Origin of the sequence: Streptomyces sp. NPDC050625, from assembly GCF_040654755.1 — a bacterium.
Classification (GTDB): Bacteria; Actinomycetota; Actinomycetes; order Streptomycetales; family Streptomycetaceae; genus Streptomyces.
Map to the genome: position 1 here is coordinate 1 of NZ_JBFAIQ010000034.1, position 54,829 is coordinate 54,829.

At 71.2% G+C, this 54,829-nt stretch carries 60 protein-coding genes (1 of these 60 cut by a window edge); 38 read left to right on the forward strand and 22 right to left on the reverse strand.

Annotated elements, in window-relative coordinates:
* From AB0I54_RS40550 to AB0I54_RS40580, 7 genes are all read left to right on the forward strand, one after another.
* A partial coding sequence (locus AB0I54_RS40550; protein ID WP_363301352.1) for a carboxyl transferase domain-containing protein occupies positions 1–918 on the forward strand: 918 nt, incomplete at its 5' end.
* 236 nt (positions 919–1,154) lie between these two features.
* A complete protein-coding gene (locus AB0I54_RS40555; protein WP_363301353.1) occupies positions 1,155–1,979 on the forward strand; it encodes an AfsR/SARP family transcriptional regulator in 825 nt (274 codons plus the stop codon).
* Between the two features lie 123 nt (positions 1,980–2,102).
* A complete protein-coding gene (locus AB0I54_RS40560; protein ID WP_363301354.1) occupies positions 2,103–2,873 on the forward strand; it encodes an acyl carrier protein in 771 nt (256 codons plus the stop codon).
* A 21-nt stretch (positions 2,874–2,894) separates the two neighbouring features.
* Positions 2,895–4,499 (forward strand): beta-ketoacyl synthase N-terminal-like domain-containing protein, encoded by a 1,605-nt coding sequence (locus AB0I54_RS40565; protein ID WP_363301419.1) that lies wholly within the window; start codon positions 2,895–2,897, stop codon positions 4,497–4,499.
* Entirely contained in the window at positions 4,496–5,341 is an 846-nt protein-coding gene (locus AB0I54_RS40570) for a 4'-phosphopantetheinyl transferase superfamily protein (RefSeq protein ID WP_363301355.1), read from the forward strand. The genes AB0I54_RS40565 and AB0I54_RS40570 overlap by 4 nt, the downstream gene beginning before the upstream one ends.
* 408 nt (positions 5,342–5,749) lie before the next feature.
* Entirely contained in the window at positions 5,750–6,571 is an 822-nt protein-coding gene (locus AB0I54_RS40575) for an AfsR/SARP family transcriptional regulator (RefSeq protein ID WP_363301356.1), read from the forward strand.
* 28 nt (positions 6,572–6,599) lie between these two features.
* Positions 6,600–8,249 carry a class I adenylate-forming enzyme family protein gene (locus AB0I54_RS40580; protein ID WP_363301357.1) on the forward strand — a complete coding sequence of 550 codons (1,650 nt, stop codon included), beginning with the start codon at positions 6,600–6,602 and terminating at the stop codon, positions 8,247–8,249.
* Positions 8,250–8,358: 109 nt separating this feature from the next.
* On the opposite strand, the gene AB0I54_RS40585 is transcribed toward AB0I54_RS40580, so the two are convergent.
* The 3 genes from AB0I54_RS40585 to AB0I54_RS40595 all read right to left on the reverse strand — a co-directional run bounded on the left by AB0I54_RS40585 (position 8,359) and on the right by AB0I54_RS40595 (position 9,709).
* Entirely contained in the window at positions 8,359–8,508 is a 150-nt protein-coding gene (locus AB0I54_RS40585) for a hypothetical protein (RefSeq protein WP_363301358.1), read from the reverse strand.
* Positions 8,509–8,690: 182 nt separating this feature from the next.
* On the reverse strand, positions 8,691–8,837 hold the full coding sequence (locus AB0I54_RS40590; protein ID WP_363301359.1) for a hypothetical protein: 147 nt from the start codon (positions 8,835–8,837) through the stop codon (positions 8,691–8,693).
* A 398-nt stretch (positions 8,838–9,235) separates the two neighbouring features.
* A complete protein-coding gene (locus AB0I54_RS40595) occupies positions 9,236–9,709 on the reverse strand; it encodes a DUF1772 domain-containing protein (protein WP_363301360.1) in 474 nt (157 codons plus the stop codon).
* Between the two features lie 185 nt (positions 9,710–9,894).
* Here AB0I54_RS40595 and AB0I54_RS40600 point away from each other — a divergent pair, with 185 nt between their 5' ends.
* Positions 9,895–11,112, forward strand: coding sequence for an FAD-dependent monooxygenase (locus AB0I54_RS40600; RefSeq protein ID WP_363301361.1), 1,218 nt, complete (start codon positions 9,895–9,897; stop codon positions 11,110–11,112).
* Between the two features lie 124 nt (positions 11,113–11,236).
* Here AB0I54_RS40600 and AB0I54_RS40605 read toward each other — a convergent pair whose 3' ends face one another.
* Both AB0I54_RS40605 and AB0I54_RS40610 read right to left on the reverse strand, forming a co-directional pair.
* Positions 11,237–12,013 carry a hypothetical protein gene (locus tag AB0I54_RS40605; RefSeq protein WP_363301362.1) on the reverse strand — a complete coding sequence of 259 codons (777 nt, stop codon included), beginning with the start codon at positions 12,011–12,013 and terminating at the stop codon, positions 11,237–11,239.
* Positions 12,014–12,060: 47 nt separating this feature from the next.
* Positions 12,061–12,672 carry a helix-turn-helix domain-containing protein gene (locus AB0I54_RS40610; RefSeq protein WP_363301363.1) on the reverse strand — a complete coding sequence of 204 codons (612 nt, stop codon included), beginning with the start codon at positions 12,670–12,672 and terminating at the stop codon, positions 12,061–12,063.
* Positions 12,673–12,867: 195 nt separating this feature from the next.
* Between AB0I54_RS40610 and fabD the strand changes: the two genes are divergently transcribed.
* The 23 genes from fabD to AB0I54_RS40725 all read left to right on the forward strand — a co-directional run bounded on the left by fabD (position 12,868) and on the right by AB0I54_RS40725 (position 37,241).
* On the forward strand, positions 12,868–13,818 hold the full coding sequence (gene fabD / locus AB0I54_RS40615; protein WP_363301420.1) for an ACP S-malonyltransferase: 951 nt from the start codon (positions 12,868–12,870) through the stop codon (positions 13,816–13,818).
* Between the two features lie 161 nt (positions 13,819–13,979).
* Positions 13,980–14,402, forward strand: a complete 423-nt coding sequence (locus tag AB0I54_RS40620; protein WP_316762619.1) for an acyl carrier protein — start codon at positions 13,980–13,982, stop codon at positions 14,400–14,402.
* Between the two features lie 169 nt (positions 14,403–14,571).
* Complete coding sequence (locus tag AB0I54_RS40625) at positions 14,572–15,339, forward strand: 3-oxoacyl-ACP reductase family protein (protein WP_363301364.1); 768 nt, start codon at positions 14,572–14,574, stop codon at positions 15,337–15,339.
* Between the two features lie 29 nt (positions 15,340–15,368).
* A complete protein-coding gene (locus AB0I54_RS40630) occupies positions 15,369–15,821 on the forward strand; it encodes a 3-hydroxylacyl-ACP dehydratase (RefSeq protein ID WP_263217268.1) in 453 nt (150 codons plus the stop codon).
* Positions 15,818–17,104: a beta-ketoacyl-[acyl-carrier-protein] synthase family protein gene (locus AB0I54_RS40635; protein ID WP_363301365.1), complete on the forward strand. Its 1,287-nt coding sequence runs from the start codon at positions 15,818–15,820 to the stop codon at positions 17,102–17,104. The genes AB0I54_RS40630 and AB0I54_RS40635 overlap by 4 nt, the downstream gene beginning before the upstream one ends.
* A complete protein-coding gene (locus tag AB0I54_RS40640) occupies positions 17,101–17,520 on the forward strand; it encodes a 3-hydroxyacyl-ACP dehydratase FabZ family protein (RefSeq protein WP_363301366.1) in 420 nt (139 codons plus the stop codon). Before AB0I54_RS40635 ends, AB0I54_RS40640 begins: the two co-directional genes overlap by 4 nt.
* Positions 17,517–18,806 (forward strand): beta-ketoacyl-[acyl-carrier-protein] synthase family protein, encoded by a 1,290-nt coding sequence (locus AB0I54_RS40645; RefSeq protein ID WP_363301367.1) that lies wholly within the window; start codon positions 17,517–17,519, stop codon positions 18,804–18,806. Before AB0I54_RS40640 ends, AB0I54_RS40645 begins: the two co-directional genes overlap by 4 nt.
* Positions 18,803–21,199 (forward strand): beta-ketoacyl-[acyl-carrier-protein] synthase family protein, encoded by a 2,397-nt coding sequence (locus AB0I54_RS40650; RefSeq protein WP_363301368.1) that lies wholly within the window; start codon positions 18,803–18,805, stop codon positions 21,197–21,199. The genes AB0I54_RS40645 and AB0I54_RS40650 overlap by 4 nt, the downstream gene beginning before the upstream one ends.
* A 1-nt stretch (position 21,200) precedes the next feature.
* Positions 21,201–22,310: a 3-oxoacyl-[acyl-carrier-protein] synthase III C-terminal domain-containing protein gene (locus AB0I54_RS40655; RefSeq protein WP_363301369.1), complete on the forward strand. Its 1,110-nt coding sequence runs from the start codon at positions 21,201–21,203 to the stop codon at positions 22,308–22,310.
* Between the two features lie 62 nt (positions 22,311–22,372).
* Positions 22,373–23,239, forward strand: a complete 867-nt coding sequence (locus AB0I54_RS40660; RefSeq protein ID WP_363301370.1) for an ester cyclase — start codon at positions 22,373–22,375, stop codon at positions 23,237–23,239.
* 177 nt (positions 23,240–23,416) lie between these two features.
* On the forward strand, positions 23,417–24,409 hold the full coding sequence (locus AB0I54_RS40665) for an aldo/keto reductase (protein ID WP_363301371.1): 993 nt from the start codon (positions 23,417–23,419) through the stop codon (positions 24,407–24,409).
* 37 nt (positions 24,410–24,446) lie between these two features.
* On the forward strand, positions 24,447–25,634 hold the full coding sequence (locus AB0I54_RS40670) for an FAD-dependent oxidoreductase (RefSeq protein ID WP_363301372.1): 1,188 nt from the start codon (positions 24,447–24,449) through the stop codon (positions 25,632–25,634).
* A gap of 81 nt (positions 25,635–25,715) precedes the next feature.
* Positions 25,716–26,369 carry a thermostable hemolysin gene (locus tag AB0I54_RS40675; RefSeq protein ID WP_363301373.1) on the forward strand — a complete coding sequence of 218 codons (654 nt, stop codon included), beginning with the start codon at positions 25,716–25,718 and terminating at the stop codon, positions 26,367–26,369.
* Positions 26,359–27,984, forward strand: a complete 1,626-nt coding sequence (locus AB0I54_RS40680; protein ID WP_363301374.1) for an AMP-binding protein — start codon at positions 26,359–26,361, stop codon at positions 27,982–27,984. Before AB0I54_RS40675 ends, AB0I54_RS40680 begins: the two co-directional genes overlap by 11 nt.
* A complete protein-coding gene (locus AB0I54_RS40685) occupies positions 27,981–28,904 on the forward strand; it encodes a TauD/TfdA family dioxygenase (RefSeq protein WP_363301375.1) in 924 nt (307 codons plus the stop codon). The genes AB0I54_RS40680 and AB0I54_RS40685 overlap by 4 nt, the downstream gene beginning before the upstream one ends.
* Before the next feature lie 77 nt (positions 28,905–28,981).
* The gene (locus AB0I54_RS40690; protein WP_363301376.1) at positions 28,982–30,520 is read left to right on the forward strand and encodes an MFS transporter; all 1,539 of its coding nucleotides are present in this window, start codon (positions 28,982–28,984) and stop codon (positions 30,518–30,520) included.
* A gap of 27 nt (positions 30,521–30,547) precedes the next feature.
* Entirely contained in the window at positions 30,548–31,117 is a 570-nt protein-coding gene (locus tag AB0I54_RS40695; protein WP_363301377.1) for a cupin domain-containing protein, read from the forward strand.
* Between the two features lie 150 nt (positions 31,118–31,267).
* On the forward strand, positions 31,268–31,735 hold the full coding sequence (locus tag AB0I54_RS40700; protein ID WP_363301378.1) for an ester cyclase: 468 nt from the start codon (positions 31,268–31,270) through the stop codon (positions 31,733–31,735).
* Positions 31,736–31,992: 257 nt separating this feature from the next.
* The gene (locus tag AB0I54_RS40705) at positions 31,993–33,471 is read left to right on the forward strand and encodes an MFS transporter (protein WP_363301379.1); all 1,479 of its coding nucleotides are present in this window, start codon (positions 31,993–31,995) and stop codon (positions 33,469–33,471) included.
* A gap of 143 nt (positions 33,472–33,614) precedes the next feature.
* Positions 33,615–34,217 carry a dTDP-4-dehydrorhamnose 3,5-epimerase gene (rfbC, locus tag AB0I54_RS40710; RefSeq protein ID WP_363301380.1) on the forward strand — a complete coding sequence of 201 codons (603 nt, stop codon included), beginning with the start codon at positions 33,615–33,617 and terminating at the stop codon, positions 34,215–34,217.
* A complete protein-coding gene (locus AB0I54_RS40715; protein ID WP_363301381.1) occupies positions 34,214–34,855 on the forward strand; it encodes an NAD(P)-binding domain-containing protein in 642 nt (213 codons plus the stop codon). Before rfbC ends, AB0I54_RS40715 begins: the two co-directional genes overlap by 4 nt.
* 257 nt (positions 34,856–35,112) lie before the next feature.
* Positions 35,113–36,318, forward strand: coding sequence for an acyltransferase (locus AB0I54_RS40720; RefSeq protein ID WP_363301382.1), 1,206 nt, complete (start codon positions 35,113–35,115; stop codon positions 36,316–36,318).
* Positions 36,319–36,503: 185 nt separating this feature from the next.
* A complete protein-coding gene (locus AB0I54_RS40725; protein WP_363301383.1) occupies positions 36,504–37,241 on the forward strand; it encodes a polysaccharide deacetylase family protein in 738 nt (245 codons plus the stop codon).
* A gap of 15 nt (positions 37,242–37,256) precedes the next feature.
* Here the strand turns inward: AB0I54_RS40725 and AB0I54_RS40730 are convergent, their stop codons facing one another.
* From AB0I54_RS40730 to AB0I54_RS40755, 6 genes are all read right to left on the reverse strand, one after another.
* Positions 37,257–37,418, reverse strand: coding sequence for a hypothetical protein (locus tag AB0I54_RS40730; RefSeq protein WP_363301384.1), 162 nt, complete (start codon positions 37,416–37,418; stop codon positions 37,257–37,259).
* Between the two features lie 241 nt (positions 37,419–37,659).
* Positions 37,660–38,334, reverse strand: a complete 675-nt coding sequence (locus AB0I54_RS40735) for a dihydrofolate reductase family protein (RefSeq protein WP_363301385.1) — start codon at positions 38,332–38,334, stop codon at positions 37,660–37,662.
* On the reverse strand, positions 38,334–38,840 hold the full coding sequence (locus tag AB0I54_RS40740; RefSeq protein ID WP_363301386.1) for an SRPBCC family protein: 507 nt from the start codon (positions 38,838–38,840) through the stop codon (positions 38,334–38,336). Before AB0I54_RS40740 ends, AB0I54_RS40735 begins: the two co-directional genes overlap by 1 nt.
* Before the next feature lie 3 nt (positions 38,841–38,843).
* Entirely contained in the window at positions 38,844–39,185 is a 342-nt protein-coding gene (locus tag AB0I54_RS40745; protein WP_363301387.1) for a metalloregulator ArsR/SmtB family transcription factor, read from the reverse strand.
* A 217-nt stretch (positions 39,186–39,402) separates the two neighbouring features.
* On the reverse strand, positions 39,403–40,395 hold the full coding sequence (gene rfbB / locus AB0I54_RS40750; protein WP_363301388.1) for a dTDP-glucose 4,6-dehydratase: 993 nt from the start codon (positions 40,393–40,395) through the stop codon (positions 39,403–39,405).
* Positions 40,392–41,459, reverse strand: coding sequence for a glucose-1-phosphate thymidylyltransferase (locus AB0I54_RS40755; RefSeq protein ID WP_363301389.1), 1,068 nt, complete (start codon positions 41,457–41,459; stop codon positions 40,392–40,394). Before AB0I54_RS40755 ends, rfbB begins: the two co-directional genes overlap by 4 nt.
* 186 nt (positions 41,460–41,645) lie before the next feature.
* Here AB0I54_RS40755 and AB0I54_RS40760 point away from each other — a divergent pair, with 186 nt between their 5' ends.
* A complete protein-coding gene (locus AB0I54_RS40760; RefSeq protein WP_263217224.1) occupies positions 41,646–42,065 on the forward strand; it encodes an ester cyclase in 420 nt (139 codons plus the stop codon).
* Positions 42,066–42,185: 120 nt separating this feature from the next.
* Here the strand turns inward: AB0I54_RS40760 and AB0I54_RS40765 are convergent, their stop codons facing one another.
* Both AB0I54_RS40765 and AB0I54_RS40770 read right to left on the reverse strand, forming a co-directional pair.
* Positions 42,186–43,196 (reverse strand): Gfo/Idh/MocA family oxidoreductase, encoded by a 1,011-nt coding sequence (locus AB0I54_RS40765; protein ID WP_363301390.1) that lies wholly within the window; start codon positions 43,194–43,196, stop codon positions 42,186–42,188.
* Positions 43,193–44,611, reverse strand: a complete 1,419-nt coding sequence (locus tag AB0I54_RS40770) for an NDP-hexose 2,3-dehydratase family protein (protein ID WP_363301391.1) — start codon at positions 44,609–44,611, stop codon at positions 43,193–43,195. Before AB0I54_RS40770 ends, AB0I54_RS40765 begins: the two co-directional genes overlap by 4 nt.
* A gap of 235 nt (positions 44,612–44,846) precedes the next feature.
* On the opposite strand from AB0I54_RS40770, the gene AB0I54_RS40775 reads away from it, so the two are divergent.
* Together AB0I54_RS40775 and AB0I54_RS40780 are read left to right on the forward strand one after the other, a co-directional pair.
* Positions 44,847–46,022, forward strand: coding sequence for a glycosyltransferase (locus AB0I54_RS40775; RefSeq protein WP_363301392.1), 1,176 nt, complete (start codon positions 44,847–44,849; stop codon positions 46,020–46,022).
* Between the two features lie 271 nt (positions 46,023–46,293).
* Positions 46,294–46,875, forward strand: coding sequence for a GNAT family N-acetyltransferase (locus AB0I54_RS40780; RefSeq protein ID WP_363301393.1), 582 nt, complete (start codon positions 46,294–46,296; stop codon positions 46,873–46,875).
* An 83-nt stretch (positions 46,876–46,958) separates the two neighbouring features.
* Here the strand turns inward: AB0I54_RS40780 and AB0I54_RS40785 are convergent, their stop codons facing one another.
* The 7 genes from AB0I54_RS40785 to AB0I54_RS40815 all read right to left on the reverse strand — a co-directional run bounded on the left by AB0I54_RS40785 (position 46,959) and on the right by AB0I54_RS40815 (position 51,132).
* Complete coding sequence (locus tag AB0I54_RS40785; RefSeq protein WP_363301394.1) at positions 46,959–47,513, reverse strand: GNAT family N-acetyltransferase; 555 nt, start codon at positions 47,511–47,513, stop codon at positions 46,959–46,961.
* A gap of 161 nt (positions 47,514–47,674) precedes the next feature.
* Entirely contained in the window at positions 47,675–47,800 is a 126-nt protein-coding gene (locus AB0I54_RS40790) for a hypothetical protein (protein WP_363301395.1), read from the reverse strand.
* Between the two features lie 89 nt (positions 47,801–47,889).
* On the reverse strand, positions 47,890–48,465 hold the full coding sequence (locus AB0I54_RS40795) for a hypothetical protein (protein WP_363301396.1): 576 nt from the start codon (positions 48,463–48,465) through the stop codon (positions 47,890–47,892).
* A 96-nt stretch (positions 48,466–48,561) separates the two neighbouring features.
* On the reverse strand, positions 48,562–48,795 hold the full coding sequence (locus AB0I54_RS40800; RefSeq protein WP_363301397.1) for a DUF397 domain-containing protein: 234 nt from the start codon (positions 48,793–48,795) through the stop codon (positions 48,562–48,564).
* Between the two features lie 203 nt (positions 48,796–48,998).
* Positions 48,999–49,502, reverse strand: coding sequence for a DUF6415 family natural product biosynthesis protein (locus AB0I54_RS40805; protein WP_363301398.1), 504 nt, complete (start codon positions 49,500–49,502; stop codon positions 48,999–49,001).
* Complete coding sequence (locus AB0I54_RS40810; RefSeq protein WP_363301399.1) at positions 49,499–49,621, reverse strand: hypothetical protein; 123 nt, start codon at positions 49,619–49,621, stop codon at positions 49,499–49,501. Before AB0I54_RS40810 ends, AB0I54_RS40805 begins: the two co-directional genes overlap by 4 nt.
* Before the next feature lie 320 nt (positions 49,622–49,941).
* Complete coding sequence (locus tag AB0I54_RS40815) at positions 49,942–51,132, reverse strand: helix-turn-helix transcriptional regulator (RefSeq protein WP_363301400.1); 1,191 nt, start codon at positions 51,130–51,132, stop codon at positions 49,942–49,944.
* A gap of 119 nt (positions 51,133–51,251) precedes the next feature.
* Here AB0I54_RS40815 and AB0I54_RS40820 point away from each other — a divergent pair, with 119 nt between their 5' ends.
* The 3 genes from AB0I54_RS40820 to AB0I54_RS40830 all read left to right on the forward strand — a co-directional run bounded on the left by AB0I54_RS40820 (position 51,252) and on the right by AB0I54_RS40830 (position 52,648).
* Positions 51,252–51,800 (forward strand): flavoprotein, encoded by a 549-nt coding sequence (locus tag AB0I54_RS40820; protein WP_363301401.1) that lies wholly within the window; start codon positions 51,252–51,254, stop codon positions 51,798–51,800.
* Positions 51,801–52,013: 213 nt separating this feature from the next.
* Positions 52,014–52,271: a hypothetical protein gene (locus AB0I54_RS40825; RefSeq protein WP_363301421.1), complete on the forward strand. Its 258-nt coding sequence runs from the start codon at positions 52,014–52,016 to the stop codon at positions 52,269–52,271.
* 8 nt (positions 52,272–52,279) lie between these two features.
* Positions 52,280–52,648: a hypothetical protein gene (locus AB0I54_RS40830; protein ID WP_363301422.1), complete on the forward strand. Its 369-nt coding sequence runs from the start codon at positions 52,280–52,282 to the stop codon at positions 52,646–52,648.
* Between the two features lie 33 nt (positions 52,649–52,681).
* Here AB0I54_RS40830 and AB0I54_RS40835 read toward each other — a convergent pair whose 3' ends face one another.
* The gene (locus AB0I54_RS40835; protein ID WP_363301402.1) at positions 52,682–52,804 is read right to left on the reverse strand and encodes a hypothetical protein; all 123 of its coding nucleotides are present in this window, start codon (positions 52,802–52,804) and stop codon (positions 52,682–52,684) included.
* 85 nt (positions 52,805–52,889) lie between these two features.
* On the opposite strand from AB0I54_RS40835, the gene AB0I54_RS40840 reads away from it, so the two are divergent.
* A complete protein-coding gene (locus AB0I54_RS40840; RefSeq protein WP_363301403.1) occupies positions 52,890–54,455 on the forward strand; it encodes a cytochrome P450 in 1,566 nt (521 codons plus the stop codon).
* Positions 54,456–54,588: 133 nt separating this feature from the next.
* Here the strand turns inward: AB0I54_RS40840 and AB0I54_RS40845 are convergent, their stop codons facing one another.
* Positions 54,589–54,829: the 3' portion of a condensation domain-containing protein gene (locus AB0I54_RS40845; protein WP_363301404.1), read on the reverse strand. It continues 1,379 nt past the right edge of the window; the window shows 241 of its 1,620 coding nt (coding positions 1,380–1,620); its start codon lies beyond the right edge, outside the window; its stop codon occupies positions 54,589–54,591.

Consider the following 54,829-nt stretch of genomic DNA (forward strand, 5'->3'; position numbering starts at 1 on the left):
GGTCTGGGCGGCGCGGACGTGCACGCGGAGACCTCCGGCGTGTGCCACTTCGCCTACGACGACGAGGAGACCTGCATCCACGAGGTGCGCTACCTGCTCTCCCTGCTCCCGCAGAACAACCGCGAGAACCCGCCGCACGCCGCGACCGCCGACCCGGCCGACCGGCGCTGCGAGGCGCTGCTGGACCTGGTGCCGGTCGACGGCAACCGGCCGTACGACATGGCCAAGGTGATCGAGGAGATCGTCGACGACGGCGAATACCTGGAGGTCCACGAGCGCTGGGCCCGCAACATCATCTGCGCGCTGGCCCGGCTCGACGGCCAGGTCGTCGGCATCGTCGCCAACCAGCCGCAGAGCCTGGCCGGCGTGCTGGACATCGAGTCGTCGGAGAAGGCGGCCCGGTTCGTGACGATGTGCGACGCCTTCAACATCCCGATCATGACCCTGGTGGACGTGCCCGGCTTCCTGCCCGGAGTCGGCCAGGAGCACGAGGGCATCATCCGGCGCGGGGCGAAGCTGCTGTTCGCCTACTGCAACGCGAGCGTGCCGAGGATCTCGCTGATCCTGCGCAAGGCGTACGGCGGCGCGTACATCGTCATGGACTCGCAGGCGATCGGTGCGGACGTGACCTACGCCTGGCCGACCAACGAGATCGCCGTCATGGGCGCCGAGGGTGCCGCGAACGTCATCTTCCGGCGGCAGATCGCCGCGGCCGAGGACTCCGATGCGATGCGGCGTCAGATGGTCGAGGAGTACAAGGCCGAGCTGATGCACCCGTACTACGCGGCGGAACGCGGCCTGGTCGACGACGTGATCGACCCCGCCGAGACCCGGCAGGTACTGATCCGGTCACTGGCGATGCTGCACGCCAAGCACGCCGACCTGCCCTCCCGCAAGCACGGCAACCCCCCGCAGTAGCAGACCCGCAGGAACCGTCCCACAAAGACACCGCACCGTCCGGTTCTCCTCAAGAAGAGGACCGGACGGTACTTTTTTTCGTCGCCAATGTGGCAGAGTTGAGGCTTCGCAGGGGGTCTACGGGAGGGCTCCCAGCCAATTTGCCGGGCCGACGCTGACCTAAAGCCGCGCGACCGGTATGATATTGGCCGACCGTTCGTGCTGTTCTTGGCTGTACTTGTCGTAGGGAGACGGCGTTGGACATCGACGTACTGGGGCCCCTGGCGGTGCGGGAGGGCGGAGTGCCGGTCACTCCCACCGCGCCGAAACAGCGTCAGATGCTGGCCCTGCTCGCGCTCAACGCCGACCACGCCGTGCCCGTCACGGACCTGGTCGAGGAGCTGTGGGAGGGGCGGCCGCCGCGCAGCGCCCGTACCACCCTGCAGACCTACGTCCTGCACCTGCGCGACCACATCGCCCGGGCGCTCGCCCTCGCCGCCGACGAGCCGGGGGCACGGGACAGGCTCCCGCGCGGCGCCAAGGACGTCCTGGTGACCCTGCCCGGTGCCTATCTGCTCGTCGCCGGCGGCGGCAGCAGCGATGTGCGGCGGTTCGAGAACCTCGCGGGCGAGGGCTACCGGGCCATGGACGCGGCCTCCTACGCCGACGCCTCCGCCCGGCTGACCGAGGCGCTGAACCTGTGGACCGGACCGGCGTTCGCCGACATCCAGCAGGGCACGCTGCTGGCGCGCGAGGCCAAGCGGCTGGAGGAGAGCCGGCTGTGCGCGCTCGACCAGCGCATCGAGGCCGACCTGCACCTCGGCCGACACCGCGAACTGCTCGCCGAGCTCATCGTTCTGACCAGCCGTTACCGCACCCACGAGAACCTGCACGCGCAGTTCATGGTGGCCCTCGCCCGCTCCGGCCGGCGCAGCGAGTCCCTGCACGTCTACCGGCAGCTGCGCACCACGCTCGTACGGGAGCTGGGGCTGGAGCCGTCGCCCCGGCTGCAGCGGCTGCAGCACTCCATCCAGGTCTCGGCCGCCGAGGTACCGGAAGAGGCGGCCCTGGCGGCGAGCTGATCGACCTCCCTCGCAGGAGCGAGTCGGCGGCCCGTGGATCACCCCGGACGGCGATGCGGTCGCGGTGGACCCGCCTGCACAATGCGCAGACGGCCACCCGGGACCGACCTTGGAGACGCCACCATGACCGCTGCCTCGCCCCCGCCGGGGCATCCCGCCCAGCAGATGCCGGCCGCCGACGTGCTGGCCGAACTCACCGCGCTGCTGGCGGGCTTCGTGGCTGTCGAGGCCCAGGCCGTCGACGCCGAGGAGAGCTTCGCGGTGCTGGGGCTGGACTCCCTGCTGAGCGTGGGGTTCATGGGCGCGCTCAACACTCGCTTCGGCACCTCGGTGCCGCCGGACGCCCTCTACCAGTACCCGACGCCGAAGGCCCTGGCCGACCGGCTGGCCGCCGAACTCGGCGGTGCCGCATCCGACCCGGCCGTGCCCGTGTTCGCACCGGTCCCGGCCGGGGACCACGACCGTGACGTCCTCGACCGGCTGCGCGGCCTGCTCGCGCGGATACTCGGCTGCGCACCGGACGACATCGAGGCCGACGCCCCCTTCGTCCTGCTGGGCCTGGACTCCATCCTCTCCGCGCAGTTCGTGGAGGGCGTCAACCGGATCTGGGGGCTGCGCGAACCCACCGCGCTGCTCTACGACCACCCCGACCTGGCCTCGGTTGCGGCGTATGTCTCGGCCAACTCCCGTGCGGGTGGGAGTGATTCGGCGGCCGGGGACGTGGTGTCGCCCGTGCCACCGGTGCCTGCGGAGCCGTCGGTGTCGCCCTCGGTGGCTGCGTCGGCCGCTTCTGGTGTAGCGCCCGTCGACCTGGAGGCGTTGCTGGACGCGGTCCGTGACGATCTGCTCAGCGTCGACGAGGCGGCCGCCCTGCTCGGCACCCGGCCGGCCTGAGGCGCGGAGCGCTCCGTGTCCATGGACAGCCGGGAGATACTCACACGGTTCAAGGACGGCACTCTGGAACGCCGGCAGGCGCTGGAGTTGCTGGCGGGTGCACCGGACGCACCGGGCGTACCGGACGCACCGGGCGCACCCGTCGTGCCGCATGTGCTTTCCGTGCCGTCGGTCGCGCCGGCCGTCCGGCCCGAGCCCCTCGCCTCCGCCGACGCTTCCGCCGACTCCCCGAGCGCCGGATGGTGTGCCGTCGTGGGACTGCAGGGGCGCTGGCCGGGGGCCGACGGTCCGGACGCCTTCTGGGAGGCGGAACTGCGCGCCCGTGGTGCGGCCGTGCGGGAGAGCGTCCCGGGCGGCGCGGAGGACTCCCGTGAGCAGCTCCTGCTGTCCAGCGCCCGGCAGGTCCTGGAGGGCGCCGGGTACGCCGATGCCCGCCTCGACGCGCTGACCGGCCCCGACGGCGAGCGCCGCAGCGTCGGGGTGTTCGCGGCCTCCGGTGCCGCCCGCCTCTCGCGCATCCTGGATCTGCGCGGCCCCAGCCAGGACATCGACACCGGGCCCTCCTCGTTCCTCACCGCCCTGCATCTGGCCCTCGGCGCGCTGCGCGCCGGCGAGTGCGCGGCGGCCCTCGTCGCGGCCACCGAGCCGGGCGCCGGTGGCACAACCGCTGGTGGTACGACCGCCGTACTGCTGAAGCCGCTCGCCGCCGCGCTCGCCGCCGGTGACGTCGTGCACGCCGTCGTACCGGCCAGCGCGGTGGGGCATCCAGGGCGCGGTGCGCACCCCGCGCTGCGCGACCGGCTGCGGCGCCGGGCCCTGCGGGCCGCCGGGACACCGGCCGCGCAGGTGCAGGTCGAGGAGGACGGGTACGGCGCCGGGGCCGGGGGAGCGGGGCAGACGGCGGCGACCGCGCTGACCCGCGCCGTCCTCCAACTGCGCCACGCCACCCTGCTTCCGGGGCCGGGCCGGCCGCGGCCCACCGTCTGGGAGGCCGGGCGCGCTCCCGAGGGGGGAACCCTGCCGCGCACGGTCCTGGTCGGCGTGCACGCGCCGGACGCCCAGCATGCCGTCGTGGTGCTGCGCGAGCCGGACCCGTCGTCCGTGGCGCGGGCACCGGGGGAGGACGACGGCGGGCCGCACCTGGTGCTGCTGTCGGCGGCCACCCCCGGGCACCTCGCCGCCACCGCCGAACGGCTCGCCGCCTGGCTCACCGACCGTGAACGCGTCACCGGCCCCGGTGCGCCCGCCCTGGCCGCCGTGGCGCGTGAACTGAGGCTGGGCCGGGCCGCGTTGGAGTGCCGTCTGGCGCTGGTGGCGTACGACACCTCCCAACTCGCCACCGCGCTGGCCGCGTTCGCGGCACGGAGCGGCCCCGAGGAGGTGCCGGACGGACCGCCGGTGCACAGCGCGGATCTGCGGGACCCGCCCGCCGAACCGCTGCTGCTCGCCGGGCTTCCCGAGACCCGCGCCTATGTCGACGCCCTGTGGGAGGGCCGGCGCTTCGAGCAGCTGATCCGGCTGTGGCTGGCCGGTGTCGACGTGCTGGGCACGGGCCGCGCCCACCTCGTGGGCCCGGTGACGGAACTGCCCCCGAGCGCGGCATGGCCCCGAGGAGCGCAGACGTGACGGCTGCCGCACAGGAGACGGACACGGCCCAGGTGACGGACACGGCCCAGGTGACCCTGTGGCTGTGTCCCAACGACGGGCTCAGCCCCGAGATCGCCCGGCTGCTCGCCGAGCACTGGCTGGACGCCCAGGAGCGGCGCACCGCGGGGAAGTTCCTCTTCGAGCGCGACCGTCTCCAGTATCTGATCGCCCACACCCTCGTACGGCGCGCCCTGGCGCTGGAGGCGGGGCTGGCAGAGGCGGAGCTGGTCATCTGGCGCTCGGCACGGGGGCGGCCCTTCCTGCGGCCCACCTCCGATCTGGCCTCGCGCGGCGGGCGGGTGCTCGACTTCAACCTCTCCCACGCGGGCGGCTACAACTTCCTGGGCATCGTGCGCCAGGCCCGTATCGGCGTGGACGTCGAGCGGATCGCGGAACGCGACGAGAACGCCGTCGCCACCATCGTGAACGCCATCTCGCCGCAGGAGCGCGACTGGGTTCGGGAGGCCGACCCCGGGCCCGAGCGGGACCGGCGCGCGCTGCGGGTGTGGGTGCTGAAGGAGGCGTACTCCAAGGCGCGCGGCCTTGGCCTCGGCATCCCGTTCGACAGCTTCGTCTTCACCCTGGACGACGAGGGCGGAGTACGCGCCTTCACACCTCCCGCCGACGACACCGGACGCCCCTGGCGGTTCCTCGAACTGGAGCCGGTGCCCGGTGTGCTGGTCGCCGTGGCCGTGCCCGCGGACGGGAACGAGGAGGCGGTCGTCCACCTCAACCACGGCTTCCCCTGGAGCCGGTCGGCGCCGCAGAGGTTCCTGCTGCCCGAGCCCGTGGGAGGAGACACCTACGCCGCTGCCGCGTAACGGGCCGGTTTCCGGTAGGACACCAGGAAAGGGCGTGACGTTCTTCGGCGCCCGTCTTCCGCGCGCACTTCATCGCCATTTCGATGTCTGCCGAAGGGGCTTGTGCGGAAATTCTCAAGTTATTGACCCGGCGTGTTGATCGAAATTCTGAAAGACCTTGCCGACGCTCGACGGAATGTTGAATTCCGCACGTCCTGGCCGGTCTGACGAGCAAGTATGTGACACTCGCACAGTTGCTCTTGAAAGGGCCTGATCGAAAGCGCAATACCGCCCATGGGACTTCGCTTGAGAACCGCTAGAGGAATTGACTGGAAGAAGGGGAATGCCGCTAGCTTGCCTTGAAGTGGAGGCACAATTCTGGCCACTGGAAGGAAAGAGACAAGGAACTCGACGAGTACGGAGGAGACCGTGAGGATTCAGGTTCTGGGTCCGTTGAGTGCCGAGGTCGACGGGGGATCCATCGTTCCGTCCGCGAGCAAGCCGCGGCAGATTCTGGCACTGCTTGCCCTCTACCCGGGCCGTGTGATGCCCGTACCCACGCTCATGGAGGAGATCTGGTCGACCCGGCCGCCGCAGAGCGCGCTGACCACGCTGCAGACCTACATCCTCCAGCTGCGCAGGCGCCTGGGCACCGCGATGGGGCCCGGCGCGCCCGGCCGCGCCAAGGAAGTCCTCGCCACCCGGCACGGTGGCTATCTGCTGCAGATCCCCGAGGAATCGGTGGACGTGCACGACTACGAGCGCCTGATCCGCGAGGGACAGTCGGCCTTCGACGTGGGCGACAGCGAGGTCTCCGCAGCCCGCTTCGGGGCCGCGCTGAACCTCTGGCGGGGCCCGGCACTCGTGGACGTGCGGGTCGGACCGATCCTCGACATCGAGGTACGACGGCTGCAGGAGAGCCGGCTGGTGACCGTGGAGCGGCGCATCGACGCCGAGCTCAGGCTCGGACGGCACGCCGAACTGATCGCCGAGCTCACCGAACTGACCGCCCGCCACCCCCAGCATGAGGGCCTGCACTCCCAGGTCATGGTGGCGCTGTACCGGTCGGGGCGGCAGGCGTCCGCACTGGAGGTCTACCGCAGGCTGCGGATGCGGCTGATCGACGAGCTCGGGGTCGAGCCCTCGCCCCAGCTGCAGCGGCTGCACCAGGCCATGCTGGCCGTCGACCCGCAACTGGACGTCCTGGCGGGCCCCCGGCACACCTCCACGTTCGACCTGTTCGCGGCGTGAGCCCCGGCTGCGGAGAGGGGAGTTCGCCGTGCGCATCCTGAGACAGCTGGACAGCCCCCTGGACGGACTGCTGCGGCGGGCCGCCGCCCGTGCGGGCGACCGGCCGGCCGTCACCACCGAGGGGTACGCCACCGAGGGGGACAGCACCGAGGGGGAGAGCACGACCTTCGAGGCGCTCGACCGGGAGGCCGACCGCGTCGCCCACTGGATCGCCGGGGCCCTGCGGCGGGCGGACTCCGCCGTCCTGGTCGCCTGCGCCCTGGACGCCGCCTTTCCCGCGCTGTACTTCGGCGCGGTGCGCAGCGGGCGGCTGCTGGCGCTGCTCGACCCGGCGGCGGGATCCGCGGCCGCCCGCGAGCTGTGCACGGTGGCCGGGGCCGAAGTCGCCTTCGTGCCCGGCCCGTTGGCCGAGCTGCTCACCGCGGAGGCGGAGGCGGGGCGGCTGCCGGGCCTGCATACGATCGTTGTCACCGACGGTGACAACGATGGCGTGGCGGGCGCGACCGGGGGCGGTGCCCGCGGTTCCGGGTACGGTGCCGGCTCCGCCGGAGCGGACGAGGAGCGGTCCGGCTCCGCGCTGTCCGTGCCGCTGGCGGACGTCCTGAACGCCGTACCCGGTACGCCGTTCCGGACTCCCGTCGGTGACCTCGACGCGGTGGCCTGCGTGCAGCTCGTGCCGCATCCCGCCGCGGGGCTGCGCGAGGTGCGCCTGAGCCACCGCAATCTGCTCGCCAACGCCGCGCAGATCGCCGTGGCCCATCAGCTGGACCCCGCGAGCGTCGTGGTCAACCAGATGCCGGCCTACCACCCCGCCCTGCTCGGCGCCGCCGTGCACGCCGGGGCCGAGCAGGTGCTGGTGAGCGACACGGACCCGTGCGCGGGCATGACCGTGAGCCGCAGCCGCCAGGCCACCCACTACTACGGGCTGTCGACCCGGCTCGCCCGGCTCGCGGAGGACGAGCGGCTCGCCGACCACCGCACGGTCCTGCCCGGCGGCCGTCTGAGGGCCGTACTGTCCGCCGGCGTGGCCCTGGAACCGGTCGTCGCCCGCCGCCTCGGGGACACCCTGCGGGTGCCCGTGCTGCAGGGCTACGGCGTCGGCGGGCTCAGCGCGCTCTCCCACGTCCAGGCGCCCGGGGCACGGCCCGAACGGGGCGCGGTGGGCGTGCCGTTGCCGGGGACCGAGTGCCGGGTGGTCGACCCCGTCACTCGGGCACCCGCGCCGGTGTGGTCCGACGGCGAGGTGGAGATCCGCGGCCCGCAGGTGCCCTCGGGCCGCGCCGACGGCTGGCTGGCCACGGGCGACGTCGGCTACCTCGACCTGGACGACCAACTGCACCTGGTGCGCCGGTCCGGCTCCCCCTTCGCCTGCGGCGACGCCGTCGTCGCGCCCGGAGTGGTCGAGCGCGTGCTGCGCCAGGACCCCCGCGTGGCGGACTGCGCCGTCGCCGACGTCCCCGATCCCGTCACCGGCACGTCGGTGTGGGCGGGGGTCGTGCTGCGGGAGGAGGTCCGGGACGCGCCGGACGTCCTCGACGCCGTCACGGAACGCGCCAACGCCCAGCTGGGACCCGGCGAGCAGATACGGCGGCTCGAAGCGGTCGAGGCGCTTCCCCGGAGGATCGGGGTGAAGCCGGTGCCGCGGATGCTGGTGCGGCAGTACCTGACCGCGGCCTGAGGGCCTTGGAGGGCCGTCCGTGGCCCTGTTCGGCGTCGTACGGCGCGTGCAGGGCGGCGGCGGCCTTCTCGCCGATGCTGGGCAGAATCGTTTCTTCGGCTAGCTGCGCCTACTGCTTGGGCCAGCCGATGTCGTCCTCGGACTGGTCTTGGACGGGTTCGGCGGGCTGGGTCGCGGTGAGCCGCGCGGCCTCCTCGTCGCCGGGGGACACCTTCGCCGTATCGGCTGCGGAAGGCTTGCTCGCCCACGGCCTCATCATCGACCCCCTGGAAACGGAAAAAGGGCAGGAACCGGCCCCCGGGCAGGAGCCGGGCAGTTCGAGAGCCTGCCGGGAACCGCTGGAGAAGTGCTCGAAGAACGTACGAGACGCGTACGAGGACCGCTGCAGGGCGGTGGCTGGGCGGCGGCAGGGCAGTGCCGGGCGGCGACTCGGGCCCCCGCTCAGGGGCGGCCCGCGAAGAGGGTGAGCCGAGGGGGCCGGCGCGGAGCGGGGGTCGGGGCGTCCCGCATGATCCTGGCCGCGACCGCGCCTACGGCCCGCAGCCGCACGTGGCGCAGTGCGCGGCCCACTGAATGGGGTGAGGGCATTTCCGGCTCCTTCATCGGCCTGCTTGGCAACTGTTTGCCACATAGCCTGTTCAGGCTTGCTCGAATGCACGCGGAGCGGCGCTGGACCGGGGCCGAAATTCTGGAATGCGTCTTGAATTCCGGCGGAATGCGGGGGAGTTGCCTTGACCCTTCGGGCGGCTGCTGGCGAACCTCGATTCCGGGTAATCCGAGAAGGAGGCACTGCCGTGGCCAGCAACAACAAGAACGTGCCGAACAGCGAGCCGGAGGCCGTCACCGACGCCCTCACGGACGTGGACGCGGATGCCGTCCTCGGCAACATCGCCCTGCAGTAGGGCGTACCGCAGCACGGCAAGGAGGGAGGGGCCACCCGGTGGGGTGGCCCCTCCCTCCTCGGCTCGCCCGGCCGTCGGGCCGACTCAGCTGCTCATGAGCGCCACGCACATCCCGCCCAGCGCTAGGGCCTGCAGGGCCACGCGGGCGTTGATGACGCTGTCCCAGGTCCGCTGGAGCCCACGGGCGTCGGGGGCGACCCGGCAGTCCAGGGCCGCGCCGGTGAGCTCCTTGTTCACCGGGGCGCTGACCTTGTTGTAGATGGCCAGCCACACCACCAGGGACACGGCCGCGACGCCCGCGGCCACGGCCGGCACCGCCTTGCCGTCGACCGCGGCGACCGCGACCGTGGCAACCGTCGCCACCAGCCCGAACACGCCCGGTACCGGCATGCGCTGGTCGCCGAAGCGGTGGGTCTGGCCCATGGCGCTGGTGAGCACCACGTCGTCGACGTGGGCCATGGCGGGCCGCTGCACCAGGGCGGAGAAGACGTCGGTTCCGTAGACCACCGCGTTGGCCATGGTGGCCACCACGGCCAGCGTTTGCAGGAGCGCTTCCATCACAACCACCTTTGTGGGTCTGCCGGTTGGCATGTGGTCCTGAGCCACACGGATATGTCGATGCTAGATACTCTTTCGAGACTATATTGGTCGCCGCTCTGAATGCTAGCGTTGGCAACAACATTGTTCCGTCGGGGACTTCGCACCGGACCTGCGCCCGGACAGAGCCACGAGGAGACCAAGAGATGGCCATAGGACGTGCCCGTCGCATACTCATCGCCGGCGGAGGGATCGGCGGCCTGGCCGCGGCCCTCGCACTGCAGCAGAGGGGGTTCGAGACCGTCGTGTTCGAGCGGGCCGAGTCGCTGCGCGACGGCGGCGCGGGCCTGCACATCTGGAGCAACGGCGTCCTCGCGCTGGACTACCTGGGCGTGGCCGAGCAGGTCCTGCGGGTCGCGCCCGTCCAGCAGGTCGCGCACTTCAGCACCTGGCGCGGCGAAGTGCTGGGCGCCTGGCCGGTCGGTGACTTCATCGAGCGGTACGGGGCGCCCACCATCGCCGTCGAGCGGTCCGAGCTGCACGGTGTGCTGCGCGACGCCCTGCAGGGCTCGCCGCTGCGCACCGGCGCCCACGTCGTGTCCTTCGACCAGGACGCGGACGGGGTGACGGTGCACTTCGCCGACGGCGGCAGCGAGCGCGGCGACCTGCTGATCGGCGCCGACGGCATCCACGGTGCCGTGCGCGACTGCCTGTTCGGGCCCGCCCGTAACCGCTTCAGCGGCTACATCGCCTGGCGCGGCCGGGCGCCGATGGAGCACGCCGACATCCCGCCCGGCACCTTCAACGCGATCTTCGGACCGGGCACCCGGTTCACCTACTACGACGTCGCGCCCGGCCTGGTGCACTGGATGAGCGTCGCCAACGGGGCGCCCGGCGGGCGCGACAAGCCCGGTACGGCGCGGGCGATGCTGCTGCGCCGGCACGAGGGGTGGGCCGGGCCGGTGGCCGACATCCTGCGGGCCACGCCGGAGGAGTGGATCCTGCGCGGTGACGTCGAGGGCCGCAAGCCCGAGCGCGAGTGGGGCCGGGGGCGGGTCACGCTGCTCGGCGACGCCGCGCACCCCATCACCTTCAACATCGGGCAGGGCGCCTGCCAGGCGCTGGAGGACTCCCTGGTGCTCGCCGAGTACCTCGACCAGCCGGGCGACCCGGTCGCGGCGCTGCGCCGGTACGAGGCCGAGCGGCGGACGCGGACCGCTCCGCTGCAGAAGATCGCCTGGCGGATCGGGAAGATGGGCGCGGTGGAGAACTCGCTGCTGATCAGGATGCGGGAGTCCTTCATGCGCAAGAACTGGAACACGAAGGCCTTCCAGGCGGCTGAGCAGGGGCAGGTCGCGTACGGGATGCGGTGGGCCAAGTCGGCTGCCTCCCGACGGGCTGCGGCTCCGACCACCGGGGACTGACGCTCGCTTCGTGGGATTCTCTCCGGCTCGCGGCACGGCGACTGCATTTCCGCTGTCGGGCAGTCGCCGGCCGGGGAGCGACCCCTGCAGCAGGATCGCCTCCGGGGCGATGTCGGCACCGACGTCACTGCGTGCGCGTCCGACCGTTCTTGAGCACTCCGTAATAGTCGCTGTAGGGGAGTTCCAGCTTGAACACCAGGCCGTACCGTTTCCGGACGGCGGCGACCGTGGCGGTTTTCGGGGCACGGACCACGCGGGACACCGGCGGATCGTCGACGAGGCCGGCGTACGGCTCCTCGACCAGCCGGCGCGGGGTGCTGCCGCGTGTCGTGTCCCAGGTCAGTGTCTGTCCGGAGAGGGTCAGCCTGGTCGGTTCCGTGGCCTGCGGACTCTGGGGGTTCGGGCCGTGGCCCCGGTAGTAGGCGACGAGCCGCTTGCCGTGGTCGTCGTGTGTGAACGGTATGAGGCTCCCTGATCCGTCCGGCCGGGACCGGGCGTGGTCGCCCGCGGTCAGGATCGCGTCGAGGGTGTCGCCCATGTGCTTGGGGTCGGCGCCGTAGTAGGCGGTAATGGTCATCGAGCAGGCGATCTTGTAGTTGTCGGTCTTCTGCTGGAAGAACCAACCCGGTCCCGATCCCGGCACGCACACGTCGTGCACGACGACCAGGCCGAGCCACAGGGGTGTGCGGTCGGCGTACGCCCGCGCCACGTCCCGAAGCCGTTGCTCCGCCCGCTCCCGGGCCTTCACCGCCTGGCCGCTCTCCCCGAGCTTGCGCAACCGCTTGTCGCTGACGGCACGGTCCGGGGTCGTGGAACAGGCCGGGACGGCTAACAGGACGATCACCGCCAACGAACCCCACACGGTCTTCGAGCCGACGGCACGCCGCGCGAAGGCCCTCACGCTTGTCCGCCTCTCATCGACAGCAGGCTCATGCCTGCCACGGCGGTTCACGGGTGGTCCGGGAAATTTGGCGCGGAGCGTGAACCAGGCTGCGCCCGGCTCGCCGTCTCCACTCCGATCGACGGATCCAGTGCCTCCCAGACCCTGTGCTCCGGTGGGAAGTTCAGCGCCACCAGCGTGTTGACCAGCATGCCTCGGGACATGAACCACGACGTGTCGTCGGGGTCGGTGCCCAGGGCCAGGTGGACCTCCTGCCACAGGCTCTGCCAGCCGGAGCGGACCGTCTCGCCGAACTCGTGGTCGCCCGCGGCCTCCGCGCCCGCCACCGCGGCGTACACCTGCATCTGCATCAGGAGGCGTTCCGGCTCCTTCACGATGACCCGGGTGTAGGCGATGGCCATCGCGTGCCGTGCCTCCTCGCCCTCCAGGCCCTCGGCCGCCCCCGTCAGCAGCCGTGCGGTCTCGGCCACGCAGCGTGTCGCCGCGGCGAGGAACAGCGCTCGCTTGCCGGGGAACAGCCGGAAGAGGTACGGCTGTGAGACTCCCGCGCGCCGCGCGATGTCCTGCGTCGAGGTGCCGTCGTATCCGCGGCGGGCGAATTCGATCATCGCCGCGCCGACCACGGCCGTCCGCCGCTCCTGCGCACTCATCCTCGGCATGGCAACACGCTCGGGTGTGCCCGCCCGCCGCGTCAAGGAAAACCGGCCGAATCCGTTTTCGAGACACATTCAAGGAATGCGCCAGAGCGGGGTGCGAGATTCGGCGGAGTCGAGAACCGCTTGTCGACGGCTCGATGACCCACGCCGCCACAATTCAGTGAGGTAGGAACGGGGATGAGCGACAACCAATTCACGATGTTTCCCGGACAGGGATCGCAACGCGCCGGCATGGCAGAGCACCTGCTGCGCGAGCATCCCCGCACGGCGGGACGCGTGCTGGAGCGGGCGGAGGAGGCGACCGGCCTGCCGCTGACCGAACTGTGCAGCACGGCGGCGGAGTCGGAGCTGGAGCCCACCGAGATCGCCCAGCCCGCCATCGTCGCCACCAGCCTCGCCGTGTACCAGGTGCTGCACCAGGAGACGGGCTTCGTCCCGGGTGCGGCCGCGGGGCACAGCCTCGGCGAGTACACGGCCCTGGTCGTCGCCGGTGTCCTCGACGCCGACGACGCGCTGCGTCTGGTGCGCCGCCGGGGTGAGCTGATGGCCGGTGTCTCGCGCCGGGTTTCGGGGGCGATGGCCGCGATCATCGGCCTCGCGCCCGCGAAGATCGAGGAGATCTGCGCGGCCACCGCCGGTTCCGGCGTGGTGGAGGTGGCCAACTACAACGAGGCCGGCCAGACGGTCATCTCCGGCCAGAGCGCCGCGGTCGACGAGGCCGTACGGCTGGCGAACGGGGCCGGTGCCGAGCGCACCGTACCGCTGAAGGTCTCCGCGCCCTTCCACTGCTCCCTGATGCAGGTCATCGAGGACGAGTTCGCCGCGGAGCTGGAGCGGGTCGAGTTCGGTGCCCCCCGGCTGCCGGTGTTCAGCTCGGTGACCGGTGCCCTGGTGCGCGACGGCGCGCACGCCCGCGATCTGCTGCGGCGTCAGCTGGCCGGTCCCGTGCGCTGGGTGGACGTGCTGGACACGGCCGCCTCCTACGGGGTCGACGGCTACCTGGAGGTCGGCCCGGGCCGGGTGCTCAGCGGCTTCGCCAAGCGGACCGTGCCCGACGCCCAGGTGCGCAGCACCAACGACGCGCGCCGCATCACCACGCTCCTGCGCGACCTGCGCCAGGACGCGGCCGCCTCGGCGGTCGCCGCGTAACCGCGTAACCGGCCACGGCCGTCGGCGCACCGGACGTCGGCCCCGGTCCCGGTTCCTTCCCTGTCCGCTCCGACTCCCGACCTCCCGAACCTCCCGACCATCCGCGTGGCGGGGCGCTTCGAGCCCCCGGCGCGTACTCACCACCCGAAAGGCAGCCAACGGTGTCCGAAACCCTGATTCCCACGTCGACCGACTACCTGTCCGCGGTGCAGGCGGCCGTCGCCGACGCCCTCGGCATCGACGAGTCCGAGGCCGTTCCCGAGGCGACCCTGCTGGGCGAGCTCGGCGCTGAGTCGATCGACCTGCTCGACATCCTCTTCCGCCTGGAGCGCGCCACCAAGGTGAAGATCACCGTCTCCGACATCGCCGACCTGCTCCAGGGCGGCATCCCGGACGAGGAGTTCGGCGACGAGAACGAGGTCGTCAACGACCGCGGCCTGACGCACCTGGAGAGCGTCCTGCCGCAGTTCGACCGCAGCCAGCTCGACGAGCCGCTGACGGCCGAGGGCGTGCTGGGCCTGTTCACCGTCCAGAACCTCACCGACCTCCTGACCGAGCGGGCCAAGGCCGCCGCGTCCGCCTGAGCGGTGCCCGCGTCCGCCTGAGCGGCGCCCGAGTTCTCTGCGGCCGGTGTCCGGGTCAATGGCGCCCCGGACACCGGCCGCGGGGCCCGGGCCCCGCACCCGCCCTGCCCCGGGCCCGTCCCGTCGGCAGCCAGGCCGCCCACCTCGTAGCAGAAACGGGAAGAGAGAGATGAAGCTGAAGGACCGTACCGCCTTGGTCACCGGCGCCTCCCGCGGCATCGGCCGGGCCATCGCCCTGGCCCTGGCCGAACAGGGGGCGGCCGTCGCAGTGAACTACCGCTCGCGCCAGGAGGAGGCGCTGGCCGTGGTCAAGGAGATCGAAGCGGCGGGCGGCCGGGCCGTCGCGGTCGGGGCCGACGTCTCCGACCCCCAGGAGGCCAGGCGCCTGGTCGACGAGGCCACCGCCCAGCTGGGCTCGCTGAACATCCTGGTCAACAACGCCGGCATCAGCGACGACGGGCTGATCTACGACTCGGCGCCCGACGCCTGGTGGAACGTCATGAAGGTCAACTTCGGCGGCGCGTACCACACCACGCACGCCGTCATGGACCAGTTCATGGCGCAGGGCGAGGCGTCCATCGTCAACATCTCCTCCGCCATGGGCGAGAGCGGCTGGATCGGCCAGTCCAACTACTCGGCCTCCAAGGGCGCCCTGAACTCCTTCACCCGCTGCGCCGCGATCGAGCTCGCCCGCTTCGGGGTCCGGGTCAACGCGGTGCTGGCCGGCTTCACACCGACCGAACTGGTCGAGGAGGTCTTCCAGCGCGACGGCGGCAAGAGCATCAAGCGGCAGATCCCGCTGCGCCGGTTCGCCACCGTCGAGCAGGTGGCGGCGGCCGCGGTGTTCCTGGCCGGACCCGACTCCGCCTACACCACCGGCGAACTGCTCACCGTCGACGGCGGCTTCACCGCCCAGCTCGGCATCGGGCGCCCGTAGGGCAGCGGGGGACGGGAGACGGGACGACGATGCGATTCCATCTGATCGACAGGATCGAGACGCTCACCCCGCGCGAGACCATCACCGCGCGCAAGGTCACCTCGGTCGACGAGACGTACTGGCAGGCCACCCCGAACGGGCCGGCGCTGCCCTTCGGCCTCGCTCTGGAGGCCCTGTGCCAGGCGGCGACCTGGCTCATCATGATCAGCACCGACCACCGGCTGCGCGCGGCGCTGCTCGCGGTCGGCGAGGCCACCGCCCACCGGGACGTGGCCCCCGGAGAAGTGCTTCAGATGCACGCCACGATCGAGTCGATGACCGACGAGGCCGCCATCCTGGACGGCACCGTCACGGTCGACGGCGAGAGCGTCCTGGAGGCCACCGGCATCCTGTGCGCGCTCATCGACGCCGAGCGGCTCGACGACCCTGACAACACCAGGCGCATGGCGCACCAGCTGCAGGGCGGAGGGCCGGTGGGATGAGCGGGACGAAACGCGTAGTGATCACCGCGGTGGGAGCGGTCACCCCGCTCGGCAACGACGCCGAGACGACCTGGGAGGGCCTGGCCACCGGACGCAACGGAGTGGGCCGGCTGACCACCTTCGACGCCGAAGGGTTCCCGGTGCGCATCGCCGCACAGGTCAAGGACTTCGACGCGGCCAAGGCCATCCCGAAGCACATCGGGCGCAAACACCTCTCGCGCGTGGGCCAGTTCGGCGTCGCGGCCGCCTGGGAGGCGGTGCGCAAGGCCGGGCTCGACACCCTCTCCGAGGAGGTGTACGGCGCCGACGAGCGCGGTGTCGCCATGGGCGCCAGCGTCGGCCGCCCCGAACTGCAGGTGCTGCTGGACATCGGCCATCTGCGCGCCAGCACCGGCAACCCGGACGCGTTCATCTGCCGTCCGCCGGCCGTGACGCTGACCGACGACCAGAACGTGCCGCTCGCCGCCATGACCCGGATGATCGGCGGCACCGGCCCGATGCTGGGCATCAGCACCGCCTGCTCCGGCTCCGGGCACGCCATCGGCGAGGCCTTCCGGGCCATCCAGGAGGGCGACGCCAAGGTCATGGTCGCCGGTGGGTACGACTCCCTGACCACCTGGCTCGACCTGCTCGGCTTCAGCCTCCTGGGCGCCCTGACCGACCAGCACAACGACGACCCCGAGCACGCCTCACGGCCCTTCGACGCGGACCGCAGCGGCTTCGTGATCGGCGAGGGCGCCGTCGCCGTCGTACTGGAGGAGCGCGAGGCCGCCGTCGAGCGCGGCGCGGAGATCCTCGCCGAGGTCCTCGGCTACGGCTCCACGCTCAACGCCTACCGCATCACCGACTCGCCGCCCGACGGCTCCGGCGCGATCCAGGCGATGGAGGGAGCGCTGCTCGACGCCGGCCTCGGCACCGGCGACATCGACTACGTGGTCGCGCACGGCACCAGCACCCACGGCAACGACCAGTCCGAGACCGTCGCCATCAAGAAGGTGTTCGGCGCCGACACCCAGAAGCTCGTGGTCAGCGCCCCCAAGTCCATGTCCGGGCACCTGACTTCGGCGAGCCTGGGCCTCGGCGTGCTGGCCGCGATCGGCGCCATGCGGCACTCGCTGGTGCCGCCCACCGTCAACCTGGAGCGCACCGCCCCCGGTCTCGACCTCGACTACGTGCCGCACACCGCGCGCAAGATGCCGGTGGGCGCGGCGCTGATCAACGCGTTCGCCTTCGGCGGCAGCAACACCAGCATCGTCATCGGTGCGCCGCGGGAGGACGCATGAGTACGACCCGGACGGCCACGCACGCCGTGACCCCCGCCTTCGACCGGATCGTGGAACTCGAACCGGGCCGCCGGGCCGTGGCCGTGCGCAACATCCCGAACACCCTCCCGCACTTCGACCACCACTTCCCGCGCTTCCCGATCCTTCCCGGGGTGCTGCTCCTGGAGAGCATGGCGGCGCTGGCGAAGGCCGCCGTCGGAGGCGAGCGGGCCTGGCGCCTGGCATCCGTCAAGGGCGTGCGCTTCAAGCACTTCGTCGGCCCCGGGGACCAGGTGCACATCACCGCCGAGGTGACGGGAGGCAACCGGCAGACGACCGAGGTACGGGCCACCGCCCGGGTCGGGGACCGGGTGGTCGCCACCGCTCGCTCCCTGGCGCTGGTGAGCGCCGACGAGCCCTGGGAGGGCACAGCATGAGCCACGACAGGCGACGCGTGATGGTGACCGGCATCGGCCTGATGACCGCGATCGGCCAGGGCGCCGCACCGACCTGGGAGAACCTGCTGGAGGGCCGGATCGGCATCGGCCCGCTGCAGTCCTACGACCCGACGCCGCTGAACACCCGCATCGGCGCCGAGATCCATGACTTCGACCCGAACCAGTGGGCGAAGCGGCGCACCCTGCGCATGCTGTGCCGCGGGGACCAACTGGCCCTGGCCGCGGCCATCCTGGCGCTGCGCGACGCGGGCCTGGAGGACGCGGCCGACCTCGGTCACCGCACGGGCCTGTTCCTGGGCAGCAACAAGGAAATGCCCCGCATGGACGAGCTGATCTCCCAACTCCAGTCCGTGCGCTCCCCGGACGGCACCCCGGACCTGCACAAGCTGGGCCGGACCGCCTCCTCGGTGATCGCCCCGCTGTTCTTCGTCGAGGGCCTGCAGCCCGCGGCCGGCTTCCACATCTCCGAGAAGTTCGGCATCCGCGGCGCCAACGCCTACTTCGCAGGCACCGCCGACTCCGGCGCGATGGCGGTCGGCCGGGCCATGCGCACGGTGCGCAGGGGCGAGGCCGACGTGGTCGTGGCCGGCGGCTACGACGACGCCACCGGCTGGTGGGCGATGTCCAAGATGGACGGGATCGGCGTGCTCAGCGACCGCAGTGACCTGGGCAAGGAGGCCTTCCGGCCGTTCGACCGCGACCGCAGCGGCTCCGTCTTCGGCGAGGGCGCGGCCTTCCTCATCCTGGAGGAGCGCGAGCACGCCCTGGCCCGCGGCGCCCACTGCTACGCCGAGGTCACCGGCTTCGGCTCCGGCAACGACTGCGTCCGCCCGCCCAGCCCGCAGCCCCGCGCCCGCGGCCTGTCCCGGGCGATCACCCGCGCGCTCGGCGACGCAGGCGGCTCCTTCCCCGACGGCAGCTACATCGCCGCGCACGGCTGCGCCACCCGCCAGGGCGACGCCAGCGAGACCATCGCCCTGCACGACGCGCTCGGTACGGCCGCCAAGGCCGCGCAGATCAGCAGCGTCAAGCCGCAGACCGGGCATCTGGTCGGCGGCGCCGGTGCGCTGAACGCCGCCGTGGCCGCGCTGACCCTCGACTCCGGTGTCGTACCCGCCACCCAGAACCTCCACAACCCCGCCGAGGAGTGCGACCTGGACTACGTCCCGCTCACCCCGCGCGAGACCCGGCCCGGCCATGCGCTGGCCGTCGCCCGTGGCCTGGAGGGCCAGGCGGTGGCCATCGCCATGGAGCGGACCTCATGACGGACATATCCGAGGACACATCCGAAAGGAGCGCGGACATGAGCCACGGCGAGCACGGCAACATCTCGCCGGATCGCGGCGCTCGGTCCCGGCGGGTCGTGGTCTGCGGTGTGGGCGCGGTGACCGCCCACGGCGACGGCGCCACGGCACTGTGGGAGGGCATACGGTCGGGCGAGGCGGCCATCACCCCGGTGCGCGGGCTGCCCATGGAGGGCTGCGCCACCGAGATCGGCGGCGAAGTCCGTACCGAACGCCGTCCCACCTACGACTACCTGGCCTCCTTCGGCGGCCGTGAACGCGAACCGGCCGTGGACTTCGCTTTGCTGGCGGCCGAGGAGGCACTGAACCAGGCGGGCCTGGCCGAGGTGCCCGCGGAGCGCTGGGGCGTGGCCCTCGGCTCCTGCATGGGCGGTCTGCGCAGCGCCGAGAAACTGGCCCGGCGCGGTGCCGACGGCGTCTCGCCCGAGGACGACGGCCGGCACAACCTGCTGGTCCCGCCGCAGGCCATCGCCGAGGCGGTGAGCAGCGCCTTCGGGCTCAAGGGCCCCTCGCTGTCGGTGAACACCGCCTGCGCCTCCGGCGCCCACGCCATCGCCCACGCCAGCGAGTCCATCAGCGCGGGCCGTGTCGACGCCATGCTCGTGGGCGGCAGCGACGCGTTCACGGAGACGGCGTTCGCCGGGTTCACCAGCCTGCAGTCGCTGTCCACCAAGCCCGCCGCGCCCTACTCCAGGGACCGCGACGGCCTCTCGCTCGGCGAGGGCGCGGGCATGCTGGTCCTCGCCGAGGAGTCGGTGGCCCGCGCCGCGGGCGCGCCGATCCTCGCCGAGGTCCTCGGCTACGGCCTGTCCGCCGACGGGTACCACGCCACCGCCCCGCACCCCAAGGGCGAGGGCGCGGCCCGTGCCATCCGCGCGGCGCTGGAGTCGGCCGGCATCGACCCCGAGGACGTGGCCTACATCAACGGCCATGGCACTGGCACGCCGAAGAACGACTCGGCCGAGAGCAACGCGGTGCGCTCCGCGCTCGGCGAGGCCGCCGAGAACACCGCGCTGAGCAGCTCCAAGTCCATGATCGGGCATCTGCTCGGGGCGGCCGGCGCGGTCGAGGCCATCGTCACCGTGCAGGCGCTGGTCGAGCAGATCGCGCCGCCCACCGCCAACTTCACCGAGGTGGACCCCAAGTGCGGCCTGGACGCGGTGCCCACCGCGCGCCCGCTGGCCATGCACACGGCGCTGTCGAACAACTTCGCCTTCGCCGGCGCCAACGCGTGCGTCGCCTTCGGCCGTCCCGGCCAGGAGCGCACCCCCGTCCAGGCGCCGGCCGACTCCGCCGACGACAAGGTCGTGATCACCGGGTATGCGGCGGTCACCTCGGCCGGCGAGGGCGCCGAGGCGCTGTGGCAGGCCTGGCGCGACGGACGGGTCCTGGGCGCCGAGGAGGACGGACTGCACGTCGCCCGCGCCGACTTCGACCCGAAGGCGATCCCGCCGCGCGAGCGGCGCCGCATGGACCGGCTCGGCCAGCTCGCCGTGGCCACCTGCCGCGGTGCGCTGGAGCACGCCGGGATCACCGCCGACGAGCGGGTCGGCGTGGTCCTCGGCACCGGACTCGGCCCGATGCGCAGCATCGAGGAGTTCCTGCTGCCGGTCCTGGCCGGCTGCCCCGACCACGGCAGCCCGGCGATCTTCCCGAACACCGTCTTCAACGCCGCCGCCGGGCAGGTCGCCATGAACGTCGGCGCCAAGGGCCCGACGTCGACCGTCACCACCGGGCACGCGGCCGGGGCCTCCGCCCTGACCGTCGCCCACGACCTGCTGGTGCAGCACCGGGCGGAGGCCGTGCTGGTGCCCGCCGTCGAGGACCTCTCGCCGGGGGTGCTTCAGGCCTACCGCGGACTGCCGCTGTTCGACGACACCGACTACACCCTCGCCGAGGCCGGCATCACCCTCGTCCTGGAACGCGAGTCGACCGCGCGGGCCCGCGGGGCGCGCATCCTGGCCGAGTTCGCCGGGCACGGCACCGCCTCCGACGCCCAGGGCGTCGGCCGCTGGGACCCGCAGGGCCAGGGAGTGGAGCGGGCCATGCGCCAGGCCCTCGACCACGCCGGGGTCAGCGCCGGAGAACTGACCGGGATCTGGGCCAACGCGGCCGGCCTGAAGCGGGCCGACGCCCCCGAGGCGCTGGCCACCGACCGGCTGTCCACCCGGGCGGCCGTGCACACCCCCAAGCGGATCGTCGGCGAACCCATCGGCGCGGGCGCCCAGTTGGCCGCCCTGCTCGCGGTCACCGGCTGGGAGCACGGCGTCGACGAAGGGCCCCAGCTCATCAACAGCTCCTCGCTCGGCGGCACCCACATCAGCCTCGTCCTGCGTCCCGCTACGGAGAAGTGACATGCCCTCCAGCACCGATCGCCATGTGTCGATCCTCGCCACCGGCGCGTACCTGCCGGGCGAGCCGCTCGACAACGACGCCCTGGCCCGGGTGACCGGGCCGCTGCCCGACGACGTCCTGGAGGGCATCCAGGTCCAGCGCCGGCACTGGATGGTGGACCCGGACACCGGTGAACACCGCATCAGCACCTCGCAGATGGCCACCGCGGCGGCCCGTCAGGCCCTTCAGCGGGCCGGTGTCGAGGCCGACGAGATCGATCTGATCGTGGTGTCGACGGCCAGCCCCGACTATCTGCTGCCGGTCGCCGGCACCTACGTCCAGGAGCAGCTGGGCCTGGAGAGCGTCGCGGTGATCGAGGTCCGGGCCGGCTGCGTCGGCGCCGTCCAGGCCCTGGACATCGCGCGCCGCCAGCTCGCCGACGGCACCTACAGGACCGCGCTGGTGATCGGTGTGGAGGCCGTCTCCCCGCTGCTTGCCCCCGTCTTCCTGGGCCTGGACCCGCAGCGCGTGCGGATGCGTGACCGGCTCACCGTCTACACCTTCGGCGACGGCGCCGGCGCGGTGGTGCTGCGCGCCGGCGAGGAGGGCTCCGCGCACGAGGGCAGCAAGCAGGTCTTCGCCACCGCCTCCATGGGCGGCAAGCGCAAGCCCGGCATGCTCATCGTCGGCGGCGGCACCGACGTCCCGCTGGCCGAACAGCAGCGCCGCAAGCGGCTGATGGACATCAAGCTCGACATCCCCGGCACCGCCACGTTCGGCCCCCGGGTCTTCGTGCGCGGCATCCACGACATGCTGGAGCGCTCCGGGCTCGCCCTCGCGGACATCGACGCGTGCGTGCTGCCCGAGGGCAACGCCGAGTACTTCGCCAGCGAGTACGGCACCGCCGGGCTGTCCGAGGAGGACCAGGCCACCCTCTCCAAGAACATCGTGGAGAACCTGACCGACGTGGGCGCCACCGGCTCCGCCGCGGTGCCGCTCGCGCTGGACGCCGGCTGGACCGAGGGCCGTATCCGTCCCGGTCACAAGGTGCTGCTGCTCGCCATCGAGGCCAGCCGCTACCTCTACGCGGGGCTCACCCTCACCTGGGAAGCGCCGTTCCCCGGGAAGTGACGGCCCGTCGCGTCCCGTAGACCGTCACATCCCGACAACCCTTCGAGCATTAAGGACGGAACGTGTCGACACAGCAGACGGTGCAGACCGGTGAGAGCGTCGAGGAGCGCAACAAGAAGACCATCCGCTCGGTCTTCGACGTCTTCGTCAACAAGGGCGACTTCTCCATCGTCGACAAGATCTACAGCCCCGAGATGATCGACCACCAGCCGCTGCCGGGTGCCACGGAGGACCTGGACGGTGTCAAGTACACCATCGCCGCTCTGCGGGAGGGCTTCCCCGACCTGCACGTGACCATCGAGGACATGAGCGCCCACGCCAACTACGTGGTCATCCACAACACCTGGCGCGGCACCCACAAGGGCGAGTTCCTCGGTATCGCGCCCACCGGTCAGTTCATCGAGTTCATCGGCGTCGTGGTGTGGCGTCTGCTGGACAACGGGCTGATCGCGGAGCGCTGGGGCATCGGCGTGGAGTCCAACATGCTGGAGGTGCTCGGCATGCGCCGGCTCGCCCCCGCGGCGCGCGGCGGCGCACGGGCCGAGGCCCGCAGGAGCGCCCGGCCCGGCTCGGTCCTGGTGCCGCTGCTGCCCGGCAAGGGCGAGCGCTGGGCCGAGGTCCAGGCGGAGCTCGACACCCTGCGCCGGACGGCCTACGACGCCTCCCGGCGCCGCGTCGGCATCGTCCAGGAGTCCTTCGCCGTGCAGAACGTGGGCGGCCAGGACGTGGTGGTGCTCCAGGTGGAGTCCCGTGACCCGGCGCTGTCGGGGCGCAAGCTGCGCGACTCCGCGGACGAGTTCGACGTCTGGCTGCGCGAGGCGGCCGTCGAGGTGTTCGGCAGCGACCCGTGGGCCGCGCTCGCCGACGGCGGCGCCGCCGCACAGGGGCACCACTGGTCCAACGTCACCAGCGAGCTCGTCGCCCGCTGATCGTTGCCGGCTGATCGTCCGTCAAGCCGACTGCCTGGCACGGGCATTGCCGGGCTGGGCTGCTGGCTTCCTGGATTATGTCAATGCTAGGATTTCTATCAATGGTAAGTGCCCGGGGGAGCAAGACCCGAACCGCCAGCCCTCCGAGGCCCGCACGGCTCAGGAAGGAACCGATTCATGCGGCAACGTAAGCTCGGCAGCCAGGGGCTCGTGGTCTCCGAGCAGGGCCTCGGGTGCATGGGCATGACCTTCGCGTACGGCCCGGCCGACGAGGCCGAGGCCCTGCGCACCGCCCACCGGGCACTCGAACTCGGCGTGACCCTGCTGGACACCGCCGACTTCTACGGCCCGCACACCAACGAGGAGTTCGTCGGCCGGATCATCGCCGGCCGGCGCGACGACGTCGTCGTCTCCTCCAAGGTCGGCAACGAGGTCTCCCCCGAGGGCACCATCACCGGACAGATCAACGGCCGCCCCGAGTACATCCGGGCCACCGTCGAGGGCACCCTGCGCCGTCTGGGCACCGACCGGCTCGACCTGTACTACCTGCACCGCGTCGACCCCGAGGTGCCCATCGAGGAGAGCATCGGCGCGCTCGCCGAGCTGGTGGCCGCCGGCAAGGTGCGCCACATCGGCATCTCCGAGGCCTCCGCGGCCACCATCCGCCGGGCCCACGCCGTCCACCCGCTCAGCGCCGTACAGACCGAGTACTCGCTGTCCACGCGCGACGTCGAGGTCACCGGCGTACTGGAGACGGTCCGCGAGCTGGGCATCGGCTTCGTCGCCTACAGCCCGCTCGGCCGCGGCCTGCTGACCGGCCGTATCCGCAGCCTCGACACGCTGGCCGCCCACGACTTCCGCCGCATCGTCCCCCGCTTCCAGGAGGAGAACCTCGCGGCCAACCTCACCGTCGTCGAGCGCCTGGACGCCCTGGCCGCGGACAAGGGCGTCACCACCGGACAGCTCGCCCTCGCCTGGGTCCTCGCCCAGGGCGAGGAAGTCATCGCCATTCCGGGTACCAAGCGTGTCACCTACCTGGAGGAGAACGTCGCCGCCTCGGACGTCCGCCTGACCGCGGCCGACCTCGCGGCCCTGGACGAGATCGCCCCGTACGGCAGCACCGTCGGGGACCGCTACCCCGCCAACTCCATGGCCACGCTCAACCGCTGACGCGGGCCGCGGAAGCGAAGGTGACTGAGGAGCAACCATGGTGAACATAACGATCATCGGTGGCGGGATGGCCGGCCTGACAGCGGCCATCGCCGCCGCCGAGCAGGGCGCCCGGGTCACCGTCCACGAGGCGCACTCCCACCTCGGCGGCCGTGCCCGCTCGGCCGAGGGGCCGTACATCACCAACGACGGCCCGCACACCATCATGAACAACGGCGAGGCCTGGCAGTGGCTCATCTCGCGCGGTGTGGCCGGCCGCTATGTGCGCCTGTCCTTCCACGAGTGGACCCGGATGCGCTTCCGCCACCAGGGCCGGCTGCGGATGACGCTGCCGCCCGGCTACATGCGCATGACCCTGCTCGACCGCGACCGGCCGGTCCCCGTCGACCAGTCGTTCCAGGACTGGGCATCGAAGATCTTCCCGCAGCAGACGGTCGATGAGGCCCTCGGCTTCCTCGGCCCGATCGTCTTCCACGGCGACCCGGGCACCCTGTCCGCGGCGTTCATCTGGGAGCGGCTGCTGCGCGTGGGCACCCCCAAGTTCCCGCTGCCCAGCCGGTACTTCATCGGCGGCTGGGGCACGGTCGTCGACCGCATGGCGCGGGTCGCCCGCCGGCACGGCGTGATCATCGAGACCAACTCCCGCATCACCGAACTGCCGGTCGGTGACGGCCCGGTGATCGTGGCGACCTCGCTGGCCGCCGCCCGCGGACTGCTCGGCGACAGCCAACTGGACTGGCCGAGCGGCACCGCCGCCCTGGTGGACATGGCCGTCACCCACTCCAAGAAGGACGGCAACGTCTCCTTCGACATGGACGAGGGCGGCTTCACCTCCCAGTACTCCGACCACGACCCCTCCCTCGCCCCCGAGGGCGAGGCGCTCTTCCAGGGCGCGATGCCGCTTCGGCCCGGCGAGAACAAGGCCCAGGCCATCGAGCGGCTGGAGGGACTCTTCGACCTCACCACCCCCGGCTGGCGCGACCGCATGCTGTGGCGCCGCGAGGGCGTCTCCCGCGGCCGCACCGGAGCCGTCGACTACCCCGGACACACCTGGCGGGACCGGCCCGCCATCGACCAGGGCGACGGCGTGTACCTGATCGGCGACAGCGTCGCCGCCCCGGGCATCCTCGCCGAGACCTCCATCAACAGCGGTCTGATGGCCGCCGAACTCGCCGTACGGGCACGGCCGGTGAGCGCACCGCGCCCCGCCGTCCTCGGCATGTGACCACCCCGACCACGACAACCGACCTCACATCCGAACATCCGACTACTTGTCCCACCCGACCCCGTAAGAGGGGGTGCACCCATGCGAATCACGCTGTCCATGCGCGACACCCCGGACTGGCAGGTCGCCGCCGACCTCGTCCAGGACGTGTTCGCCGCCCAGTACGACGCCCGCATCCGGCCCAACCCGGACGCGTTCCTCGCCTACTTCGAGACCGCAGAGGACGAGACGGAATCAGCCCTCGCCTGCGCGGGACTGTCCTTCCCCGAGCAGGAGGGCATCCTGCTGGAGCGCTACCTCGACGCCCCCGTCGAGCAGATCATCGCCGATGAACTGGGCTCTGAGGTGGCGCGCGAGCAGATCCTCCAGATAGGCAACATCGCCTCCGTCCGCGCCAGCGCCGGCGGCGAGATCATCAAGGCCCTGCCCCTGGTGATGGCCTGCCTGGGCCGCCCGTACGCGGTGATGACCATGACCGGCCGGCTGGCCTCGCTGATGCAGCACCTCGGCGTGGTCTTCCACCCGCTCGTCGACGCCTCCCGCGACCGCCTCTCGCCCGAGGAGGCGGCCCTGTGGGGCTCCTACTACGACACCCGGCCGGTCGTCGGCTGGGCCGAGGCGGCCGCGCAGAGCACCCTGCTGCTCGCCGCGATCGGCCGCTACTGCTTCGAATCGGTCGACATGCGGTTCGTCGGCAACCGCCCCGAGCAGAAGGTGCTGACCCGTGCCGCGTGACACCGAGACCGTGAGCCTTGCCGCCGGACTGCTCGCGCGGGCGGACAGCGACGACGTCATGGTGCGCGTGCTGTCCGCCGACGGCGGCCCCGCCACCGACTTCGGCTACCGCGACCTCATCGGCGCGGCCCTCGTCCTCGCCGCCCGGCTGAGCGAGTGGGAGCGGGAGCACGGCCGCCCCGCCCGCGTGGGGCTGCTCGCCGAGAACTCGCCCGAGTGGGTCGCCGCCGACCTCGCCCTGCTGTTCGCCTCCGCCGTGGAGATCCCGGTCCCCACCGCGTTCGCCGCCGAGCAGGCCGCCTCCCTCTTCGAGACGGCCGACCTGTGCCTGGTCGACGCCGGCGGCGCCGGCGCCCTGGAGCGCTGGACCAAGGACCGCGAGGGCGGCGTACTGCCCGAGGGCTGCCCGGTGACCGAGATCGACCTGCCCGCCCTGCGGGCCGCCGCGCCCGCCACCGCACCGAAGTGGCCGGTGCCCGCCGAGGACGCCATCGTCAAGGTCATCCACACCTCCGGCACCACCTCTGCCCCCAAGGGCGTACAGATCCGCCGGCACGGCCTGGACGCCCTGCTGACCTCGCTGCGCGCCCGCACCGGCACCGCCCTGTTCGAGCGCTATCTGTCGATCGTCCCGCTGAGCCTGCTCATCGAGCAGGTCGCCGGGCTCTACATGCCCTTCCTCGCGGGCGGTTCGGTCACCTTCATGCCGCCCGGCACCGCGCTGGTCGGCACCGCCGCCGACGCCGCGCCCCGCATGCTCGAACTGCTGCGCAGGGCCCGGCCCACCGCCCTGGTCATCCCGCCCACCGTGGCCGGGCTGTTCCTCGCCCTGTGCGAGCAGCAGCCCGAGGAGAACGTGACCGAGCGGCACCTGCGGATCTTCGGCCACGAGGGCCCGGTCTTCGTCGCCTGCGGCGGCGCCCCGGTGCCCGCCGAGATCCTCCAGCGCCTGCACGACTTCGGCCTCACCGTCCACGAGGGCTACGGGCTGAGCGAGAACTCCTCGGTGGTCTCCTGGAACTTCCCCGGCGAGGTCCGCTTCGGCACCGTCGGCCGCCCCCTGGACCATGTCGAGGTGGAGCTGGCCGAGGACGGCGAACTGCTCATCCGCAGCAGCTCGCTGTTCGCCGGCTACACCCGCGAGGACCCCTCCAGCGTCGTCGTCGACGACCGGGGCTGGCTGCACACCGGCGACCTCGCCGAGCTCGACGAGGACGGCTATCTGCGCATCACCGGCCGCAAGAAGAGCCTGGTGATCACCGCCGGCGGGCGCAACGTCTCGCCCGAGTGGGTCGAGGCCCGCTACCGCGAACTGGGCTTCGTCCGCGAGGCCGCGATCGTCGCCGACGGACTGGAGGCGGTGCACGGCCTGTTCGTCGTCGAGGCGGGACTCGACCACGACACCGCCCGCCGCCGGATCGAGGAGTTCGGCCGGGAGCGGCTCTCCGACATCGAGCGCGCCGCGGTGATCCGCCTGATGTCCGAGGACGACCCCGACTACGCCCGCTGCTTCACCGTCACCGGCCGCCCGCGTCGGGACGTCATCCGCGCCCATGTGCTCGGCGGCGCCCCCGGTGCGGCCGCCGGTGACACACGTATCAAGGAGAAGGCATGACCACCGCCTCGAACACCGTCGTGAAGACCAGTCCCTACGGCACCGGCAGCGGCCTGCTGGTGGAACCCGCCGCCGGCACCGCCCTGGACGCCATCGACTCCGCGAAGCTGCTCGAACTGCTCAAGGAGGCCGGCTTCCTGCTGCTGCGCGGCTTCGACACCGACATGACGTCGTTCACCGCGCTGGTGCAGAACACCTCCACCTCCACCACCCTCGACCCCGCCCGCGACTTCTACTCCGACGTCGCGCAGAAGGTCGACGCCGGCCTCGACGAGGTGGGCCTGCACACCGAGAACGGCAACAGCCCCTTCCGTTCCCACCTGGCCTGGTTCTTCTGCGAGAAGGCCGCCTCCTCCGGCTCCCAGACCACCGTCTGCGACGGCTACCGCGTCTGGGAGGCCCTGTCCCCGGCCGCGCGCGAGGCGTTCTCCGCGCAGGACATCGTCTACAGCCGGTACGTCTCCGAGCCCCAGTGGCGCGGTATGGCCCACCACCTGATGGGCCGCACCAAGCCGGCCGAGGAGATCCAGATCTCCGAACTGCTCGCCCTGACCGGCACGTTGAAGGGCACCGAGATCGTGCCCGAGGCCGACGGCGGCATCCGCTACTCGTACACCACCCCGGCCGCCGACTCCACCGTCTTCGGCACCCGCCCGTCCTTCGCCAACAGCATCCTCGGCCCCTCCTTCAACTACGAGAAGCCGAAGATCACCTTCGCGGACGGCACCGAGTTCTCCCCGGAGCTGCTCGCCGAGGTCGAGGCCGTCACCGCCGCCCTGACCGAGAACCTCGACTGGCAGCACGGCGACGTCGCCGTCATCGACAACACGCGGGTCATGCACGGCCGCCGCGCCATCACCGACCCCGACCGCACCATCTACAACGCCCTCAGCTACATCGCCGTACCCGCCGCCGCCTGACGCGGCACGCCGGACCGCCGGACGCGCACCCCGCCTGGGGCGCGTCCGGCACGCAGGACTCACAGACAGGGGGAGCCATGGACACACGAGAGGGAGCCATGGGCACCGAACGCCACGCGTCACCCGCCGACAAGCCGGTCGACACCTCCGTGGGCGAGGCCGTCGTGGTCGAGGCCGAGGACCACACCCCGCCGGATCCACGGCGCTGGACCCTGCTCGTCTTCGTCGCCATAGCCCAGTTCATGGTGCTCCTCGACACCACCGTGGTGAACCTGGCCCTGCCCGCCATCCAGTCCGACCTGAAGGCGAGCGCCACCGCCACCGAGTGGGTCCTCACCGGCTACATCCTCTGCTTCGGCGGCCTGATGCTGCTCGGCGGGCGCACCGCCGACCGCTGGGGCAGGCGGCGCACCTTCCTGGTCGGCGCCGTCCTGTTCACGGCCGCCTCCCTGGCGTGCGGACTGGCCGGCGGCACCACCGTGCTGATCGCCGCCCGCGCCCTGCAGGGCTGCGGCGCGGCCTTCCTGTCGCCCGCGGCCATGTCCCTGGTCACCACGTCCTTCCCGAAGGGCCGCGAACGCACCACCGCCCTCGCCGTCTGGGCGGCGCTCGCCGGACTCGGCGGCACCCTCGGCGTCGTCCTCGGCGGCGTCATCACCGACAGCCTCGACTGGCGCTGGATCTTCTACATCAACATCCCCTTCGGCGTCGTCGCGGTCGCCGGAGTCCTGCTGCTCGGCAGCCGCCGCGAGGACCTCACCCCCGGCTCCAGCCCCGACCTGATCGGCGCGGTCACCGTCACCGGCGGCCTGGCCGCGCTCGTCTACGCCATCGTCAACATCCAGGACCACGGCTGGCGTTCGGGACTGTACGTGGTGACGCCGTTCGTCGGCTCGCTGGTGCTGCTGACCACGTTCGTCCTCGTCGAACTGCGGGTCGCAGACCCGCTGATGCCGATGCGGCTCTTCGCCACCCGCTCCCTGGTCGCGTCCTCCATCGGCCGCGTCCTGACCAGCGGTGTGCAGGCGGCCGTACTGTTCCTGAGCAGCTACTACCTGCAGCGCACCCTCGGCTGGTCCACCCTGAAGTCGGGCTTCGCGTTCCTGCCGCTCGGCATCATCGCCATCGTGATCACCGCCCCGGCGACCCGGGTGATGCACAAGTTCGGCCCCCGCCCCGTCTACATCGCGGGCGCCGTGGGCTCCGTCGCCGGCCTTTTCCTGCTCACGCAGGCCCCGCACGACGGCGACTACGTCACCCAGGTGCTGCCCGCGCTGCTCGTCCTGGGCGCGGCCATGCAGTGCTGCACCATCCCGGTCAACGTCGCCGGCGTGTCCGACGTACCGCAGGAGCAGCAGGGCATCGCCTCCGGTGTGCTCGTCGCCGCGTTCCAGGTCGGCGCCTCGCTGGGCGTGGCCACCGTGGCCACCAGCGCCCTGACCCGCACCACTTCGGAACTCACCGGCGGCACCGCCCCGGCCGTCGCCTGGCTCGACGGACTGCACCTCGGCTTCTGGATCGCGGCCGGGATCGCGGTGCTCAACCTGATCAACGCCGTCGTCGGTCTGCCCGGCCGGCGTCGCGCCACCAGCACGGCCCGGGCACAGACCACCTGACCCCCCACCCTTACGAGGGAGACCCCCATGGCAAGCCCCGGAGACGTCCTGCGGCTCGGCGAGGACCGGCTCACCTTCCTGAAAACGGCGGCCGAGACCGACGGCGCCTATGTCGAGGTGGCCGTGGAGTACTCCCCGGCCAGCATCAAGCCGCCCCAGCACTACCACCCGCGGCAGACCGAGCGGATGCAGGTGGAGCGCGGGCATCTGCACCTGCTGCTCGACGGCACCCTGCACGAGTACGGACCCGGCGACGAGTTCTACATCCCGCCGGGCGCCGTGCACTCGATCTGGAACCCCGGCCCGGAGCGGGCCCGGATCACCTGGCGCACCACGCCCGCGTACAAGACGGAGACGGTCTTCGAGACCCTGTGGGGCCTGACCAACGAGGGCCGGCTCAAGCCCGACGGCACCCCCAGGCTCCAGATGCCGCTGCTCGCGCTCGGCTTCCGCGACGAGTACCGCGTCGTCACCGGCCGCCCGTTCCTGGTCGACATGGCGCTGTGCACCGCGCTGGCGCCGCTGTCCGTGGCCATGGGTTACCGGCCCACCTACCGTCCGCCGCAGGAGCGGGCCGGCCAGCCGCAGACGGCCTGACCCGTTCAGGCAGGCCGCTCGGCCGGTTCGGGTCGCGGGCCGGTTCAGGTCGCTCGGCCGGTTTTCGAGTTCCGTGCGAGGGCCGGCCTAGGCGTGCGTCCTAGCGTCGGCCCCAACGGATTCACCGCGACGCGTGGAGGAAACGGGAACATGGCCAGCGACAACGGATTCACTCTCCCGGGCGCGGATCTCCCCGCGCCCGACGCCGACCTGCGCGCCCGGCGCGAGGCGGTGGTCATCGCCCACACGATCGCCGAGACCCAGTGGGACATCGACGGTGTCTTCGCCACGTTCCCGCGCGGTCCCGTCTACCGCATCCAGGCCTTCGAGGAGGAGTCCTTCGTCGGCCCCGAGGCCATCCGCAAGGGCTACTTCGACGACATGCAGAAGGCCTTCCCGAACCTGGAGCACGACGTGCTCCACCTGCACCACACCCCCACCGCGATCATTCTCGAGGCCTGGGCCCGCGGCAAGCAGGAAGCCGACTGGCGGGACATACCCAACCGCGGCAAGTCCATCGACGCGCCGATCCTGGTCATCTTCCACTTCGACGGTGACGTGCTGATCGACGAGACCCTCTACTTCGACATCGACACCTTCAAGCGCCAGCTCGGCTGATCCCGGGCCGCGACACCGCGGGGCCCCGGCCGGCCACGGCCCGGGGCCCTGTGGCGCACCCGCCCACCAGGGGTTCCGGTGCGCACCCGCCCACCAGGGGGTTCAGCGGTCGCCGAGTGAGGCTCAAGGGGAAGTCGAGTGCCCGTCCGTAGCGTCGTCCGCGCCGGCCGGCCGTGCGCCCGGTCCGCGTTGTCGTACGTCGGACAAGTCTCCGCGACGAGCATCTCGCACTGACCGCCTCCAGAAAGGATGCTCGAATGAGCACCGTCAACCCCCCAGCTACGGGCGGAGGAACGAAGGGGCTGGTCTTCTGGGCCATCCTCACCACCGGCCTCGCCTCCTTCATGGCGGGCCTGGACAACCTAGTGATCATCACGGCGCTGCCCACGATCCGGGAGAAGCTCGGCGGCAGCCTCGCGGACCTGGAATGGACGGTCAACGCCTACACGCTGTCCTTCGCGGTCCTGATGATGTTCGGTGCCGCGCTCGGTGACCGGTTCGGCCGGCGCAAGGTCTTCTGCCTCGGCCTGCTGCTGTTCACGGGTGCCTCCGCGGCGGCGGCGCTGGCGCCGGGGGTCGGTGAACTCATCGCGGCCCGTGCCGTCCAGGGCGCGGGCGCGGCCATCGTGATGCCGCTGTCGGTCACTTTGCTGACGGTCGCCGTCCCGCCCGAGAAGCGCGGCTCGGCCCTGGGTATCTGGGGCGCGATCAACGGCCTGTCGATCGCCGCGGGTCCGCTGGTCGGCGGTGTCATCGTCGAGCACCTGTCCTGGCAGTGGATCTTCTGGCTGAACGTGCCGCTCGGTCTGCTGCTGGCCCCGCTGTCCTGGCGCAAGCTCGCCGAGAGCAGCATCGCCGACTCGCGCCTCGACGCGGTCGGCACGGTCCTGTCCGGCGTCGGCCTGTTCGGCATCGTGCTCGGCCTGATCAAGGGTCACGGGGACGGCTGGACCTCGCCGATGGTGCTCACCGGGCTGGTCGGCGGCGCCGCCGTGATGGGCCTGTTCGTGCTGTGGGAGAACCGCACCGACAAGCCCATGGTGCCGATGCGGCTGTTCCGCGGCCGGGCGTTCACCGGCATCAACCTGGCCGGTGTGCTGATGTCGGTCGGCATGTTCGGCGCCATCTTCCTGATGACCCAGTTCTTCCAGCTGATCCAGGGCTACACCGCGATGCAGGCCGGCGTACGGCTGCTCGCCTGGACCGCGATGCCGATGGTGGTCGCGCCGATCGCCGGCATGGTCTCCGACCGGATCGGCGGCAAGCCCGTGGTCGCGGTCGGCCTCGCGCTGATGACGGCGGGCATGGCCTACTGGGCGCTCGTCATGGACCCGGACGTCTCCTACGTCAAGCAGCTGCCGGCCCTGATGATCTGCGGCGCGGGCATGGCCATGTTCTACGCCCCGCTGATGAACCTCACCATGGGCTCGGTCGCCGAGCACGAGCAGGGCATCGCCTCCGGTGTCACGGCCGCCACCCGTGAGGTCGGCGCGGCGCTCGGCGTCGCCCTCCTGGCCTCCATCTTCAGCGCCAACGGCGGCTTCGCCTCACCGCAGAACTTCGTCGACGGCCTGGTCCCGGCGATGTGGGTGGGCGCCGCCGCGGTGGGCCTCGGCACCCTGTTCATGCTGATCGTGCCGGGCCGCGGTGCCCAGGACGCGACCCAGTCCGCGCCGGTGGCGAAGTCGTCCCCGGCCACCGCGGACGACAAGTCCGCACCCGCCCCGGCCCGCTGACCCCCGTGGCGCGGCGCCGGCTCCCCGCTCCGGGGCACCGGGCCCCGGCAACCCGACCACGCCCGCGGGGGGCCTGCGCCGCGCCCGGGCGTTCTCGACCGGCTCAACCCCGTTGCCCGAACAGGAAACCGAGGAAGCGGAGCATGGCAATCGAAGAAATGAAGGTCAAAGACGCCTTCAGGATCACGCCGTCGCAGATCCCGGACAACCGCGGCCACTTCTTCGAGGCGTGGCGACTGAGCGAGCTGAGCGAGGCGAGCGGCCAGACGTTCGCCGTCCGGCAGGTCAACTACTCGGTCTCGCACCGCAACACACTGCGCGGCATCCACGGTACGACCCTGCCGCCGGGCCAGGCCAAGCTCGTGACCTGTGTGCGCGGGGCCGCCCTGGACGTGGTGGTCGACCTGCGGGTCGGCTCGCCCACCTTCGGCATGTTCGACACCACGCTGCAGGAGGCCGGTTCGGGCATCGGCGTCTACCTCGCCGACGGCCTGGGCCACGCCTTCCTCGCGCTGACCGACGACACCTGCATGAACTACCTGTGCTCCGAGGAGTACGTGCACGGCACCATGGTCGACATCCAGGCCCTGGACCCCGCGATCGGCATCCCGTGGGACACCTCCGAGCCGTTCGTCCGCTCGGACAAGGACGCGGCCGCACCGACCCTCGCCGAGGCCGTCGCCGCCGGGCTGCTGCCCACGTACGAGGAGGCGAAGGCGTCGTACCGGACGCCGGTGCTGTCATGACGGCGATCGCGGTCCTCGGCTCGGGCACCGTCGGCAGCGGCCTGGCCCTGGGCCTCGCCCGCGCCGGCCACACGGTGCTGATCGGTTCCAGCCACCCGGACCGGGCACCGGGCGAGGAACTGACGCAGGCAGGCGTACGGCTCAGGACGCACGCGTCGGCCGCCGAATCGTCCGAGGTCGTCTTCAACGCCACCCCCGGCGAACTGTCCCTGGACCTCCTGCGCCCGCTGGAACAGCAGTTGCGCGACCGGGTCCTGGTGGACGTCTCCAACGCGTACGTACGCGGCCCGGACGGCCTGCCCGCCGCACCGGTCCACGCGGACTCCAGCCTGGCGGAGGAACTCCAGCAGGCGCTGCCGCGGACCCGGGTGGTCAAGGCCCTGAACTCGATGGACAGCCGGGTGATGACCAACCCCTCCATCTTGTCGATGCCGCCGACCGCGTGTCTCTCCGGCGACGACCCCGGGGCCAAGGAGACCGTCGTCGGCCTGCTGCGCGACCTGGGCTGGAAGGACGACTGGATCCTGGACCTGGGCGGCCTCTACAGCGCCCGCACCCAGGAGTGGCTGATCCTGTTCCTCGGCCCCTTCGTGATGCGCTACGGCATGATCCCCTTCAGCCTGGGCATAGCCCGCTGAGCCCACTGAGCCCGCTGAGCCCGCGCGGCGGCTCCGGCACCCCCCCCCGCCACCGCCGCGCCCCCGGGCGCGCCCTTCAGTCCCCCGGCCCGCCCCACCGCGCCCCCGGTCCGTACCGGGGGCGCGGTCGTGTCTGGACCGACATCGTGTCTGGACTGACATCGTGTGTTGAACGACGTAGCTGCCCGCGACGTATCAGTCGCAGTAGGTGGCGTCTTCATATCGCCCGGAACGCCGCTCACAGCACCGACATCGACTTGGCCGTCCGGGCGCGGCACGGGGACGGGACGGACGAAGTGCACGACCGCAGCCATGTGCAGGGCCTCGACGGACTCCGCGGCCTGGCCGCACTGTATGTGCTGCTGTTCCACTGCTGGCTGCTGACCTTCCCGGGTTTCCCCCACAACTCGGGCCCCTCCTGGCTCGGCTGGCTGATGTACGGGCGTCTCGCCGTCGTCTTCTTCCTCGTGCTGTCCGGGTTCTCCCTGGCCATCACACCGGCCCGCCGCGGCTGGCAACTGGGCGGCGGCGCACGGTTCCTGCGCAGGCGGGCCTGGCGGATCCTGCCGCCGTACTGGGCGGCACTCGCACTGAGCCTGGCGGTCGCCTGGTTCGTGGTGCCCGCCTCGCACTACGGTCCGCCGACCGGCAGGACGCTCCTGGTGTACGGCCTGGTGCTCCAGGACCTGTTCACGGCCCCGACCCCGAACGGCGCCTTCTGGTCGATCGGCGTGGAGGCGGAGCTCTACCTCCTCTTCCCGCTCTTCCTCCTCGTCCGGCGCCGCCTGGGCGCGGTGGTCCTGGTCGCGGGCGTGACGCTCCTGGTGGTCGCACACGGCCTGGCGGCGGCGAACGGGACGCCGGTGGAGGGCATGAACCGGCTGACCCCGGATCTCGCGCCGGTGTTCGTCGCCGGCCTGGTCGGCGCGGGAATCGTCACCGCGCCCGAGCGGGTACGGCGCCTGCCGTGGCACTGGCTCGCGGCGCTGACGGCGGCTCCGGCCCTGGCACTTGTGGCCGTCAAGGGATCCGTGTGGACGGTGGACCACTACTTCTGGGTGGACCTGGCCGTCGTACCCGCCATGACGATGCTCCTGGCGGCGGTGGCCACCGGCAGGCCCGCGTTCCTCACCCGGCTCCTGGCCACGCGGCCCATACGCACCCTCGGCAACTTCTCCTACAGCCTCTACCTCATCCATCTCCCGATCGTCATGCTCGTCGTCCGCAAGCTCGCCCCGCACGTCGTCTCACCCGGCCTGCCGACGTTCTGTTTCACCCTGTTGCTGGCCGCGCCGGCCTCGGTGCTGGGGGCGTGGCTGTTCGCGGAAGTCTTCGAGCTGCCGTTCAAACGGAACCGGTCGTGGAAGGCGATGCGCGCCGCGCCGGCCCAGCCGAACAGGCACGGCGCCGACGCCGGCGTCGGGGCCGACGGCCGGGAGGAGGTCACAGCTAGAAGTAGGTAAGAAGTGAGAGCTTGATCCTGCTCCCTCGAACGCCTCCTACCAGGCTTTTTTACAGAGAACTTCGCTGCTTCTGGAGCCTCTCATACCTGCTTCCCAAGGCCCTTTTGGATCGGATGGGCGAGCCTGAAATCAGGTGGACCGTCCCGAAGGGGTTGGTGATGCCTTCCGGAGCAGGATGGCGGCGCATGGCGGCGACAGCGGTCGCAGCCACGCTGGGCGCGTTCGCAGCCGCGCCGGGCCTGCCATCATCGACCGCCGCTGCGCTCTCGCACGGGCTCGCCCGGTCCGGCGCACCGGCTCCCTTCGTCGACTGCCGGGACACCAAGTGTGTGGCGCTGACCTTCGACGACGGACCGACCCAGTACACAGCGGCCATACTCGGCACACTGGAGCGCCAGCACACCGTGGCCACGTTCTTCCTGATCGGACCGCACGCTCTGCACTACCGGAAGGATGTGCTGAGACAGCTGCGGGACGGCGACGCGATCGGCGACCACACGGTGACCCACCCCAACCTCACCCGCCTCGCGCCCGCCCGGATCGACCACGAGCTGGAGACGGCGGCGGGGCAGATCGCCTCCGTCACAGGGCACCGGCCGACCCTGTTCAGACCACCTTTCGGAGCGTGGAACGCCAAGGTGCGTGCGGCAGCCGGTGCGGAAGGTCTTCCGGTGGTGATGTGGAGCGTCAGCCCCGCAGACTGGAAGAACCGCAACCCCCACCTCATCGAGCAGCGCGTGCTGGCACGGGCGCGACCCGGCGCGATCATCGTCCTGCACGACCGGTACGCGACCACCCCACCGGCCGTCCCGCACATCATTCACGCGCTGAAGGCCCGCGGTTATGTCCTGGTCACGGTCCCCCAGATGTTCGCCACGACCGGCGGCCTGCACCCCGGGGCCGTCTACGACCATGGGCCGTAGCCGCCGGCACGGTTGCTACTTCTTGTGGGTCGGCGTGGGGTGGGGTGTGGCGGCGTGCTGACTGTCGGCGACACTGGCCTTGGCCGGCACCGCGACGGCGGAACCGGTAGCGGCCACGGCTGCTCCGCCTGCCAGCATGCCTGCGGCGACGCTGGCGACCAGAGTGCGTGCGATCATGCCTCGCATGATCGTCAACCCTTCCGTAGTCGGCGTCAGTAGCGCTCAGTTCGATTCTTGACTCCGCTGCTCGGGGCTCGCATCTCGATCTCCGGGTGGTTCGGCCGATCCGAAGGTTGAAGCTTCTCCTGCTTGTTCGGCGGATTCGGACGGAGGCCGGCCTCGATCCTTCATGAGGGTCCGTCAGTTCGCGGCCGAGGTACGGCGACGGGCGGAAGCAACCTCCTGAGTTGTCGAAGGGCTACCGTGGATGCACGGCGTAGGTCAGGTGCGTCACCCGCGACGACGGCTCCGAACGGACCGGCTCCAGCGCGATCCTGGACGCGTCCACGCCGTCGAACAGGCGGGTGCCGGCGCCGAAAAGCACCGGTGACAGCGCGATCGAGAACTCTTCGACCAGGCCGGCGTTCAGGTGCTCCAGGATCGTCGCGCCGCCGCCGGCGATGCGGACGTCGCGGTCGCCGGCGGCCTCGCGGGCCTGGTCGAGGGCTTGCTCGATGCCGTCGTTGACGAAGTGGAACGTGGTACCGCCGGGCCGCTCCCACGGGTCACGCTTGGTGTGCGTCACGACGAAGACCGGGGTGTGGAAGGGCGCTTCCTCCGGCCATGCCTGCTCGCCGAGTTCGAACATGCGCTTGCCCATGACGCTCGCGCCGGTGCGCTCGAACGTCTCGCGCGCGATGTCGTTGTCGCGGCCCTCCTCGCCGCCCTCGCCCAGCTTCAGGTTCTCCCGCATGAACCGCAGCGGGAACAACCACTGCTGCAGCTCCGCCCACTGCGCCAACCAGCGCTGAACGTCCGGGTCGTCCTGCTTCTCGGGCGCGAAGAAGTCGTCAACGGGCACGGACTCGGGGAAGACCGGCGCGATGAACCCGTCCAGCGACATCGCCACGCTGAAGAACACCTTCCCGGCCATCAGCCCTGCGTCCCCTTCCGCGCGAGGTCGGTGACGTAGGCCGCCAGGTTGCTCAGGGTCTGCCGGCCGCCCTCGATCGCGTGGTACTTCTCGACCGCCTCGTCGCGCAGTTCCTTGGTGGGGAACACCGTGCGCATCTCGATCCGGGTCGCCGCGCCGTCCGACGCGAAGGTCAGGACCGACTCGAAGGCGTTCGGATCGTCGCGGGACTCACCGTGCAGCAGCTCGATCCGCTCCGGCGGGGCGATCCGCTGCCAGCGGATCCACTCCTGGTAGTCGGTCCCGTCCGGCCCGTGCAGCACGAAGTCCCACTCCCCGCCCTCGCGGAACTCGAAGGACCGCGTGGTGGTGGTGAACCCCTCCGGACCCCACCACTGAGACAGGTGCCGGACCTCGGTGAACGCCTCGAACACCAGCTCCCGCGGGGCGTCGATGACCCGGGAGATCACGATCTCCCGGTCGGCCGTCGCCGGCTCCGACCCCGTTTCTTGCCTTGCCCCTGCCATCGGTCATTCCTCCTGCCGTGCCTGCTTGAGGTCCTGCACGTAGGTGTCCAGCCGGTCGAAACTCTCGTTCCAGAACCGCTCGAATCCGCCGACCCACTCGTGGACCGGCCGCAGCCCGCGGGCGTCCAGGCCGTAGAGGCGCTGCTTGCCGGCCTCACGGACCCGCACCAGCCCCACCTCCCGGAGCACCCGCAGGTGCTTGGACGCCCGCGGCTGGCTCATCCCCAGCTCCCGGGCCAGATCGGTCACCGGCCACTCACCCGCCCGCAGCAGCGCCAGGATGTCCCGGCGCTGTGGCTCGGCGATCGCGTTGAACGCGTCCGACGTCGTCGCTGCTCGTGCCATGGCAGCCATCGTATTCCCATATCGGCATACGTCAAGCCGGTCGAGAATCGGGCGAGTCTTGTCGGACGGTGCCGTCCAGCCGCACTCCTGTCAGCGCGAGGACTTGTAGATCACTCGGGAGCATTGCCCTGAAGCCGCGGCCGCCCCGGACCGGGCAGGGTCCGGGGCGGCATGTGAGTCCGGGGCGGCAAGCGGGAACGAGGCCCGCCCGGTCAGTTCACAGCGCCGCTCGCTCCTTCAGCGGCTCCCACCATGAACGGTTCTCGCGGTACCACGTGAACGTCTCCGTCAGGCCCTGCGTGAAGTCCTTGCGGGGGCGGTAGCCCAGTTCCGTGGTGATCTTGGTGCAGTCCACCGAGTAGCGCAGGTCGTGGCCCAGGCGGTCCGGGACGTGTTCGACGCTGTCCCAGGTCGCGCCGGCCAGGTCCAGGAGGAGCTGGGTGAGTTCCTTGTTGCTCAGTTCCGTGCCGCCGCCGATGTTGTAGACCTCGCCCGCGCGGCCGCCGGTGCGGACCAGTTCCAGGCCCTGGACGTGGTCGTCGATGTGCAGCCAGTCGCGGACGTTCAGGCCCTCGCCGTACAGCGGCACGCGCAGGCCGTCGAGGAGGTTGGTGACGAACAGCGGGATGACCTTCTCCGGGAAGTGGTGGTGGCCGTAGTTGTTGGAGCAGCGCGTCACCCGCACGTCCAGGCCGAAGGTGCGGTGGTACGACAGTGCCAGCAGGTCGGAGGAGGCCTTGGACGCGGCGTAGGGGGAGTTGGGCTTGAGGGGGTCCGTCTCCGGCCAGGAGCCCTCCGCGAGGGAGCCGTACACCTCGTCCGTGGACACGTGGACGAAGCGGGCCGGGCCGCCGGGGCGGCGCAGGGCCGCGTCCAGCAGGGTCTGGGTGCCCAGGACGTTGGTGATGACGAATTCCGCCGCCCCCTGGATGGAGCGGTCTACGTGGGATTCCGCCGCGAAGTGCACGATCTGGTCGTGGCCGGCGACGAGTTCGGCGACCAGGTCTCGGTCGCAGATGTCGCCCTGGACGAAGCGGAAGCCGGGGTGCTCGCGGACCGGGTCGAGGTTGGCCGGGTTGCCCGCGTAAGTCAGCTTGTCGAGCACGGTGACCGCGACGTCGTCCGGTCCGTCGGGGCCGAGAAGCGTGCGGACGTAGTGCGAGCCGATGAAGCCGGCGCCGCCGGTGACGAGGATGCGTGTAGTCGTCATGAGGAAATCTGCACCTTGCTGTGGTCGCCGAGGATGAGCCGGTGCGCGGCGGGCACCCGCGGAGCGGGCGTCACCTCCACGTTGCGTCCGATGATCGATGCCTCCACGCGGCGGGCGCCGTGCACCAGGGAGTGGTCGAGGACGATCGAGAACTCGATCTCGCTGTCGGTGATTTCGCAGTCGCCGGCGATCGAGGTGAACGGGCCGATGTAGGAGGAGGTGACCACCGTGCCCGGCCCGATCACGGCCGGGCCCACGATGCGCGACGCCGTCACCGTCGCGCTCTCGTCGATCTGCACCCGCCCGATGATCTCGCTGGTGTCGTCGACGGTTCCGGCCACGCGCGGCTCCGCACGCTCCAGCACCGTCCGGTTGACCTCCAGCATGTCGGCGACGTTCCCGGTGTCCTTCCAGTACCCGGAGATCGTCGTCGAGCGCACGTCGCGGCCGGCGTCGATCAGCCACTGCAGCGCGTGGGTGATCTCCAGCTCGCCGCGCCAGGACGGCTCGATGGAGCGTACGGCCTCGTGCACGGCCGGCGTGAAGAGGTAGACGCCGACCAGCGCCAGGTCGCTCTTCGGCGACTTGGGCTTCTCCTCCAGGTTGACCACGCGTCCGTCGGCCCCGAGTTCGGCCACGCCGAACTGCCGCGGGTCGGAGACCTGGGTCAGCAGGATCTGGGCGTCGGGACGGTCCGTGCGGAAGGCGTCGACCAGGGAGGAGATGCCGCCCACGATGAAGTTGTCACCGAGGTACATCACGAAGTCGTCCTCGCCGAGGAACTCCCGGGCGATCACCACGGCATGGGCCAGGCCCAGCGGCGCCTCCTGCGGGATGTAGGTGACGGAGACACCGAACTTGGAGCCGTCGCCGACGGCCTCCCTGATCTCGTCGGCGGTGTCCCCGACGACGATCCCGACCTCCGTGACACCGGCGTCCGCGATCGCCTCCAGACCGTAGAACAGCACGGGTTTGTTGGCCACGGGCACCAGTTGCTTGGCCGATGTGTGGGTGAGGGGGCGCAGGCGGGTTCCGGCCCCGCCGGAGAGTACGAGAGCCTTCATGGCGTCGAGGCTAGGAGCGGGTACTTGAGCGGGGGTGGGGGATCGGCCGCGCCCACAGGGGCCCTCCAGGGCGACTCAAGAGGGAGTACGGATCCTCGGTGCAGTTCCGTCAGGAGTTCCGTCAGGAATTCGGCAGGGGTTCCGTCAGGAATTCCGTGAGGCGAGCCCGAGAGAGGCAACACACCCATGGCAGACAACCACCGCGCACTCGTCCAGGCCTTCGTCGACATGATCAACAGTCATGATGTGAGCACGATGAGCGAGCACACCGCGCCCGGGCACATCGACCACAACCCGGTCGTCGCCGACGGCATAGAGGCCAACGCGGCCTTCTTCCAGCAGATCTTCGACGCGTTCCCGGACGTCCACGTCGTCGCCCACGACGTGATCGTCGACGGTGACCGGATCGCGGGCCGGTTCGAGTACTCCGGTACCCACCGCGGCACCTTCTTCGGCGTCGAGGGCACCGGCCGCACGCTGAGCTTCCAGTCCATCGACATCTGGCGCGTGGAGAACGGGCTGCTGGCCGAGCACTGGGACCAGCTGGACATGGCCGGGATGTTCCACCAGCTCGGCGTCGACTTCTACGCCATGCAGGGCGCCTGAGCAGCACACAGCAACACACAGCAACACCCAGCTGCACACGCGGAAACGCCGGCGGCCCGGCGCTGCGACGGGAGGTTCTCCGTCGTCGCGCCGGGCCGCTTTCCCTGTGGCCGCGCTCCGTCAGCGGCCGGCCGCCCGCTCGACCTCCTCCACGAGCCGGGCGTGGTCCAGGATCGCCTCCGCGTGCGGGGCGAAGTCCTCGCCGTGCAGTACGGCACGGGCGAAGACACCGGCGATGTTGGTGAAGTGGTGGTCCTTGTCCAGGGCCATTTCGCTCACCTCGCCGTCGCGTTCCACCTTGAGTACGGGGGTGAAGTCGTCCGGTGTGCTGAAGGCCCGCTCCAGCCGCAGCCGCCCCCGGCTGCCCCACAGCCCGTACCCGCTGATGTAGGCGTGCTCGACGCCGTAGGCCAGCTGCGCGGCGGCGCCGGACGGCGACACCAGCAGCGCGCTGCCCGCGGGGCTCGGCCCGTAGGCACTGGCCGGGCGTTCCTGGGCCCCGGCCACCCGGAGCCCGGGGCCCAGGAAGAGCTGGGCGGCGCGGATCGGATAGGCGGCCACCTCCGGCAGGGTGCTGGCCCGCCGGGGTGTGCCGCCGGGCTCCGCGGCCGGCCGCAGTGGGATGCCGAACTCCGAGGAGAACAGCTGGACTTCACCGATCAGCCCGTCCGCGACGAGCTCCCGTACCCGGGCGTGCTGGGAGTGGTGGAGGAACATGAAGCCCTCCATCAGCAGCAGGCCGCGCTCCCTGGCGAAGGCCACCGCCTTCTCGGCGTCGGCCAGGCTGGTGGCGAACGGCTTCTCGCACAGCACGTGCTTGCCGGCCGCCAGCGCCCGCAGGGTCCACTCCACGTGCATCTCGGGCGGCAGCGGTATGTACACCGCGTCCACGTCGTCGCGCTCCAGCAGCCGTTCGTAGCCCTCGACGGGCGTGCCGCCGAAGAGGTCGGTGAACTGCCGGGCCTTTTCCGAGGTGCGGCTGGCCACCGCGGTCACCTCGACCAGCGGCTGCCGTTCCAGCGAGGGGAGCATGCGCCGCCGGGCGATGTCCGCGCAGCCCAGCACGCCCAGGCGCAGGGGTCGTACGGCATGAGGTCGTACGGCGTGGGGTCGTACGGCGTCGGCGCTCACCGGGCGAACACCCCGCTCAGCGATCCGCCCAGCGACCAGACCGCGCGCAGCCCGGTCAGCAGCGTCCGGGCCTCGATGTTCAGGTAGTTGCTGTGCCGTACCAGCGCGCTCAGCTGCTCGGCCGTCACCCACACGAACTCCTCGGGTACGTCCACCGGGAACTCGTCCCCGACCTCCATGAGGACGTAGCGGTTGCCCGCGTGGTGGAAGCGTCCGCCCTCCTCGGACTGCACGGTGTCGTACAGCAGCTCGTCGGGGGTCGCGCGCAGGACGACGTCCAGGTAGCGCGGCCGCAGCTCGGGCGGCAGGGTCAGCGCCCTGCCCGGCTGGCACTGCACGGTCGGGCCGAGCTCGGCGACGTCCAGCACGCCCGCCTCGGACCTGGCCTGCGCCAGCAGGTGCGGCACCCCGCAGATACGGCGGATCAGGAAGGCGGACAGGCCCTGTTCGGCGGGGGCCAGCAGGGGCTGGGTCCAGCTCTTCACCTCGCGGTTGGCGGCCGCGACGGACGCGGCGATGACGGTGAAGTGGTGCCCCGTCTCGTGCTCGATGCCCTCGTCGGTGCGCCGCCAGCGCTCCACCCGGTTCAGCGGCAGGGTGCGCTGCACCAGCTCGCGCCGGGCCTTGACCTCGGTCAGCCGGCTCAGCACCTGCTCGGTCGGGTGCAGCGGCAGCCCGCTCTCGCCGAAGGCCGGGATCAGCGACAGCACCGTACGGGCGTCCATGTTGACGACGTTCGACTCGTGCAGCAGCTGGTGGATCTGGCCGAGGGTCAGCCAGACGAAGTCCTCGTGCTCGGGGACGTCCCCGACGGCCTCCACCACGATGTTGCGGTTGCGCTTGCGCAGGAACCAGGAGCCCTGCTCGGACTGGAGCGAGTCGTACAGCACCCGCGACTGCATCCGCGGCGGCTTGAAGTAGTCGATGTAGCGGACCGCGGCGCCCTTGTGCACCCCGGTGTAGTTGCTCCGGGTGGCCTGCACGGTGGGGGAGAGCTGCACCGTGTCGACGTTGCCGGGTTCCATCTTGGCCTGCATCAGACAGTGCAGGACGCCGTCGAACTCCTTGACGACGATGCCCAGGATGCCGATCTCGGGCTGGTTGATGATCGGCTGCTCCCACGACGTCTCGTGCCCGTTCCACTCGGTGCGCACGCTCAGGCCCTCGACCGAGAAGAACCGCCCGCTGTCGTGCACCAGGTTCCCGGTGGTGTCCTCGAAGTGCCAGCCCACGAGCTCGGAGAACGGGATGCGGCGCACGTCGTAGCGGTTGGTGCGGCGCTGGGCGGAGAACCACTCGTGGAACACCTCGTTGGGCGTCACCGCGCTGTCGAGGGCCTGCGCGGACAGCATGAACCGCTGCACATGACTCCTCGATACACCCGGAGGCGCGACTGCCTGGGTGGTGATGGTCATCAAGGGGCTCCTTCGGCTTGTCTCGCGCACCCTGGGGCGGGCGGCCGCACCACGACGATGGGGCGGCGCGATCGGCTGTGCCTGGAGAGCGCCTCGACCTGCCCCAGAGGGGCGCTCGATCCGCCGAGCGAGTTCCGACCGGCCTTCAAATGGCCTACTATCAGCGAAACTTGTCGATGACAGAAAATCTGTCGGCACTAGACAACCGGTGTGCGCGTCCCTACGCTGGGGCGGTATGAGAATCCTCTTTGCCGGCGCCGGTAACTTCGGCCACGTCTATCCCCTCCTGCCGTTGGCGAAGGCCGCCCGGGCTGCGGGCCACGAGGTCTCCTTCGCCACGGGTGAGCAGTTGCACCCCGCCGTGGTGACGGCCGGCCTTGAGCCGGTGGCCGCGGGCCGGTCGGTGCCCGAGGCGTTCATGGAAGCAGTCAGCTCTCGAGCCGACCTCGCGGGAGCGGGCGAGCTCGGGGCCCAGGACGTGCCGCCGGAGGTGCTGGCGTCCCTGCACGTGCAGGTGTTCGGCTCCGTGCTGCCGCGCTGGGTGGCCGCCGACCTCGCCACCGCGCTGGAGCGGCTGCGGCCCGACCTCGTCGTCTACGAGGCACTGAACCCCGGTGCCGCCTTCGCCGCCGCGCTCGCGGGTGTGCCCGCCGTCGCGCACGGCGTGGGTGTGATGGCGCTGGGCCCGGAGGAGGAGCGCATCCAGCAGGAGCTGCTCGCCACCGCAGGCGACCTCGGCGTGGACGTGCCCTTCGGCCAACTGCTGGCCCTGTCCCGCAGCTACATCGACATCGTCCCGCCGTCCATCCAGGACCCGGGCTTCCTGGCCGCGCCGCTGCCCCGCATCGAGCAGCGCACGGTCGCCTACTCCGAGCCGGGCGAACTGCCCCAGCGGATACGGGAGTCGGGCAAGCCGTTCGTCTACCTCACCCTGGGCACCGCGCTCGGCTCGCCCGAGGTGCTGCGTACGGTCCTGCAGGGGCTGCTGCCGCTGGACGTGCAAGTGCTGGTCGCGGCCGGGCCCGTCGTGCCGGTCGAGGAACTGGGCGAGCTGCCCGAGCGTGTGGTGGCCGTGCCGTGGGTGGCACAGCCGGAGGCGCTCAAGCACGCGTCGGTGGTCGTGCAGCACGGCGGCGCCGGCACCACGCTGGCGACGCTCGCGGCCGGACTGCCGCAGCTGGTCCTGCCGCAGGGCGCCGACGGCCCGGCCAACGGGAAGGCAGTCGCCGCCGCGGGCGCGGGCGAGGTCGTCCTCGCCGCGGACCAGTCGCCCGAGGCGGTCACCGAGGCCACCCGTCGCCTGCTCGCCGAGGAGGGCTACCGGGTGGCCGCCGGCAAGGTCGCCGCGGAGATCGCCGCGATGCCCGACCCGGCCGAGAACGTCGCCAAGCTCGTCGAACTGGCCGGCTGAAGCCGAACCGGCAGGCCGGCTGGCTGCAGCCGAACTGGCAGGCCGGCCGGCTGAACCCGCCGGGACCGGCCCGCACCGGTCCCGGCCACCGACCGGTCCCTCGGGCCACCGGGGGACCAACGGCCCCGGTGCGCGCGCCGATTCCCCCGCGGCGTGCGCACCGGCGTCGCCCCGCTCCTGCCCCGACCGGGGCGGGGGCATGGGCATGGGCAGGGGCTGGGAGCTGCGAAGACCTCCTTGCGCCGGCGCGGTGGGTGACCACAATCGGGGCGTGCACATCCTGTCGTTTCCCGAAGAAGCCACTCCCTTCGAGCTGCGTGCGCAGGTGCGGGAGATCCAGGAGCAGGCGTGGCCGTCGCCGCCCGGCGCGGCTGCTCCGCCCGACGCACCGGCCCACGATCCCGCGCTGCGGCCGCTGTCGATGCTGCTCGTGGCCGACGGGACGGTGGTGGCCGCGCTGGACATCCTGTCCAAGGAGATCGTCCACGCGGGCGGGCGCTATGCCGGCGGAGGACTGAGCACCGTAGTGACCCGGCGCGAGACCCGTGGCCGTGGACACGGCCGACGCCTGGTGGCGGCGGCCCGCGAGACGATGCTTGAGCGGAAGCTTGACCTGGGGCTGTTCACCTGCGACCGCCCGCTCCGGGCGTTCTACGAGAGCGCGGGCTGGGTGGTCCTTCCCGGAGCGGTGCTGATCGGCGGCACGCCCCAGTCCCCGTTTCCCAGCGACCGTCCCGGCTTCGACAAGGTGACGATGGCCGCCTTCTTCTCATCCGAGGCCCGCCGGGCGGAGGCGCTGTTCCGCGACAGCCGTATCGAGCTGTATCCCGGGGAGATCGACAGGCTCTGGTGAGGTCCGCCGGGACGCCGGGATCTCGGGCGACCTGCCCCGCGACCGGTCGCCACGCCCATACGTGCGCGGCGCTGGCCTGACGTTCAGCGCAGGTCGAGCAGCATCACGTCATGGAGGTCCGCGCCTTCCCACGGTCGTGCCTCGCCGACCTTTCGGTACCCCCATGCCCGGTAGGCGGCCGACGCCGCCTTGCTGTCCGTGTGGACGTTGAGCAGCACCCGCTCTGCCTCGACGCCGACGAGCAGCGCCTCGTGCAGGCGGCGTGCGATCCCTTGTCCACGCCACGGCCCATGTACGGCAAGTTCCATGAGCCCGAAAGTGCGGTGTCCGTCCTCCCGTCGCATCTCGTCGGGCGCGGGTTCGGTCAGTTGGTCCCACCACCGTGTGGTGGGGCTGAGCAGATGGCCGTACGCCATTCCGACCGGCTCGCCGCCCTCGGTACGGGCCAAGGCTGCACGGAAGGAGGGTTTGCGTGTCTGGGAGCGGAAGCGCCTGAAGGTGGCCGTGACGTCGTCGGCGGTCTCGTTGTACGGCGGTTCCGCGAACGCTTCGGCGTAGACCAGCCTGAACGCGTCCTCGGCCTGCGCCGCAGCCGATCCGTCCAAGCGCTCTACCGCGATGGTCTCTTGCTGTGTCATGCGGTGCCCCTCCGGACGGTTTCGCGGATGCGCTCACAAACGACCTGCCGAGGACGCCGTACTCGTCTCCGTCCCAATCGACTGACTGGCCGCCTGCGACGGAGAGGCCCCGCCCATCCGCCACGGGGGGAAGCGGACGGACGGGGCCGCTTGGGGGAACGTCAGGTCGTGTACTCCAGGTCGGTCACGGCCGTCTCACACAGCAGTCCAGCCATTTCCGCCAGGTCCAGGCTGTTCAGGAATCCGATGAGGGCTTCCCTGGTCTCGCCCAGGCGGTCGGTGAACATCGGCCCCTCCAGCTCTCGGGGCAGGATGATCGATCTCCGTGGTGCCGCGCTCGTAGACGCGCGGCGCGTCGGGCCAGTCGGCCAGGAGGTCAGCCACCCCAACCGGGGGCAACAGCAGACTGAGCGACATCCGTGCTCCTCGTCGATGAGGCTTTCAGCGGGCATGGAGTGTCCGCGTGGAAGAGGTTCGGGCAGCACACGACGGCGGCCGAGAAGAGGCTGCGCGACTCGGTGTAGTGGACCCAGGTGACGTCGACTCCGCGGGGGAGTACGTCGTAGACATAGGCGACTTTGACGTCCAACTCGGCGTAGGTCTGCAAGCCGTCGGACCGCTCGAAGGGAAGGTTTCTGGTGTAGTGCCCCCGAAGCCACGCCACGGCGTCGGTGACGTCCGTCCAGGTGCGGGAGGCCTCGGCCTGCCCGCGCTTCATCAGCCAGTGACCGGTCATCAGGGGCGGCAGACTGCCGTTGGCGAACTCGCCGGCGGCCTCGCGGTAGCGGCCTGCGTGGTCGCTGTCGGGCCCCGGCTGTACGGGGTGAGGTGGGCGTTTGCTGCCCTCTTTCGCGTAGTGCTCCGGTGGGCCGATCCACGGACCGAAGCCGTGCCAGTGACCAGCCCAGTTCTGGCTGGTCAGCCTCGGGTGTTCGGGTGCGATGGTGGTCATGAGCGCCCCTGTCTCTTAATGTCCGTCCAGGACGGGCCGCCCCCCGGGGGGAGAGGGGAGGGACGGCCCGTGGTCTGCGTATGGCGGGCCGTCAGGCTAGAGCTTCAGGCCCCGGTCACGGGTCCACCGGAGGGCGAAGCTGTCGAGCTCCGCACCGGTCATGCGTAACTCGCGACCGGCGCCTTCGGGCTTGGAGTCGCCGATGATGAACGCGTCCGCTTCAGCCAGTGGAGTGGTGGTGACACAGGTCTCGTTGTCGCCGCCCAGATTCCCGCCGCACCACTTCCTGGCCGGGGTGTCTGCGGCCGCGGGCATCTCGTACAGGTTCATGGTCAACCTCCGGATTCATCCGTAGTCGGAGAAGTGGTCTCCGCCCGGTTGTGCACCCGTTCCGACCGCCCGTGGCCGGGACGGGCTCGTGGAACCCCTGCCGTCGGAGATTTCCGTTGCTCCAGCGGGAGGGGCGCTGAGAGTGCGGCCCTGACCCGAAGCGGCCGCCGTGGGGCCCCTGGTCAAAGGGCAGGTGGCGCCGGTCAGTGGCTGCGGCGCGGGCGGTTGACGCACGCGGCATGAATGCGCCCGGATCTGGTGGCGCCGCCGGACGGGCTCAACTGGTCGTACGGGACGGTCTCTTCGTCGGCCGCGATCGGCTTGTCGCAGACCAGGCACATCGTGATCCCCGACAGCGTCTCGTAGTGGTCGCACAGTGCGAGCACGGAGCAGGCGAGCTTCTTCACGCGCTCGTGTTCGCCTCGCAGCCCGGGACGCTCGATCAGGTCGAGTCGACGCTGTGCCTCGGCGACTCCGGCCATGGCCACGCTCGCGACCACTTCTTGCGGCCGGCGCGCGGCAAGCTGTCCGATCTGGTCGATCAGCTGCCACAGGTTCTGGCTGAACTCGGTGCTGTGCTGTTTCAGCTCCCCGTGGCGCAGGAGCACATCCCCGGCGCGAATGAAGTCGTGCGCCGTACCGCGCATCGTCACCGTGTCCAGCGGCGTCTTCTCTGCCCGGCACGCCTGAGGGCGGATGGCGGTCATCGCGCCGCACCCGCCTGGGCGTGCTGCGGGCAGGCGCAGGGCGGCAGTTGGGTGCCCAGTCCCTCGGGGGGTGGCACGTAGTCGTGCGGCACGCTCACACGGGCGCGAGGCTCGGTCACGATGCCCTCATGAGTAACCGTGTAGACCCTGATCGTCATCTTCGGGCCGGGTGGGTGGCCTGGGCCCGGGGCTGTAGCGTTCTGCATGTCGGCGCTCCTAAGTAGCGTTGGCCGACCCCGGAGTCGTTCGCGCGACTGCCGGGGCGCGCCTTGCGCCAACGGCCGCAGGGCCGCGAGGGAACACAGGCCTGCGCCGTTCGGAACTTTCCGACCGTGTGCCATCGCGTTGCTCCCGCGTCGTTGTTTACCAGGCGTGAGAACAGCGTGACGCTCCGAGAGGGGCACAATGCTCACAGTTTTGTGAGCGTTGTGAGCGTGACCTACAGGCCGATCCAGGCGGCCATGTGGTTCAGGGCGTCGGGAGTCCGCCGCGACAGGTGAACGAGACCGGTGATGGTCTCACGGGCCGCCGGGTGATACCGGGTCTGTTCGGGGGCCATACGCCGCGCTGCGACCAGTGACTTCAGCGCATCCTCGGTGTGCCCGGTCTCCATCTCGGTGCGGGCCTGGTCGATCAGGAAGTGGGCGCGGCGAGACGTTGCGAGCTTCGGCGTCAGCCTCTTGCTGATCTTCTGGGCCTTCTTCAGCGCGTCGTCGTACTGGTGCATCTCCACGGCAGCGGACATCTCGTGCAGGTCCACGTTGGTCGGGCCGAAGCTGAGCCAGTGCACCTCGGAGGCGTCACCGATCCGCTTCGCGATCCCGCGAGCCTCGGCGATGTGGTTGTTCACTGCGGTCGCGTCCTCCGCGCGTGCGGAGATGACAGATGCGCCGAGATGCAACTGCCCGGCCACGGCCATGGCCTCCCGTGTGTCGTCGGCCTGGCCGACTACGCTGTGTCCGGCCGCGACGAGCCGCCGCCCGATCTGGTACTCGCCCTCACGGAAGTACACCAGGGCCCGCATGTACTGCCGCACCGCCGCCAGACACGGGTCGGAGGCACGCTGCGCCGCCCAGTCCATCCGGTCCAGGGCGACCGCGGACAGGTCGTAGTAGCCAAGCTTCACACTGATGTCGTGCGCGGTGCGGTAGGCCGAGGCGAGCGCCTGCCACAGCTCGGTTGACGGCGTTGACCAGGCGGTGTGCGTGAGTTCGGCGATGAGGCCAGGCAGCTTTCGGGCTGCGTTCCGCAGATGCGTGGCGCGGACGTCCTCGCACAGTTGGTCGGCTCCGGCGATGAGCTGGTCTGCCGGCCGTACGGTCAGATCCGGGTTTGGGCCCAGGTCGTACAGGTCGAGTGATTCACGGATGGGTCGCACTAGCTCGACGAGCCGATCTCGCTGCAATTCGGTCACGTACGGCTGCCCTGTCAGCACGGTCACATCGACATTGAGGACCTTGGCGCACGCGGCCACGAAGGCGGCTGTCGCTGGGCGGGCGCCGCACTCCACCTGGTTGAGGTAGCTGTACGAGTAGGGCAGCAGATCGGCCATATGGCGCTGCGTGAGCCTGGCGAGTCTGCGCTGCTCCTTGATACGTGCGCCCGTGTGTTCGCCGTCCAGTGCGGGCATGCTGGTCTCCCGTCCTAGGCACGCACTTGGAACAGTACCCGCGCCCGGTGGCGTAGGTGCACTCTTCCGTCCCCGACTCCCCTGTGAGCGGGGGCGGTTGTGTGTGGTCGGATTGGCCCATGACGACTTCCGGTGTGCTCTACCTGTTCGGCTCCGCGGCCCCGCCCGTCTTCGATGTTGCAAACGTGATCCAGGACGCGCAGGCCCGCGGATTCGACGTGTGCCTCGGGCTCACCCCGACCGCCGCGCGCTGGCTGGCTCCTCAGCTGGCTGAGCTGGAGGGACTGACCGGCCATCCCGTGCGCAGTGAGTACAAGATGCCCGGCGAGCCGGACGTCTGGCCGAAGGCGGATGTGATCGCGGTCGCGCCGGCCACCTTCAACACGATCAACGAGTGGGGGCTCGGCCTCACGCACGACTTCGTGGTGGGCGTCGTCGCCGAGGGCATCGGCAAGAACATCCCGACCGTGGCCATGCCGTGCGTGAACGCGGCGTACGTGCGACACCGGCAGTTCGAGCGGAGCGTCGCCGAACTGCGCGACATGGGCGTACGCGTCCTGTACGGAGAGGGCGGCTTCGTCCCGAACCAGCCGGGTCAGGGCAGGCCGAAAGAGTATCCGTGGCATCTGGTCCTCGACGCGGCGCAGGAACTGAACGACCGGGCGTGAGGCAGCCACCGGCGGAATGACTCGGCGCCCCAGTCGTCCGGGGGATCAACAGCTGGGGCACCGCTGTAACGCCCATGCCTCGCGAGCGGGCGCGAGGCCCCGCCCATCCGCCACGGGAGAGCCGTGATCGTTGGCAGAATTCAGGCGATCGCCGCACCGGGTACGGGTACGGGTACGTACCCGTACCCTTGGAGGGTGGAGAGGAGCGCGATGATGTCCGATGCCAACGTCCGTATCCCCGAGGCGGCCCGGGACCGGCTGGCCGCCATAGCGGCAGCCGAGGGCCTGTCGCTGCGCGCCTACCTGGCCCGGCTCGCTGAAACCCTGCTCACCCCCGCTGAACGGGCTGAGCGGGCCGAGCAGGCTCGCGCGGCGTTGAAGGAGTGGACCGGCTACGCACCCAGTCCGGCTGAGGAGCGGGACCTCGACAGCGAGCTGGACCGTCGGCTGGCCCAGGCAACTGCCCGGTGAGCGACGCGATGCACATCGTCCTGGACGACACCGCTGTGGCCGCGGCCGGCCACGGCAATGTCCTTGCCTCCCGGTTGATCCACCGCGCCCACGCGGAGAGCGGCTGGTACCTCTACGCCCCGGCCTGCGCGCTCGTCGAAGCCGATCGTGCCCGGCCCGGTACTGCAGAGCACCTTGCCGCTCTGCCGGCCGTCACCGTCCTGGACCTGGACCTGCCTGCCACCCTGGCGGTGGCCCGGCAGAACACCTGGGCCGCGGCGCACTGCCAGTACGCCGCTCAGCCCACCCCGGACCGTCCTGACGGGGCGATCATCGCCACGACCGCCCCCGAACGTTGGATCGGCGAGCCTGTCCGCGTGCTGGACCTCAATCCGTGAAGGCCCTGACGGCCGTCCCGCCCCGTGACTCCCTCACCGAGGCCATCGGTGCGCCGGGCAGCAGTCGCGTACGGCATCGGCCGCGGGCAGCGGGGCGTGGGTGGGCGGGGCGAGCGCCTCCCACATGGAGTTGTCGGTGCAGTCGAATGTGATCAAGAGATCACCATGAGACGGCATTCCATGACGCCGCCGTGGGCAGAGATGACGCGTTTCCCGACGCCCCCAAGAAGGGAATCGCGCCATGAGCGCATCCGGATCCGCATCCGCGACCTCGTCCACCCCCACCCCCACTCGCACCGCCCCTGGAAGCCTTCCTCTGATCGGGCACGGTCTGCGGCTTGCCCGTGCCCCCTTGCCGTTCATCACCTCTCTGCGTGCACACGGCAGCGTGGTGAGGATCCGTATCGGTCCCACGCCTGCCTACGTCGTGACCGACCCTCGGCTGACCCGCCGGGTGCTGGTCACCGATGCCTCGCACTTCGCCAAGGGCGGCAAGATCTTCGATGCGCTGAGGGTCTTCATCGGCGACGGGCTGGCGACGATCGCGGACGGCGACGCCCATCTGCGCAATCGGCGGTTGATGCAGCCGATGTTCAACAAGGCGCACATCGCCGGCCGTGGCGACGCCATGATCGACCACGTCCGGGAGACGGTCAGTGCCTGGCCTGTGGGGCAGCAGCGCGACGTGTACCAGGACATGAACGACCTCACCCTGGGCGCGTTCCTCGTTTCCCTGTTCGGCGCGGACCTGCCCGAGGGTCTGGAGCGCAGGTTCACCATGCTCATCCCGGAAGTCTTGAAGGGCGCGATCCGACAGATGATCCTGCCGCCCTGGGTCACTCGGCTGCCGCTTCCCGCCAACCGGGCCCACGCGGACCGGGTCGCGCAGTTGCGCGCCCTCATCGACGAGGCAGTCGAGCACAGAGTCGGCCGGATATCCGGTGAGTCCGGCTCCAGCTCCGGTTCCAGCTCCGGCTCCGGCTCCGGATCTGGCTCCGGATCTGGCTCCGGCGCCCCGCCGGCCCCGTCGGCCGCCGGATGCCCGCACGCAGCGGGGGGCCCGGCACAGGCGGGTCTGTTCGACACCCTGTTGACCGCCGAGGACCCGCTGACCCGCCAGCAGTTGCAGGACGAGGCCATCACCTTGCTGACCGGTGCCATCGAGACCACCGGCACCACGCTTGCCTGGACCCTGTACGAGCTTTCCCGCCACCCGGACATGGCGCAGCGGCTGCGCGCGGAGCTCGCGTCGGCATGCGGAGACCGCCCGCTGCGCTACGACGACCTCGACCGGCTCCCCTATGCACGCCAGGTGCTGCAGGAAACCCTCCGCAAATACGGGCCCGCTTGGCTGGTGACCCGGACCACCACCCGCGATGTCGACCTGGGCGGTCATCTGATCCCCGAGGGTGCCGATGTCGTCTGGAGCCCCTACCTCCACCAGCACGACCCCGAGGTCTTCCCCGACCCCGACTCCTTCGACCCGGACCGCTGGACGCCCGAAACCCTCTCCGCCACCCGCGGATCGTTTCTCGCCTTCGGCGACGGACGCCGCAAGTGCATCGGCGAGAACTTCGCCTGGACCGAACTGCAGATCATCCTCGCGATCATCCTCCAGACCCGGCCCCATTTCACCGTGACCTCAAGGCCGCCGCGCCCGCAGGCAGTCGTCACGGTCAAGCCGGACCGCCTCACCATGGCGTTCTCCCAGGAGGCAGAGGCGATGAAGCAGCCCGGCGAAGAGGTGCCGCGACCCGCGGTCCTGCCCTCTTCCCCCACCGCATGCAAGGCCATGCCCAGCGGCTGACCTCGTGCCGGGCCCGGCCACGAGCGACCGCCCGCGGCCGGGCCCGGGGACTGCCGCGTACGAGGCGAAGCGCCCCGCCGTACGACTGGAGACCGGCGGGGACCACGACAGGCCAGGGACCCGGCTGCGCCGGCTACCCCACCGCCGCCGCCCGCGCCCCCCTCACCGCCGTACGCGGCAGGAGGTCGTCGACCGGGGTCCAGGGGTGGGAGTGGGACAGGGCGCGGAGGGTGGTGCGGAGTTCCGCCGCGAGGCGGACGGCGTCGGAGCGGTGCAGTGCCGAGGTGGCGAAGTCCAGGGCCAGCAGCGGGCGTTCGCGCCAGCGCAGCACCGTCAGGGCCGCGTCGGCGGTGGCGCCGCCCAGGTGGCCGTGG

Bases quoted from the DNA above. Each gene is read 5' to 3' on its own strand.
- AB0I54_RS40560 (WP_363301354.1), top strand. From the start codon at position 2,103: ATGACCGCTGCCTCGCCCCCGCCGGGGCATCCCGCCCAGCAGATGCCG.
- AB0I54_RS40565 (WP_363301419.1), top strand. From the start codon at position 2,895: ATGGACAGCCGGGAGATACTCACACGGTTCAAGGACGGCACTCTGGAA.
- AB0I54_RS40585 (WP_363301358.1), bottom strand. From the start codon at position 8,508: ATGATGAGGCCGTGGGCGAGCAAGCCTTCCGCAGCCGATACGGCGAAG.
- AB0I54_RS40590 (WP_363301359.1), bottom strand. From the start codon at position 8,837: ATGCCCTCACCCCATTCAGTGGGCCGCGCACTGCGCCACGTGCGGCTG.
- AB0I54_RS40595 (WP_363301360.1), bottom strand. From the start codon at position 9,709: ATGGAAGCGCTCCTGCAAACGCTGGCCGTGGTGGCCACCATGGCCAAC.
- AB0I54_RS40600 (WP_363301361.1), top strand. From the start codon at position 9,895: ATGGCCATAGGACGTGCCCGTCGCATACTCATCGCCGGCGGAGGGATC.
- AB0I54_RS40610 (WP_363301363.1), bottom strand. From the start codon at position 12,672: ATGCCGAGGATGAGTGCGCAGGAGCGGCGGACGGCCGTGGTCGGCGCG.
- fabD (WP_363301420.1), top strand. From the start codon at position 12,868: ATGTTTCCCGGACAGGGATCGCAACGCGCCGGCATGGCAGAGCACCTG.
- AB0I54_RS40625 (WP_363301364.1), top strand. From the start codon at position 14,572: ATGAAGCTGAAGGACCGTACCGCCTTGGTCACCGGCGCCTCCCGCGGC.
- AB0I54_RS40630 (WP_263217268.1), top strand. From the start codon at position 15,369: ATGCGATTCCATCTGATCGACAGGATCGAGACGCTCACCCCGCGCGAG.
- AB0I54_RS40635 (WP_363301365.1), top strand. From the start codon at position 15,818: ATGAGCGGGACGAAACGCGTAGTGATCACCGCGGTGGGAGCGGTCACC.
- AB0I54_RS40640 (WP_363301366.1), top strand. From the start codon at position 17,101: ATGAGTACGACCCGGACGGCCACGCACGCCGTGACCCCCGCCTTCGAC.
- AB0I54_RS40645 (WP_363301367.1), top strand. From the start codon at position 17,517: ATGAGCCACGACAGGCGACGCGTGATGGTGACCGGCATCGGCCTGATG.
- AB0I54_RS40650 (WP_363301368.1), top strand. From the start codon at position 18,803: ATGACGGACATATCCGAGGACACATCCGAAAGGAGCGCGGACATGAGC.
- AB0I54_RS40655 (WP_363301369.1), top strand. From the start codon at position 21,201: ATGCCCTCCAGCACCGATCGCCATGTGTCGATCCTCGCCACCGGCGCG.
- AB0I54_RS40665 (WP_363301371.1), top strand. From the start codon at position 23,417: ATGCGGCAACGTAAGCTCGGCAGCCAGGGGCTCGTGGTCTCCGAGCAG.
- AB0I54_RS40670 (WP_363301372.1), top strand. From the start codon at position 24,447: ATGGTGAACATAACGATCATCGGTGGCGGGATGGCCGGCCTGACAGCG.
- AB0I54_RS40675 (WP_363301373.1), top strand. From the start codon at position 25,716: ATGCGAATCACGCTGTCCATGCGCGACACCCCGGACTGGCAGGTCGCC.
- AB0I54_RS40685 (WP_363301375.1), top strand. From the start codon at position 27,981: ATGACCACCGCCTCGAACACCGTCGTGAAGACCAGTCCCTACGGCACC.
- AB0I54_RS40690 (WP_363301376.1), top strand. From the start codon at position 28,982: ATGGACACACGAGAGGGAGCCATGGGCACCGAACGCCACGCGTCACCC.
- AB0I54_RS40695 (WP_363301377.1), top strand. From the start codon at position 30,548: ATGGCAAGCCCCGGAGACGTCCTGCGGCTCGGCGAGGACCGGCTCACC.
- AB0I54_RS40700 (WP_363301378.1), top strand. From the start codon at position 31,268: ATGGCCAGCGACAACGGATTCACTCTCCCGGGCGCGGATCTCCCCGCG.
- AB0I54_RS40705 (WP_363301379.1), top strand. From the start codon at position 31,993: ATGAGCACCGTCAACCCCCCAGCTACGGGCGGAGGAACGAAGGGGCTG.
- rfbC (WP_363301380.1), top strand. From the start codon at position 33,615: ATGGCAATCGAAGAAATGAAGGTCAAAGACGCCTTCAGGATCACGCCG.
- AB0I54_RS40715 (WP_363301381.1), top strand. From the start codon at position 34,214: ATGACGGCGATCGCGGTCCTCGGCTCGGGCACCGTCGGCAGCGGCCTG.
- AB0I54_RS40725 (WP_363301383.1), top strand. From the start codon at position 36,504: ATGGCGGCGACAGCGGTCGCAGCCACGCTGGGCGCGTTCGCAGCCGCG.
- AB0I54_RS40730 (WP_363301384.1), bottom strand. From the start codon at position 37,418: ATGATCGCACGCACTCTGGTCGCCAGCGTCGCCGCAGGCATGCTGGCA.
- AB0I54_RS40735 (WP_363301385.1), bottom strand. From the start codon at position 38,334: ATGGCCGGGAAGGTGTTCTTCAGCGTGGCGATGTCGCTGGACGGGTTC.
- AB0I54_RS40740 (WP_363301386.1), bottom strand. From the start codon at position 38,840: ATGGCAGGGGCAAGGCAAGAAACGGGGTCGGAGCCGGCGACGGCCGAC.
- AB0I54_RS40745 (WP_363301387.1), bottom strand. From the start codon at position 39,185: ATGGCACGAGCAGCGACGACGTCGGACGCGTTCAACGCGATCGCCGAG.
- rfbB (WP_363301388.1), bottom strand. From the start codon at position 40,395: ATGACGACTACACGCATCCTCGTCACCGGCGGCGCCGGCTTCATCGGC.
- AB0I54_RS40755 (WP_363301389.1), bottom strand. From the start codon at position 41,459: ATGAAGGCTCTCGTACTCTCCGGCGGGGCCGGAACCCGCCTGCGCCCC.
- AB0I54_RS40760 (WP_263217224.1), top strand. From the start codon at position 41,646: ATGGCAGACAACCACCGCGCACTCGTCCAGGCCTTCGTCGACATGATC.
- AB0I54_RS40770 (WP_363301391.1), bottom strand. From the start codon at position 44,611: ATGACCATCACCACCCAGGCAGTCGCGCCTCCGGGTGTATCGAGGAGT.
- AB0I54_RS40775 (WP_363301392.1), top strand. From the start codon at position 44,847: ATGAGAATCCTCTTTGCCGGCGCCGGTAACTTCGGCCACGTCTATCCC.
- AB0I54_RS40785 (WP_363301394.1), bottom strand. From the start codon at position 47,513: ATGACACAGCAAGAGACCATCGCGGTAGAGCGCTTGGACGGATCGGCT.
- AB0I54_RS40790 (WP_363301395.1), bottom strand. From the start codon at position 47,800: ATGTTCACCGACCGCCTGGGCGAGACCAGGGAAGCCCTCATCGGATTC.
- AB0I54_RS40795 (WP_363301396.1), bottom strand. From the start codon at position 48,465: ATGACCACCATCGCACCCGAACACCCGAGGCTGACCAGCCAGAACTGG.
- AB0I54_RS40800 (WP_363301397.1), bottom strand. From the start codon at position 48,795: ATGAACCTGTACGAGATGCCCGCGGCCGCAGACACCCCGGCCAGGAAG.
- AB0I54_RS40805 (WP_363301398.1), bottom strand. From the start codon at position 49,502: ATGACCGCCATCCGCCCTCAGGCGTGCCGGGCAGAGAAGACGCCGCTG.
- AB0I54_RS40815 (WP_363301400.1), bottom strand. From the start codon at position 51,132: ATGCCCGCACTGGACGGCGAACACACGGGCGCACGTATCAAGGAGCAG.
- AB0I54_RS40820 (WP_363301401.1), top strand. From the start codon at position 51,252: ATGACGACTTCCGGTGTGCTCTACCTGTTCGGCTCCGCGGCCCCGCCC.
- AB0I54_RS40825 (WP_363301421.1), top strand. From the start codon at position 52,014: ATGTCCGATGCCAACGTCCGTATCCCCGAGGCGGCCCGGGACCGGCTG.
- AB0I54_RS40830 (WP_363301422.1), top strand. From the start codon at position 52,280: ATGCACATCGTCCTGGACGACACCGCTGTGGCCGCGGCCGGCCACGGC.
- AB0I54_RS40840 (WP_363301403.1), top strand. From the start codon at position 52,890: ATGAGCGCATCCGGATCCGCATCCGCGACCTCGTCCACCCCCACCCCC.